This window comes from Ochrobactrum soli (assembly GCF_003664555.1).
Taxonomy (GTDB): domain Bacteria; phylum Pseudomonadota; class Alphaproteobacteria; order Rhizobiales; family Rhizobiaceae; genus Brucella; species Brucella teleogrylli.
The window spans coordinates 1-56,702 of record NZ_RCHH01000008.1 but is presented as its reverse complement, the minus strand read 5'-3'; the positions used below and the strand labels follow the sequence as shown (position 1 = coordinate 56,702).

Below are 56,702 nucleotides of genomic sequence, written 5' to 3'. Positions count from 1 at the left end.
CGGGTGAAAAGGGCTATTTCGATACGCGCATCGTTTTCGTCGATGAATCCGGCCCGGCCCAGAAGCGCATCAAGCGCCTCGCCATCATGGATCAGGACGGCGCGAATATCCGTTATCTATCCGATGGTCGCGACATGGCGCTGACCCCGCGCTTCTCGCCGAACCGTCAGGAAGTCACCTATATGTCGTTCGCTGGCGGTCAGCCAAAGGTTTACCTGCTGCAGCTCGAAACGGGCCAGCGTGAACTGGTCGGCAATTTCCCAGGCATGACCATCGCGCCGCGCTTCTCGCCGGATGGCCAGAAGGTCGTCATGAGCCTGCTTCAGGACGACGGCAGCGCCAATGTCTACGCAATGGATCTGCGCTCGCGCACCACGACCCGTCTGACCAACAGCCAGGCGATCGATACCAGCGCTTCCTATTCGCCGGATGGTTCTCAGGTTGTGTTCGCATCCGACCGCGGCGGTCGCCCGCAGCTCTATATCGCCGGTGCCGATGGCTCCAATCCGCGCCGCCTGTCGATGGGCGACGGCAGTTATTCCACACCGGTCTGGTCGCCGCGTGGCGATCTCATCGCCTTCACCAAGCAGTCGCAGGGTCAGTTCTCGATTGGCGTGATGAAGACCGACGGTTCGGGCGAACGCCTTCTGACATCGGGCTTCCACAATGAAGGTCCGACCTGGGCACCGAACGGTCGCGTGCTGATGTTCTTCCGCAAGGCGGCAGGCGCGGGCGGTCCAAAACTGTTCACCATCGATCTGACAGGTCGTAACGAACGTCAGATCCAGACGCCGAATTTCGCGTCCGATCCGGCCTGGTCGCCGCTGCTCGAATAGGCTGACGGTCGGAGAATCATAAAAAGATTAAGGCGCGGGATTTTGGTTCCGCGCCTTTTTCATTGGTCCTTATCGAGCGATATGCGATGTTTTTGGCCTACATTTAAGGCGATTGCCATAATCCGCCCCAAAAGCCCTGTTTCTGCCGCATTTTGCCATCAAGGCCTAAAAGCAGAATTGCAGTCGGAAACGCCGGTTGCATTTGGTCTCAAGACAATATTAACCATACTTCTTGAGCCTGCATTAACCTCGATATGATTATTGGTTGGTTACGCAGGAACATCAAATCTTAAGGAGCCTCGGCCCATGCGCCGCATCCAGTCGATTGCACGTAGCCCGATCGCTATTGCCCTATTCATGTCGCTCGCCGTCGCCGGTTGCGCATCCAAGAAGAATCTCCCGAACAATGCCGGTGATCTCGGCCTCGGCGGTGCAGGCGCGGCAACGCCCGGCTCGGCGCAGGACTTCACGGTCAATGTCGGCGACCGCATCTTCTTCGATCTCGACTCGTCGCTGATCCGCGGAGACGCACAGCAGACGCTTTCGAAGCAGGCCCAGTGGCTGCAGCGTTACCCGCAATATTCGATCACCGTCGAAGGTCATGCTGACGAACGCGGCACGCGCGAATACAACCTCGCTCTCGGCCAGCGTCGCGCAGCCGCCACCCGCGACTTCCTCGCTTCGCGTGGCGTGCCGACCAACCGTATGCGCACCATCTCTTATGGTAACGAACGTCCGGTCGCAGTTTGCGATGCCGACTCGTGCTGGTCGCAGAACCGCCGCGCAGTCACCGTTCTCAACGGTGCCGGCAGCTAAAATTTGCAAACGCACAACAGCGTTGCAGGAAAAGCGGCCTTCGGGCCGCTTTTTTTGTTTTCATGCCAATGGATCAGGCGTTTCGACAAACTTTGGCCGAAGTCACGCCTGTCATAGTGAACCGAGATCAGGGAAAGCATCTTTGCTTTTCGCGGATTTGCTCTAAAAGCGGAACTGGCCGTGCGGTATGGCGTGTTCAGCAAGCATTCAGGCGCGGCACTCGATCATCCTGTTCATTGTAAACTCGCAGGGGCAATAGGGAATGAGGACAACAATGAGGAAAGTGACACTGGCAATCGCCATGCTGCCGCTTTTGGCGAGTGCTCCGGTTTTGGCGCAGACTGGCGATCCGGGTGCAAACCAGTATTCGCAGCAGGTGTGCAATCTCGCGCATCAGAACGCGCAATCCTACAGCAAAATCCTGCAGCTCCGCGACAGAATCGTGAAAATCCATCGCGATAACGAAGCCCGTTTTCAGGCGCTCGAAAAGGGCAAGGGCGGCGGACAGAATCGCGTCAGCGTTGGCTCGACCGCTATTCTCGATGACGCCATGCGTGGCGGCGGTGCATCCGCACAGAATGGCGGCTACCAGAGCCCCGGCATGTTACAGGAACTGGTGCGTAACCTGACCGGCAAGATTGAGGATGTGGACGCGCAGATCGCCTTCACCGACAATCAGCTGCAAAAAACGCAGGAAGACAACGAATTCCGGTTCGAGGAACTCGAAAAGAAGAACGGCATCACCTCACCGGCTTCGAGTGTGGCGGGTCAGTCGGCTGCAGCCGCACCGGCCCCGGGCGCCGATCTTTGTGCGCAGGGCGGAGGCGATGCGGTCAGCATGGCCGATACGCTGGGCATGCGCGCTGAGGCCATGAACTTCCAGATCCTCGAAATGCAGGATCAGATGCAGAAAATGCAGGAAGAATATGAGCAGCGCTTCCAGTTTCTTGAAACGGGCAAGCGCGCCGAAACCGGTGAGCGGTTGGGCAATGGCGGCGGTTCCAGCGATGGTAGCGCTCTCGCCAGCAGCGGTGCCGCCGGAAACCCTGATGCCGGGGTTTCCGCAAGTGCCGGTCAGGACGGTTCGATTTCGGACCGGACACCAGCTCTGGATGCACCGCAGACCGCACAATCGGGCGCAGTCGGCGCCGATTCTCTTGCTACTGGTACAACCGGTTCGGGCGCGATGGCGCAGGGCGGCCCCCAGCGCGGCGAGCCGCCGCAGACATTGGGGTCTATCCGGTTCGATTCCAGTGGCAATGTAATCGGCGATTCGTTGAGTGCTACACCACGCCCCGTCGAACAGGGCGGTCTGCCTGCTGGCCAGGGTTCCGCTGGGAATGGCGGCGCGCAGGACGGCACGGCGGTTGCTTCGCTGCCAATGGGCGATAATCCGAACACGCTCTATCAGGCGTCGTATCAGTATCTGATGTCGGGTGACTACAAAGCTGCCGAATCGGGTTTCCGCCAGCATGTGAAGCGCTATCCGGCTGATCCACAGACGGCGGAAGCGCGCTTCTGGCTGGGAGAGTCGTTGTACGGTCAGGGACGTTATCCAGAGGCTGCGACCGTGTTCATCGACACGCAGCGCGACTATCCCGATTCCCGCCGTGCGCCGGAAAACATGTTCAAGCTCGGCATGACGCTTGAGAAAATGGACAATCACGACGTTGCCTGCGCGACTTTCGAGCAGATTCCGCAACGTTATCCCAAAGCGGCTCCCGCCATTTTGAAGCGCGTTGCCGAAGAACGCACACGCGTAAAGTGCTGATTGCGGAGTTGTTTCGTGGGGCTTTCCCCGACTGATATTTTTAAATCTTTTCATCTGGATCAGGCAAAGACTGTTATTGCGGCCGTTTCCGGTGGCAGCGATTCGCTGGCAATGCTGTTCCTGCTTAAGGATTATTTGGCGACACTGGTTCACTGCCCGGCATTGCTGGCGGTGACTGTTGATCATCGCTTGCGTCCCGAATCAGCCGAAGAGGCTGAAAATGTCGGGGTGCTGTGCCGCGAGCATGGTATCGCGCACCGCATTCTGGCATGGGACGATCCCAAGCCGACGCAGGGGCTGGCCGCAGCCGCGCGCAGTGCGCGCTACCGGCTTCTGGTGCAGGCGGCGCATGAAGCGGGCGCGAGTGTGATCGTGACCGGCCATACGCAGGATGACCAGATCGAGACTTTCCTGATGCGCAAGGAGCGCAGCCACCATGCGGAGGCGAGGGGGCTTGCCGCCATGGCCGCTCAATCGTGGCTGGAAGGGTCTGTCGAACTGATCCGACCGTTGCTTTCCGTTTCGCGGCAGGCATTGCGGGACGAACTGACAGCGAAAGGTCTCCGCTGGGTTGATGATCCGAGCAATGCCAATCCGGATTACGAGCGCCCGCGTGTTCGCCAGGGCGCTGCTGCTGATGCCGATCCGCAGATTGTTCTGGCGCAAGTGGCTTTGGCCAGCGCGGCGCGCAAGCGCGACAACGCCGCTCTCGTTGCGGCCTTGGCTGATCCCGCGAGTTTGCATGTGGACGCTTGCGACCGGATGGAAATCAACCCGGTTATTTATACCTCCTTGCCCGAAACCGTGCGGCGGCTCTTTTCCGGCCTCGTGGCTTCACTGGCTGGCGGGCGGCGTTTCCTGCCGGGCGACGCCGAGCGGGTGCGTATTGAACGCATCCTGTTGGGCGAACACGAAAGCCAAAAACACGAAAGATTGACCATTTTTGGCGCGTTGATCGAGCGGGGAGCCAAAGGGCAGCCGCATCGCTTTCGCCGCGAGCGGCGCAATTTGCCGTCCGTGCCGTTGCCCGCCGGGGGTAGTTGCATCTGGGATGGGCGCTTCCGCTTTTTCAATACAGGTGACCGCGATTTTGAAATCGCCGCGCCGGGACGACAGGCGCTGATCGATTTTCTGACCGATTCTCCAGTGTCCCTCCCGGAAAATCCTTCAGAAACAAATACGCGATGGCGCGAAGCGCTTCTGGTGCTGCCCGCGGTCTATGTGGATGGAAAGATTGTCTCTCTGCCGTTCCTTCCGGGGCAGAATCTCCCGGCGGAAGTTCGTATGGAGCGGCATTTCGCTTTGTTCGATCATGTGTTGCCGGGATATGATTTTGCACTTGCCCAGGCGATCGAGAAGCGGATTGGCCGTCAAACTTCGCTAAACTCCTAATTTTTATAAACCAGAGTGGGAAGAATCTCCCATGCGGCGTGATACGCGCCTTGGCAACGCCTTCCTTCGATCCTATGTTAGATCGAAACATCGTTCCGCGGTTGCGGAATGGCCGTGGTATCGATTGGACCCGATATGAATCCGAACTATCGCAACTTCGCCCTCTGGGCGATCATTGCTCTTCTTTTGATCGCGCTGTTCAACCTGTTCCAGAGCCCTGGTCAGCGCACGAATTCCCGTGAAGTTTCCTATTCGCAATTTATTGACGACGTATCCAATGGTCGGGTGAAATCGGTCACGATTACCGGCGAGCGCATTACCGGCACCTTTGCCGACAATGGCTCGACGTTCCAGACCTATTCGCCTGGCGATACGGGCCTCGTCGCGCGGCTTGAAAGCAAGGATGTTGCGATCACTGCCCGTCCCGAAAGCGACGGCTCCAGTTCGCTGATTGGCATTCTCCTGTCGTGGCTGCCGATGATCCTGATCCTTGGCGTGTGGATTTTCTTCATGCGCCAGATGCAGGGTGGCTCGCGCGGTGCGATGGGCTTCGGCAAGTCGAAGGCGAAGCTTTTGACCGAAGCGCATGGTCGCGTCACCTTCCAGGATGTGGCTGGCGTCGACGAAGCCAAGCAGGACCTTGAAGAAATCGTCGAATTCCTGCGCGATCCGCAGAAGTTCCAGCGTCTCGGCGGCAAGATTCCGCGCGGCGTGCTGCTCGTTGGCCCTCCCGGAACCGGTAAGACCCTTCTGGCGCGCTCGGTTGCGGGCGAAGCCAATGTGCCGTTCTTCACCATTTCCGGTTCGGATTTCGTTGAAATGTTCGTCGGTGTTGGCGCAAGCCGCGTCCGCGACATGTTCGAACAGGCCAAGAAGAATGCGCCTTGCATCATCTTCATCGACGAAATCGACGCTGTCGGTCGTCATCGTGGCGCCGGTCTCGGCGGCGGTAATGACGAACGCGAACAGACCCTCAACCAGTTGCTGGTCGAGATGGACGGTTTCGAAGCCAACGAATCGATCATTCTGATTGCCGCGACCAACCGTCCGGACGTTCTTGACCCGGCATTGCTGCGTCCGGGCCGTTTCGACCGTCAGGTCGTGGTGCCGAACCCGGATATCGTCGGCCGCGAACAGATCCTCAAGGTGCACGTGCGCAACGTGCCGCTTGCACCCAATGTCGATCTCAAGGTCGTCGCACGCGGTACGCCGGGCTTCTCCGGCGCGGATCTGATGAACCTCGTCAACGAAGCCGCCCTGATGGCAGCGCGCCGCAACAAGCGTCTCGTCACCATGCAGGAATTCGAAGACGCCAAGGACAAGATCATGATGGGTGCGGAACGCCGCTCCGCCATGACGCCGGAAGAAAAGGCCAACACGGCCTATCACGAGGCAGGTCACGCCATCGTGGCGCTCAACGTGCCTGCCGCTGATCCGGTCCATAAGGCGACCATCATTCCGCGCGGTCGTGCGCTGGGCATGGTCATGCAGCTTCCGGAAGGCGACCGTTATTCGGCCACTTATACCTGGATGGTGTCGCGTCTTGCCATCATGATGGGCGGTCGCGTGGCAGAAGAGCTGAAATTCGGCAAGGAAAATATCACGTCTGGTGCTTCCTCCGATATTCAGCAGGCAACCAAGCTCGCCCGGTCCATGGTCACCCAGTGGGGTTACTCCGACAAGCTCGGTCGTGTGGCTTACGGTGACAATCAGGAAGAAGTCTTCCTCGGTCACTCGGTCTCGCGCACGCAGAATATTTCGGAAGAAACCGCGCAGATCATCGATGCCGAAGTGCGTCGCCTCATCGACGAAGCCTATGCCGAAGCGACCCGCATCCTGACCAAGAAAAAGAAGGACTGGATCGCGCTCGCCGAGGGTCTTCTGGAATATGAAACGCTGTCGGGCGATGAAATCAAGGAACTGATCGCGGGCAACAAGCCGTCGCGCGATCAGGGCAATGATACGCCGTCGCGCGGTTCCGGTGTTCCGAAGGCGGGTAGCCCGCGCAAGCGCAAGAGCAGCGGCGAACCGGGTAATGAACCCGGCATGGAGCCGCAGCCGCAATAAGTTGCTTATGGCAAACAGACAAAGAAAGCCGGGTTTCGCCCGGCTTTTTTTTTGATTATATATCCAGGACAGCTGCCAAGCCCTGCAAAGGCTCGGTTAACGATTTCGGTGCATCATCTTTTGAGGGATACGCCTTTAGCGACCGGCATCGCTTTGGACGCTGCCAAAGACGAAATTGCATAGAACAGGCATTTTAGGATATTAACCCAGAAATTCGCTGTCAGAGTTGCGGGCCTGCGCGACTATTGCGCTCCGTTTGAAAGGAGCGGCATATATCGACGGCGCCGGGATGGCGAAGTGGCTCAACGCAAGGCTAAACATATGACACGGAAATACTTCGGAACTGATGGCATTCGCGGACAGGCGAACAGTTTCCCCATGACGCCAGATGTGGCCATGAAGGTCGGCATGGCGGTGGGCCATATTTTCCGCCGTTCAGGTCAGGTTTCGCGGGTGGTGATCGGCAAGGATACGCGCCGTTCGGGCTATATGCTGGAAAACGCGCTGGTTGCCGGTTTCACTGCGGCGGGCATGGATGTGTTCCTGCTGGGGCCGATCCCGACACCGGCTGTCGCCATGCTCTGCCGTTCGCTGCGCGCAGATATCGGCGTGATGATTTCGGCTTCGCACAATCCCTATTACGACAACGGCATCAAGCTGTTCGGTCCCGATGGCTTCAAGCTGTCAGACGAGATTGAGCTTCAGATCGAAAAGCTGATCGAGGGCGATCTGTCGTCGCTGCTGGCAAGCCATGGGGCCATCGGCAAGGCCAAGCGCGTCGACGGCGACATCTATCGCTATATCGAATTTGCCAAGCGCACCATGCCGCGCAACATCGCGCTCAACGGCCTGCGTGTGGTGATCGATTGCGCCAACGGTGCTGGCTATAAGGTGGCTCCGGCAGCGCTCTGGGAGCTTGGCGCGGAAGTCATCACTATCAATGACGAGCCGAACGGCATCAATATTAACGAGGATTGCGGTTCGACCCATCCGATCGGCCTGATGAAGAAGGTGCAGGAACTGCGCGCCGATGTCGGCATTGCGCTGGATGGCGACGCGGATCGCGTGCTGCTCGTCGATGAAACCGGATCGGTAATCGACGGTGACCAGCTGATGGCGGTGATTGCCGAATCATGGGCCAATAGCGACCGGCTGACCGGCGGCGGCATTGTCGCGACCATCATGTCCAATCTCGGACTGGAGCGTTTCCTGACCGATCACAATCTGACGCTCGCCCGCACCAAGGTGGGCGACCGCTATGTGGTCGAGCATATGCGCGAACATGGCTTCAATGTGGGTGGCGAACAGTCCGGCCACATCGTCCTGTCGGATTTCGCGACGACCGGGGACGGACTGATCTCCGCCTTGCAGATATTGGCTGTCATGCAGGAAGCGGAAAAGCCGCTCAGCGACATCTGCCGCAAGTTTGAACCCGTGCCGCAATTGCTCAAGAATGTGCGCACTGCCGGTGGCAAGCCGCTGGAAAATAAGAATGTAAAACACGCCATCGATGAAGCGCGCGAGCGTCTTGGCGTGCAGGGCCGCCTCGTGATCCGCCCATCGGGAACCGAACCACTGATCCGCGTGATGGCCGAAGGCGATGATCGCGTTCTGGTTGAGAAAGTGGTCAACGATATTGTCGATGTCATCTCGTCGGTGGGCAACGCGGCTTAACTTAATAATAAAAATTTGAATGATTGAAACGGCGCGTCTCTACGCGCCGTTTTTATTTTAGCTGCGTCTAAGATTTATTAAAAAGGATCGTTAAAAAACAAGGTTAAGTTGTAATTAACCTTTCAAAATTATGTTCCCTACAGAAAGCGAGGATGACGCTCTGGCGTCATGATATTTCAATGGGGCAGATGATGAACGGTCTTGTGAAAACTCTTTTCGGCGGCTTGGCTGCATCTGTCGCCATGATGGCTACGGGCGCTTTGGCGGCCGATATGATCGAACCGCCGGTGGTTCCGGAAGTTGTTGTAGCGCCGCCTGCCGTTGGCGGCTGGTATCTGCGCGGCGATCTCGGCTATTCCAAGCCGAAATTCAAGGATGCGGATTACTCAACGATCGACAATTGCGATTGCGGTCCGTCGACATTCGGCAGCAACACGCTTTATGGCGACTTGAAAGGCTCTTTCCTGATCGGCGGCGGCGTCGGCTACCAGCTGACGGATTACTTCCGTACCGATCTGACGATCGATTACATGACCCGCGCAAAGTTCGAGGGCAATACATTCGGTGAAGCCTGCAACGGCGATCTGAATTGCGCTTCCGATGAACGCGCCCATTTCTCGGCGCTGTCGATCCTGGCTAATGCCTATGTCGATCTCGGCAACTTCAGCGGCTTCACGCCTTATGTCGGCGCCGGTATCGGTGGAACGCGCGTCAGATGGAGCGATCTGGACGATGTGCGCTATGGCGGCTCCATGGAAGGCACGGCCAACTGGCGCTTCACCTACGCCCTCATGGCCGGTGCTTCGGTTGATCTGACGCAGAACCTCAAGCTCGATGCCGGTTATCGCTATCGCCATATCAATGGCGGTAAGATGTTTGAAGGCAACCAGTATATTGGCGACGGTTACGACAAGGGCATGGACATTCATGACTTCCGTGTCGGCCTGCGCTACATGTTCGGCGGAACGAATGCGCCTTATGCTCCACAGCAGGTTTCGACCATTGTGGACGGCCCGGTCTACAAGTAAGCGAACACAGAGATATCTGATTGTTGAGGGCCCGGGAAACCGGGCCTTTTTCTTTGCGGCTTCGCTTGAATGACCCCCCAATTTTTATCGGGCGTTAACCATAGGTGTTCATAATTGAGATAATTCTTATGAGCGGGGTTCTCATCATGTTTGCGAAGTGGCGTGCTCTCGATCTGTCGGCCATTGTTCTGGCGGGTTTCAGCGTTGTATCCGTTGCCTCGGCGGCCGATCTCGATGCCGTCGGCTATGAGCCAATTGTCGAAGCGCAGCCGGTTGAAGTCGGCTCCGGCTGGTATTTGCGCGGCGATCTCGGTTACAATATCTCTTCCAAAACCGGCCTTTCGGCCCGCGATCAGTTCGGGAACAGCATTTCCGAAAGCTTCGATCTGGATAAGAATTTCGTGCCTTCGGTCGGTATAGGTTATCAGTTCACTGATTATCTGCGCGCCGATGTGACGGGCAGCTATTCCAAGCAGGATATGGAAGACTTCCCCGCCGAAGCGCGTATCTGGGACATGATGGCCAACGCCTATGTGGACCTCGGCAATTTCGCTGGCTTCACGCCTTATCTCGGCGGGGGACTTGGCTTCGCCAATGTGCGCTATACATTCGATACTGGCGTTGGCGATCTGAAGTCCGACGATGACTATCGGTTCGCCTGGGCGCTGATGGCTGGTGTCGGCATCGATGTTGCCTCGAACATCAAGCTCGATCTCGGCTATCGTTACGGCGTCATCAGCAGCGGTGATGTCGTCAGTGGCAACGGCATCACAATCAGCGATCAGGATATCAAGTCGCATCAGTTGCGCGCCGGTATCCGTTTCACGACCTGGTAGTCAGTGCGATTGAAAGCAGACTGGAAACAGGGCCCTTGCGGGCCCTTTTTTGTTGCGACCACACTGTTCTACGAATTTTGATATCGTGCGGCAGTTAAGAGCAAAATATTCCTGAAAAGCCCCGTTGTGGAAAAATGCGCTTTCCGCTATTCCCATCAGTGGGCCACGTCTCCCCACCGAGACGCGTGCTATCTGAGAGGATAGAAACAACATGACGACGATTGCGAAGCCGGTAGTTCGCCCGGCTAACCCTAATTTTTCATCCGGTCCCTGTGCAAAACGTCCCGGCTGGTCGCTCGACGCGCTGGTCGATGCCGCTCTTGGCCGTTCGCATCGCGCGAAAATCGGCAAGACCAAGCTGAAGGACGCCATCGACCTTACCCGCGAAATCCTGCAGGTGCCTGCCGATTACCGTATCGGCATCGTTCCGGCATCCGATACCGGCGCTGTGGAAATGGCGCTGTGGTCCATGCTCGGCGCGCGTGGCGTCGATATGGTCGCGTGGGAAAGCTTCGGCGCGGGCTGGGTTACGGATGTGACCAAGCAGCTCAAGCTCGAAGATGTGCGCACTTTTGTGGCGCCTTACGGCGAGATTGTCGATTTTTCGCAGGTCGATTTCGACCGCGATGTCGTCTTCACCTGGAACGGCACAACGTCGGGCGCGCGCGTACCGAACGCCGATTTCATCCCGGCCGATCGCAAGGGTCTGACCTTCTGTGATGCCACCTCTGCGGCTTTCGCGCAGCGTCTGGATTTCGCGAAGCTCGACGTCGTGACCTTCTCCTGGCAGAAGGTTCTGGGCGGCGAGGGCGCACATGGCATGCTGATCCTCAGCCCCCGCGCCGTGGAACGTCTGGAAAGCTACAAGCCTGCATGGCCGCTGCCCAAGATTTTCCGCATGACTTCCGGCGGCAAGCTGATCGAAGGCATCTTCGTCGGCGAAACCATCAACACGCCGTCCATGCTCTGCGTGGAAGACTATCTCGACGCGCTTAACTGGGCGAAGTCGATTGGCGGCCTTGATGGTCTGGTCGGACGAGCCGACAGCAATTTTGCCGTTCTGGATGCTTTCGTGGCCAAAACGCCATGGATCGCCAATCTGGCCGCGAAGCCGGAAAACCGTTCCAACACCTCCGTTTGCCTGACCATCGTCGATCCGGAAGTGACCGCACTTTCTGCCGAAGCTCAGGCTGCTTTCGCCAAGGGCATGGTTACGGCGCTGGAAAAGGAAGGCGTCGCCTATGACATCGGCGCTTATCGCGATGCGCCTTCGGGCCTGCGTATCTGGGCCGGTGCGACGGTTGAGACGTCAGATCTGGAAGCACTGACCCATTGGCTCGACTGGGCTTTTGAAGCGCAGAAAGCTGCACTCAAGGCTGCTGCCTGAGGCGCGTTCCTGTTAAGCCGTGGCCATTCGTTGGGCCACGGCTCGCATTCCCAAAATATTTGCAGCATTTCGCATGAGCCCAATGCGGTGCCTATCTGCAAGCTCACGGTTTGAAATGCTTGGTCAGGAATTGTTTGAAGGAGGCCCCAATGGCACCTCGCGTTCTCGTATCCGATAAGCTTTCGCCCACTGCCGTCCAGATTTTCAAGGATCGCGGTGTTGAAGTCGATTACTTGCCCGATCTCGGCAAGGATAAGGAAAAGCTCCTCGAAGTTATCGGCCAGTATGATGGTCTGGCAATTCGTTCGGCCACTAAGGTCACGGAAAAGCTGATCGCCGCTGCTAAAAATCTCAAGGTTGTCGGTCGCGCCGGTATCGGCGTGGACAATGTTGATATCCCGGCTGCTTCGCGTCGCGGTATCATCGTGATGAATACGCCTTTCGGCAATTCGATCACCACAGCGGAACATGCCATTGCGCTGATGTTCGCCGTGGCGCGTCAGTTGCCGGAAGCCGACACTTCCACCCGCGCCGGCAAGTGGGAAAAGAACCGCTTCATGGGCGTGGAAATCACCGGCAAGACGCTCGGTGTCGTCGGTTGCGGCAATATCGGTTCGATTGTCGCCACGCGCGGCATTGGCCTCAAGATGCATGTGGTGGCTTTCGATCCGTTCCTGTCCGAAGCCCGTGCGCAGGAACTGGGCGTTGAGAAAGTGGAACTGGACGAGCTGCTTGCCCGCGCCGATTTCATCACGCTGCACACGCCACTCACCGACAAGACCCGCAATCTCATCAATGCGGAAAGCCTTGCCAAAACCAAGCCGGGCGTCCGTATCATCAATTGCGCGCGCGGTGGTCTGATCGTTGAAAAGGACCTCATTGCCGCATTGAAGTCCGGTCACGTGGCCGGTGCCGGTATCGATGTTTACGAAACCGAGCCCGCGACGGAGAATGAGCTTTTCACCCTGCCGAATGTCGTCTGCACGCCGCATCTGGGGGCTTCGACCTCGGAAGCGCAGGAAAATGTCGCGCTTCAGGTGGCCGAACAAATGTCGGACTATCTCACCAAGGGTGCGGTTTCCAACGCCATCAACATGCCGTCGATCACGGCGGAAGAAGCGCCGCGCCTACGGCCTTTCGTCAAGCTGGCGGAAGTTCTCGGTGCTTTTGTCGGTCAGGTGACGGATGAACCGATCGAGGAAGTGGAAGTGCTGTTCGACGGTTCCACCTCCGCCATGAACACCCGCGCTTTGCTGAGTGCGGCTCTGGCCGGTCTCATTCGCCCGCAGGTCGCCGATGTCAACATGGTTTCGGCGCCGATCATGGTGAAGGAGCGCGGCATCATCGTTTCGGAAGTGAAGCGCGACAAGTCCGGCATTTTCGACGGCTATATCAAGCTGACCGTCCGCACGACGCTGCGCGAGCGCTCCATCGCCGGAACCTGCTTCTCGGATGGCAAGCCGCGCTTTATCCAGATCAAGGGAATCAACCTCGATGCCGAGGTCGGTCCGCACATGCTCTACGTCACCAACAAGGACGTTCCGGGCATGATCGGCCTGCTCGGCACGATCTGCGGCAAGCACAATATCAATATCGCAAATTTCTCGCTTGGACGCGATCATCCCGGTGGCGACGCCATTGCCATGCTCTATGTGGATGAACAGATTCCGCAGGCAGCACTTGACGAACTGATAGCTCAGGAGGCAATCAGAGCGGCAACACCGCTTGAGTTCAACGTCGGAGAAGTTTGAAAACATGACTGAAGAGATGGCACAGCCGGAATGGCGGCGCATGCACGAGCAGGATATCGAGCGCGTGACTGTGGTAGCCAATGTGGTCCATCTCGACTTTTTCGAGGATGAAGCGGTCTTCCGGGACCGCTTCAAGCTCTATCCGGCGGGTTGTTTCGTCTATGCCCGTGACAATGACATTCTGGGTTATGGCATCAGCCATCCCTGGAAACTCGATACGGTGCCCGCGCTGAATTCGGTTCTCGGCGAACTGCCGGAAGACACCAGCACCTACTATATCCACGATATTGCGCTTTTGCCCGCCGCCCGCTCCGCCGGTGCCGCCACGCGCGTGCTGGAACTGATGGCCGCCCAGGCCGAAACAGACGGCTTTTTCACCATGTCATTGGTGGCCGTGAATAACTCCGAAGGTTTCTGGGAAAAGAAGGGCTTCGTCTCCCGCGACCTGCCAGCACTGGAAGAAAAGCTGAAAAGCTACTCTGATGATGCCGTCTATATGGTTCGCGCAGGCTAGCTCGCAGATATTCCGCTTCTGACGGTCTGCAAATGGCGTGATTTTTCGCTTCCGGTGCTCATGTACCCAAAAGTACATTCCGCTCCGGTTCTCCAATCCCACCATTTTCGCCTCGTCATAAACGGAATCTCAAGCGACCTAAGCGCCTCTTCTGTCCACCGTGCTCGCAAAAATCGTGATTTTTTTGCACGAAAGAGTCGCGCAAGCGGGATTCAGTCTGTATAGAGACGAGGGATCAGCACCCCGTGAACCTTTCGGGGAAGCTTGCGATCCTTGGGTTGTTAAAGGCCAATAGTTAGTTTTACGCATTTCCGAACGCAAAACCGCTTCACACTTTTGCTGGAAATGCTTCATGCCGACCGAGGAGTTTTCTTAAATGGCAAATGTGGTTGTCGTCGGGTCGCAATGGGGCGACGAGGGCAAGGGTAAGATCGTGGACTGGCTGTCCGAACGCGCCGATGTCATCGTGCGCTATCAGGGCGGTCACAATGCCGGTCATACGCTTGTTATCGATGGCGTCAGCTACAAGCTTTCGCTGCTGCCATCGGGGCTGGTGCGCGGCAAGCTCAGCGTCATCGGCAACGGCGTCGTCGTCGATCCGCACCATTTCGTCTCTGAAGTCGCGAAGCTGCGCGCACAGGGCATCGAGATTTCTCCCGACGTTCTGCGCATTGCCGAAAACGCGCCGCTCATTCTGTCGATCCACCGCGACCTCGACGCCATGCGCGAAGGCTCCAATTCGGGTCTCAAGATCGGCACCACCAAGCGCGGTATCGGCCCTGCCTACGAAGACAAGGTCGGCCGTCGCGCCATCCGTGTCATCGATCTGGCCGAACCGGAAACGCTGGAGCCCAAGGTCGAGCGCCTGCTGTCGCACCACAATCTGCTGCGTCGCGGTATGGGCCTTGAGGAAATCGCCGTTGAGACGATCCTCAAGGAACTGACCTCGGTTGCCGATGAAATCCTGCCTTATATCGATCAGGTGTGGCGTGTGCTCGACGAGCGTCGCAAGGCTGGTGACCGTATCCTGTTCGAAGGTGCGCAGGGCGCTCTGCTCGACAACGACCACGGCACCTATCCGTTCGTGACCTCGTCGAACACCGTTGCCGGTCAGGCTGCTGCCGGTTCGGGCCTTGGCCCGACGGCTATCGGCTATGTGCTGGGCATCACCAAGGCTTACACGACCCGCGTTGGCGAAGGTCCGTTCCCGACGGAACTCCACGACGAAATCGGCGAATTCCTTGGCACCAAGGGCCATGAATTCGGCGTGGTGACGGGCCGCAAGCGCCGCTGCGGTTGGTTCGATGCCGTGATCGTGCGTCAGACGGTTCGCACTTCCGGCATTACCGGCATCGCGCTGACCAAGCTCGACGTTCTTGACGGTCTGGACGAAATCAAGATCTGCGTTGCCTACGAACTCGACGGCAAGCGCATCGACTATCTGCCGTCCTCGATGGGCGCGCAGGCTCGCGTCAAGCCGATCTATGAAACGCTGCCGGGCTGGTCGGAAACGACCGCAGGCGCCCGTTCCTGGAACGATCTTCCGGCGCAGGCCGTCAAATATGTTCGCCATATCGAAGAACTGATCGGCGCTCCGGTGGCCATGCTGTCCACCAGCCCGGAACGCGAGGACACCATCCTCGTCACCGATCCTTTCCAGGATTGATCATTTCAAGGTGGCGTATTGATCAACCCGAAGCAGTTTTGCATAAACTGCTTCGGGTTTTCAGTTTTTGAGCATTGCAGTGGTGTCCGGTGGTTCAGATTGGCCAGAAAATGCCCGAAGCTTCGTCAAATCTGCCGCTATTTCGCCTCATCGTTTTGAAAAGCTTCGCTTAATTACTGCCAGACACTTTGCTTTCCCTTGATTATTGTGATTATTGGGACATTTAATTGCATCCAGTGCTTGTGGTATCTGAACGGGCGATAAACCGGGTAAGACGGAATGGCGGATTTTGTAGCTGTACTGAAAAAGACGATCGATGCGCAGGCGGACAAATCGCCTGAATTACGCCAGCGCGTTTACGCGAAGGCGCGCGCGACGATCGAGCAGAAGCTTGTGACGGCAAATGCCTCGCAGGCTGTGGCGGTACGCCAGCGCAATATTCTTGAAGATGCGATTGCCGAAGTCGAAGCCTTTTATGCGCCGCCGGCGGCTGCGGCGGCACCCGATCCGGTCAATGATGCGCTCGAAGATTTTCTGCAGGAAGCGAATCAGGGCGTAAGCGCCACACGCGCTCACCATGACGACGATGACGACGCCGCTTTTTCTGCCGCACCAGCTGCGGAGCGTCACGACCATGTGTCGGAACCGGACGAAGATGCGTCGTTCAGCGCGGATCGCAGCGGCGACTGGAAGATCGACCGCGCCAAGGAAAAGGCGCAGGCGCGCCGCAGCGAATATATCGAGCGCAGCGCCGTCAAGGAAAAGCGCTCCTATAAGGGGCTGATTGCCGGTCTCGTCGCTCTGCTCGTTCTGGGCGGCGCGGGTTACGGCGTCTGGACCAACAAAGACAAGATTCAGGAACTCGCATCGAGCCTCGGTCGCAACGATGCGCCGTCCACGCCTGCCAGCGGCGACGCGGGCACGACGACGCCGCCTCCCGCCGAGAACCACACGGCAGATCAACAAACCACGCTACCGCCGGAACATCAGGCTCAACCACCGGCTGGCGAGCAGAAGCTCACCCAGCGTTTGATGCCGGATGGCAGCGAAACCGATGAAGGTCCCGCTGGCGGCGCGCCGGGTCTCGGCGAAGGCAAATCCACGGCAGCATCAACGCCGTCTGGCTCGCAGGCGACACCGGGCGAGCAGCCACCGGCCTCGCAGCAGGCTGTGGCCGTCGGTCAGCAGGCGCTGCTTTATGAAGAGCGTGGCGGCACCGAATCCGGTTCTGTGGAAAAGGGCAATGTCGTCTGGTCGGTCATTCAGGAAAGTCCGGGTGACGGTCAGCCGGAAGAACCGGCGGTCCGTGGCACGGTGACGATGCCGACGAGCAATCTTCAGCTGAAAATGACGATCCGCAAGAATACGGATCAGTCCATCCCCGCCAGCCATTTGATCGAGATGGTGTTCACCGTTCCCGATGGCTTCACCGGCGGCGTGATCGACAATGTTCAGCGCATCACCTTCAAGGATACAGAGCAGGCAGCGGGTAACCCGCTGATCGCGGTTCCGTCCAAGATTGCGGATAATTTCTTCATCATCTGGCTCAACGATGCCCGCACGGCACAGGATACCAACCTGTCGCTGATGCGCCGTCTGCAATGGATCGATATTCCGGTTTCCTATCGTAACGGTCGCCGTGCGCTGATCAGCCTTGAAAAGGGCGTTCCGGGCGAGAAAGCCTTCACCGACGTTCTGGGCGCTAACTAAAGCACCGTTATTGCAATGAAAAAAGGCCGCGCGAGCGGCCTTTTTGTTTGCAGAAATCTCTGCGTTATTTCTTGTTCTTTTCCGTGAAAGCCCTGATGGCTGCGGCAACTTCATTCTGTGCTGTTTCAGCGGTATCAAAGCCACCCAGTTCCACGACCTTGCGGCCTTCCGGCAGCTGCTTGTAGACGCGGAAGAAGGCTTCCAGACGCTGCTGCTCAATCTTCGGCAGGTCGGCGACTTCCTTGATGTTGTCGTAGGTCGGATCGATATCGGAAGCCGGAACGGCGACGATCTTGTCGTCCTTTTCGCCGCCATCGATCATCTTCAACACGCCGATCGGGCGAACCTTGATGATGGCGCCCGGTACGATCGGCTCGCGCGTGTAGACAAGCGCATCGAGCGGATCGCCGTCGCCGGCCAGCGTGCTGGTGATCGAGCCATAATTGGCCGGATAGATGACCGGCATCGACTGGTAGCGGTCAACGACGATATGACCGGTCTTGTCGTCTATTTCGTATTTGGTGAAGCTGCCCTGTGGAATTTCGATGGCCGTGAAGAATTCCTTCCCATCCTGTTCCTTCTGCGGATAGTCGAGATAGGAAACATAGTCGGAAGCAGATGCGGCAGTAGCAGCGGTCAGCGCAAGAGCTGCGGCGAGCAGGCGCTTTTTCATGGGATGTCCTTTAGGCATCGGTGAAACACGCTTTGTGCCTAAAGGCCTACCATTGCAGTTATTTGAAGCTTTTATTGCGGTTGGATGACGGTTCCGCGAGAAAGCGTCTGCGATATTCCGCCGGGCTGATGCCGATCTTCTGTCGGAAATGGTGGCGCAGCGTGTAGGCGCTGCCAAAGCCCACGGAAGCGGCGATATCGTCCACACTGGCCGGGGTCTGGCAGAGCAGTTGCTTGGCGGTCGTCACCCGTTCGGCAACCAGCCATTCGCCGGGCGTGGTCGCGGTCGCTTCCGCAAAACGCCGCAGAAAAGTGCGGGCGCTCATGCGGCTCTCGCTGGCCATTCGTTCGATGGTCCATTCAGAGCCGAGATTGCTTCTGATCCGATCGAGGAGGGGGCTGATTTCGGCGCCTTCGCGTTTGGCGACCGGCCTTTCGAGAAACTGCGCCTGTCCGCCGGTGCGGTGCGCTGGCATGACCAGACGGCGGGCGACGGAATTGGCCGCCACCGGACCAAAGTCCTGCCGCACGATTTCGATCAGCAAGTCTATTCCCGCAGCACTACCCGCAGAGGTCAAAATACGATCATGCTCCCGATAGAGCGATGCGTCATCGACCGCAATGTCAGGGTGTCTGGCGCGCAGGGCCTCCGCATAGCGCCAATGGGTCGTGGCCTCACCTCCATCAAGCAGACCTGTCGCTGCCAGAACAAATGCGCCGGAACAGATCGAAGCCAGCCGTGCGCCGCGCCGGTGCGCGCGCCGCAGTCTTTGGCAGATCGCTTCGGGCACGGGAATATCGGCGCCTTTCCAGCCCGGCACGATGATGATGTCAGCCTCATCGATCAGTTCCGGCCCATGGTCCGGGGTGATGACGAAACCGCCATGCGCGCGCAATGGGCCATCCTCAATCGGGCAGCTGGCAAAGCGATACCAGTCCGGCCCCATTTCCGGGCGGGGCAGACCGAAGATTTCTGCCACGATGCCGAATTCGAACGTGCAGAGTCCATCGTAAAGAAGGGCGACGACCAGCGGGCCGGCGGTTTGGGGCGTCTGTTTTGTCATGATCTTTACGTATATTGTCAATCTCGCCAATTGCAAGCGCGATGATGTTCAGGCGAAAAGAATGGCGAACATCACAACAGGAGATCGCCATGACCATTGCGTTGAAGACCCCGGCCAAATCCGCCGTGACAGCCATTGAAGCCGCGCCAAGTGCTTTGGCGCGCGACCATTTTGCAGCGCAATTCGCTTTCGAGACGGATTGCTGGGATGTGCATGATGCGCTTTCGAAGGGGGCCGATTTTGTGCTTCTCGATGTGCGCAGCCCAAGCCAGTTTGCAAAAGGGCATGTGCCGGGCGCGATCAATCTGCCGCACGGCAAGATCATTGGCTCGAAAATGGCAAAATGGCCGGAAGAGACAGTGTTTGTCACATATTGCGCGGGGCCGCATTGCAATGGTGCGGCGCGTGGCGCCTTGCGGCTCGCCGATCTCGGCAGGCCGGTCAAGCTCATGGCTGGCGGGATAACCGGCTGGATCGATGAGGGTTTTGAGCTGGAAACCGGGGAGGCGGCAGAATAGCCGTGCCCATAAACAAATCTGCCGCAGGGCGCTTCACGCATCCTGCGGCAGAAAAAAGTGCTTAAGGTTTAAGCCCTTACGCGTGCGCTTCCTCGACGTGGTTCAGCGCCTTTTGCTGCTTGAATGCGGCAGCCTTGACGGCAGCCTGCACCTTTTCAAAGGCGCGCACTTCGATCTGGCGCACGCGCTCGCGGCTGATACCGAACTCGCTGGACAGGTCTTCCAGCGTCATCGGATCGTCGGAAAGACGGCGGGCTTCGAAGATACGACGCTCGCGATCATTCAGCGTGTCCATGGCCTGTTCAAGCATCGAGCGGCGGTTTTCCAGCTCGTCCTGTTCGATCAGAACCTGTTCCTGGCTGTTGCTGTCATCGACCAGCCAGTCCTGCCATTCGCCGGATTCACCTTCGCTTGCACGCAGCGGCGCATTGAGCGAGGCGTCACCCGACAGACGGCGGTTCATGGAAACCACTTCGTCCTCACTGACATTCAACTTGGTCGCGATCTGCTTGACCTGATCCGGACGGAGATCGCCATCGTCGAGCGCCTGAATCTTGCTCTTCATCTTGCGCAGATTGAAGAACAGACGCTTCTGGTTGGCGGTCGTGCCCATCTTCACAAGGCTCCACGAACGCAGGATATATTCCTGGATCGAAGCCTTGATCCACCACATGGCATAGGTCGCAAGACGGAACCCGCGTTCCGGCTCGAAACGCTTGACGGCCTGCATCAGGCCGACATTGCCTTCGGAAATGACTTCGCCGATCGGCAGGCCATAACCGCGATAGCCCATGGCAATCTTCGCCACGAGACGCAGATGGCTCGTCACCAGCTTGTGAGCGGCTTTCGGATCCGTATGTTCATGATAACGCTTGGCCAGCATATATTCTTCCTGCGGCTCAAGCATCGGAAAACGGCGGATTTCTTCCAGATAACGGGTAAGGCCACCGTCACCGGACGTAATGCTCGGGAGATTCATTTGGGCCATAGAGCACCCTCCTTTATAATTTCAGGTTCCCATTTGGCGAACCTGTCGCGGGGGGCTGCCTCCTGCACTTCCCTCACGCGAGCCTCCATATATAGGCATGATTTTGGCGAAAACACGATCCTTTAACTCATGAAACAATCTGTCACTGCAATGTGAACGCTGATCTGCGTGAAAAGTTGCAGAAAGCGTTTGTAAAGCACAGCGGATCGGACTGTTCCCGATGATCCAGGCGCAGTTTTCGAAGTAACTGCACCCGGAACGACAATGGTTCGGTCCTACCCATGCGCTTCAAAAGCTATGTTTACATGCGACGCGAGGCAGGGGAGAACCGGAAGACCTGACAGTATTATATGGAGTGCGCGCGGAAATTTTCCAGTAGGTGCTCCATATCTTCGGGCACGGGCGCTTCAAAACGCATCAAGTCATCGGTTGCGGGATGCGTGAAGGCCAGAAGCCAGGCGTGGAGCGCCTGTCTGTGAAAGCCGTTTACAGCTTCCTTCAGCGGTTCCGGCAGCTTGTTCGCTTTGGTTTTATAGGCGCTGCCATAATCCATGTCGCCGACCAGCGGATGACCGATATGGGCCATATGCACGCGAATCTGGTGTGTGCGACCGGTTTCAAGACGGCATTCCACCAGAGACGCCAAAGCTGTGGCATCCTCGCGGGGGCCGAATTTTTCCACCGTCGCATAATGGGTGACAGCGTGGCGCGCATCTTCGCGCTCCTCATTCACCACGGCCTGCTTCGTGCGGTCGCGATGCGAGCGCCCGAGATGCGCATCGATGACGCCTTGCGGGCGCTCGGTCATGCCCCAGACGAGGGCGAGATAAGCGCGCTCCAGATCGCCAGTGCGGCCATGATCTGCAAATTGTTCGCTCAAATGCCGGTGCGAACGGTCGTTCTTGGCCACCACCATGACGCCGCTCGTATCCTTGTCGAGACGATGAACAATGCCCGGACGGCGGATTCCGCCTATGCCGGACAAGCTATCGCCACAATGATATATAAGGGCATTGACAAGCGTTCCCGTCCAGTTGCCGTTGCCAGGGTGAACGACAAGGCCAGCAGGCTTGTTGATCACGATGAGATCATCGTCCTCGTAAAGAATATCGAGGGGAATGTTCTCGCCTTGCGGTTCGGCAGGTTCAGGCTCGGGCAGCACGATGGCAATCTTCATGCCTTCGCGTAGCTTCTGCTTGGTTTCACGAGCAGGTTCGCCGTCGATGGTCACATGACCGTCGGCAATCAGGGACTGAACGCGACTGCGGGAGAGTTCCGGCCCTAATGCTGCGGCCAGCCACTGGTCCAATCTTTTGCCCGCAGCATCAGTGTCGGCAATTAGTTCTTTCAATTGTCTCTTCCCTTCGTTATCACGCGCCACGGGTGCATGAACCGGAGTCATTTAATGCAGGATCCACACTATCCGCGATACCAGAATCAGCAGGATTCAGGATATCAGGACTATCAGCAGGGCTATTATCAGGACGAACAACCGTCCGAGCCTGTGCTTGATCCGGCAATGGAACGTGTGCGCCGCAAGATGATCCGGCTTCTGGCCGTTTCCATCGGCGTTATGCTGATCGGTCTTATGGCCGTGCTCGCCGCTGTTGTCTACAAGATCAATCGCGCGCCCGAAACCCCTGCCACGCAGGAAGCCCGTTCGGATATTCCGGGCCAGACCGCAGCGCAGCCTGTAAAACCGGAACCGCCGAAGCTGATCGAGTCGCAGATCAACCTCGTGCCCGGCACCCGCCTTCTGTCGCAAAGCCTGTCCGGCAATCAGCTTTCTCTCGAAACGCTGCTGCCCGATGGCGGTACCGAACTCATCATCTATGATTATCGCGAATCCCGCGTGGTCGGGCGCATCAAACTCGGCAGCGTCGAGTAAGATCGGGCTGTCTATCAATGCAAAAAGGGCGGCTGGAGCCGCCTTTTTATATTCCCGGATTGCGCTTTTCTGTAAGGGCGATTATATCAGCCAGCAATAGACCCTATGCGCCCATCGTCTAGCGGTCAGGACGGCGCCCTCTCACGGCGCAAACAGGGGTTCGATTCCCCTTGGGCGTACCATTGATTTCCAGCACATTTTTTCGATGGCTCATAAACCGTGGTTATCCCTTGCCGCGCAGTTCTTCGACAACCAGCAATAGGACGGCTGGTAACCATCACGAAAAACGCCGTCAGCCCAACATTGAACCAGTCCATGGAAGCCCCCCCCAACACCCATTCGGCCCCCCGAACCGTCCGCCCTATTTAAATTGAACGTCGAGATGTTGATTCAGTTAGTGGTTTTTACAGAGAGAACCAGTGGAGATATTGGCTAAAGCGCTTTTGAATAGACGAAAAACCCCGCCTGTGGCGGGGTAAAAGAGCAGAGGGGAATAGAACAGATGCTTTTAATTATTCCGGGCACCCCTTGTTGGGTTGAAGCTCAACACCCCTTTCACCAACGACCAAACACATTTTGGTATGCGATATACAATGTCCTGGTAATGAACTGCCTGGGCAAACGACGCCTAGTTCCTGAGCAGTAGCGTTGGAAATCAAGGTGCCTATAAGCACAGCTACGCTTAATGAGAATTGAAGAGTTGCTTTCATCTTTAAATCAACCTACAAGTTTTTATTTTAATATTATAATTTTGAAATTATATTCTTAACAATGCAAATTGCAATCGCAATAGGTTTTCCGCCAAAAACCTTTGGCAATAAATATGGCGCTTGAGAGCCTCATTTAAATCGCTGGGGAGATTGCCTCATTCCAGTTGCGAAAATTTGCAACTGGCGGCGGGAGGGTGCATAATCAGCTTATGAGCGAACGTTACAAAAAGCCCGATTACGAACAGGAATTGCGACAGGCCGGGGTGCGCATCACGCGCCCGCGCCGCATCATCCTGAATATTCTGACTGAAACGGAAGATCATCCGGATGCTTTGGAGATTTTTCGCAGGGCGGTCGAGATCGACAGCAGCATTTCGCTTTCGACCGTTTACCGCACCATGAAGCTTTTGGAAGAGCGCGGTGCCATCCATCGTCATGCCTTTGCGGGCGGCCCGTCGCGGTTCGAACAGGCAAGCGGCGCCCATCACGACCATATCATCGATATGGATTCCGGCGAGGTCGTTGAATTCCGCTCCGACAAGATCGAAAAATTGCAGGAAGAAATCGCCCGCTCGCTCGGCTATGAGATCGTTCATCACCGTCTCGAACTTTATTGCAAAAAAATAAAATCCTGACGGAACCAAATTCCAGGGCCTGCGTTTTTGGTCCATGAAGCCCGTGACCCCGCCCCCCAACACGGTCTTCACAGTTCGCCCCAACTCCCCCAACAAGGGTGGACGGCGTGAACGCCGCGCAGACGGTTAACCGTTGTGCCAGCAGGCGTTTCGCTCTTTTTTAATAAGCCGTCATGGTTCGTCCATGACGGCTTTTATTTGGGCCGGAGTGTTGTCTGGAAATCAGGAATCGAACTGTTCGTCCGGTATGGTCAGCGAATAGACAGCGCCGGTGCCATCGATGCGGTATTGCGCCTGGCCGTTGACCGAGGCGGGGACTATGCGCTGAAGCACAGCGCTGCCGAAACGGGGATCGTGCTGATAGACCTCCGGCATGGCCGGATTGGTTTCTTCCCAGCGGAAGACCAGCTTTTCGCCTTCGTTTTCGGTGCGGACGACTTCTGCCGAAATCGCCACACGGCCATAAGGGATCGAAAGGCCACCGAATGAGGTCGCATTGACCACCAGCTCATGCAGCGCCAAACCGACATGCAAGGCGGCGCCCGGGAATAGATAGGGGTTGTCTCCTTCGAGACTGAGTCGCTCATCGGTGACGTCGATATATTTTTCCACCTGAGAATGGACAAGGTCGCGGAAAAGCGCGCCGCGCCAGTTGGAATCAGTCACCAGATCCTGTGAATAGGACAGCGACTGGATACGTCCGCGGAATTTCAGGAGAAAATCATCGATCGTGTCGGTGAAGCGCGCTGTCTGGCTGGCGATGCTCTGCACGATGGCCAGCATGTTCTTCGACCGGTGACTGACTTCGCGCAAAAGCGTTTTTAATACCTGCTCGCGGCGTTTCAGCTCGCTGATTTCCAGTGCTGTCGTCACCAGTCCGAGGAGATTGCCGCTGGTATCGCGGTCGCAATCGATATGCAGTTCGACCCAATGGAGCTTGTTGCCGTCCATGATGGAAAGTTCGACATTCTGCGCCGTCATGGTTTGAAGCGCCGTCTCTTTGGCCGATTTCAGCTTGGCGAGCGATGTGGAAACGATGAAATCCTCGTCGGTGCCGCCGGCTTTCCAGTTATTTTGCCAGTAGACGGGTAGATTTTCCCCCCAGGCATAGGTCAGATCGGGACGCTGATAGAGCACGCAGACATTGCTGTTACGGACTGCCCGAAGGAGCGCGCGCAGACGGGCTGCATCCGGTTCGGCTTCGCGTAATGGCAGGTCTGATGCGCTCATTATAGTCTCGATAACGGTCGATTGGGCCGGATGGCGTGCGCTGACTGAAGGTCGGGACGGTGGACCCTATTTTTCTCCAGAAAGCAAACCGCCGCGCAATCTCGCGCGACGGTATGTTGTTGTTCATATCGGTAGGGCCGGTTTACGGCCAAAAACAGACCAGTTCTGAACTGGGTTTTTCTCCGCTCTATCAGGCCTTGCGGATCGCCGAGGCTATCAGCGAAATGACCAGCAAGGCTAGGAACACGAAGAACAGAATTTGGGCGATACCCGCCGATGCTCCGGCAATGCCGCCAAAGCCCAGCGCACCGGCGACAAGAGCCACGACGAGAAATACGAGCGCGTAGTAAAGCATATCCGATCTCCTCTTTTGTATATGAGGAATAAACTACTTTGCTATGCATTCGGTTCCTGCCAGCGCTTAAAAATGAGTTATTCAGGGTTGAGAGCGGGGCTTTCTCAGGTTGCAAAGCGGGAATGCACGCCGCTCCGGGAAGAGGGTTTCCCTTTCCCGGAGGCGATTACAACCGCCAAACTTGGCTGTAGCGGGCCGAACTCAGGCCGCGACTTGAGAAGCCTCTTCGAAAAACAGCGCCTGACTGATCAGGGCTTTCACCATGTCGGGATTGAACGGCTTGGTCACGAGGAAGGTCGGCTCGGGGCGTTCGCCGGTCAGCAGGCGTTCTGGAAAGGCCGTGATGAAGATGACAGGGATTGTGTCGTCTTTCAGGATTTCATTCACGGCGTCGATGCCCGAGCTGCCATCGGCAAGCTGGATATCAGCCAGAACCATCCGCGGCTTCTCTTTTTCATAGAGTGCGAGGGCCTCATCCTTGGTGCGGGCGATGCCGACGACCTCATGTCCGAGGCTTTCGACCATCTGCTCGATATCCATGGCGATCAGCGGTTCGTCTTCGATGATCATCAGGCGGGTTGCGACCTGACGCGAGATTTCCGTCGATGCGGCGGAAAGGAGACGCCCCAGTTCGCCATCGTCGACATTGAGAACCTCGGCGGCTTCCTTGTCGCTGAAGCCTTCGACGGCCACCAGCAAGAAGGCCTGACGGGGCAGCGGCGCAATATGCGCCAGATTGCGGTTTGCCCGCTGTTCCCAGCCGATCTCCGAAGATTGTTCCGGCACCCGGATCGATGCGGTCTTGTAGAGGTCGCAGAACAGGCGATAGACGCCGATGCGGTCCGACGATGTATCCGGGAAAATGCTCAGATCGGCGATCAGAGCTTCTAGCACGGCCGCCACGTAAGCATCGCCGGATGTCTGAGAACCGGTGAGGGCACGCGAAAAACGGCGAAGATAGGGAAGATGCGGCGCGATACGCGTCGATAACGTCATGGTAATGGAACTCCTCATCTGCCGCTTTGTTTTACATTCGCATGAATCCGGTTTGAACAATCGGCTCGAACCAGCTTTTGGCCAAGCGCGATCATCCGCAATCGGGCGCGGCATTACGGATGGAAACGATGCGACTTGAAAAAAGTTCCGAACTGACGGCATAATTTCTGGAACTTTTTTGGGGCTGGTGCATTCCCCGTCCAACAGAAGCTTTGTAACAAACAGGACAGGGCTCATCGCCTAGAACGATACAATATGACAGATAAAGATAACCTTCATACGAATGGCGTCGCGGCGTCGCGGCGCGTCCCGAAGGACATATTAGGACCCAATTGTGAAGTCGGATTGAAACTCAAGGCGTTATACGCCTCGATTCAAGATGAGACGATCCCGGACCGTTTTCTCGATCTTCTCGAAAAACTCGATCAGGCTGAACAGGAGAGTATGCGTGGACAGAGCACCCGTTCCGTCGGTTGATGGAAATGCCCCTCAGGAGGGCCCGCAAGGCGCGCAGTTCAAGCGAGAGCTGCTGGCGTCGCTGCCAAGCTTACGCGCATTTGCCGTGTCACTTATCGGCCAGCATGACAAGGCAGACGATTTGGTACAGGACACCATCATGAAGGCCTGGGCCAAGCAGGAAACCTTCGAGATGGGCACCAATATGAAGGCCTGGCTTTTCACCATCCTGCGCAATGAATTCTACACTCAGATGCGCAAGCGTGGGCGTGAGGTGCAGGATACGGATGGCCTGTTCAGCGAACAGCTCGCCGTGCATCCTTCGCAATATGGTATGCTGGATCTGCAGGATTTTCGCTCGGCGCTCGAGCAATTGCCCGACGATCAGCGCGAAGCGATCATTTTGATCGGCGCTTCCGGCTTTGCTTATGAAGAAGCGGCAGAGATTTGCGGCTGTGCGGTCGGTACGATCAAGAGCCGTGTCAGCCGTGCGCGGACCCGGCTTCAGGAAATCCTGAAGATCGAAGGCGAGGGCGATTACGGCCCCGATGCCGATTCGTCCCGCGTCACCTTGAGAAGTTTTGCATGAGGCTTCATGCCGCCGGATTCTTTGATCCGGCGGCATTCACCACAAGCTTAAGCAGTTTGTGTGCCATTTTGGCTTAAATGATCCGGTGCCGTCGCCCGGCGGCATTTATTTTCGCTGGTCATGACAGTTTTTTGCCCCAGAGACTTGAAGGTTAGCCGCCACTGATATTTGCTATCAGAAGTGGGTGTTCAATTTGTATTGGGGCGCGTTTTGCCATCAGTCTTGTTGCAGAAACTGCTTCAGTCTTCACCGAAACCGATTGCGGTTATCGTCTCGCTCGGACTTGTGCTTCTTTCTGCCGTGATGACGCTGTTTCTGTCCTCGAGCGTTACGCATCAGATTGTCGATATTTCCCGCAATTATGCCTTGCGCCAGCAGGTGGACAAGGTTGCCCGGCTTGCCAACAATATCGAGATGAGCCGTCGCGGCTATCTTCTGACGCTCGACGAGGCGCATCTCGATCTCTATCGCAATTCGATCCTCTCTGTTGAGCAGACATTGACCGATCTGGAGGCCCTGTCGGTCCCCAATCCGTTGCAGGATACGCGGGTAAAGCAGATTCGCGCTCTGATCGAGCGAGAAGAAGCGGATGTGCGCCAAACGGTGGAGCTTGCATCGTCGGGCAATGTCGCAGCAGCGATGCAGCGGGTGCGCAGCGACGAAGGCAAGGCGTTGATGGACCAGCTGTCCACCACCGTGTCGGACTTTATCGATGTGGAAGAAAAGCAGCTTGCCGAACGGAACGAGCGCATCAACCGGATGCGCTACTGGATGACGGCCACCTCCATCGTGGCGCTGGCTTCGGCGGCGATGCTGGGCTTACTGCTTTTCAGCCGCGTGCAGCGTTATGCGCGCACCATGTTCGAAGGGCAGTCGGCGCTGCGCTCTGAAAACGAGATTCTTGAACAGCGGGTGCGCGAACGCACAGCCGAGCTGGAGGAGGAGCGCCGCATTGCGGAGCGTGAGCGTTATCGCGTCGAGCTTCTGCTACAGGACACCAATCACCGTATCGGTAATTCTCTGGCGACCGTCTCCTCCCTGCTGGGTTTGCAGATGCGACAGGCGCGTAGCGAGGATGCGCGTGCTGCCCTTTCGGCGGCGCGCGACCGGGTGCAGACGGTTTCGACAGCCCATCGGCGTTTGCGGCTGGGCGAAGACATGGAAACCGCCCGCGTCGACGAGTTTCTGACCACGGTTATCAACGATATCCGCAATGCCATCGGTCAGGACCGCCAGATCGAGATCGTGACGAATTTCGAGCAACTCGACCTGAAAGCCCGGGATGTGACGACCATTGGCATCATTGTCGGCGAACTTGTGACCAACGCCATCAAACATGCTTTCAAGGGGCGACCAGGCGGACAGATTTCCGTCAGTTTTCAGGCGGATGCCGATGGTGTGCCCGTTCTGGCGGTGGAAGATGATGGCGTCGGTTGGGGGACGGAAGGCGCGAAGCCGGGCGACAAGAACGGACTTGGCACGCTGGTGGTGGAACAGCTTTGCATGCAGTTCGGCGAAAAGCCGGTCTATGGTGAAGCCGTGGATCGCGCTGGCACACGCGTTTCTGTGCGCCTTGCATCGCTGGTCGATAGCACCGACGCGGCTGCGCAGTAAAGCGAAGCGCCTCCCGATGACCCATGAAAAAACACCGGAACAGGTTCCGGTGTTTTTATTTTTATAGGGCTTTTGTCAGGCTTTGGGCGGTCGCTTCTTCTTGTCTGAGAGGAGCGAAACCAGAGCAATGCCTGCAAGCGGCAGGGCGGCTGCCAGTATCGGCCGCTTGAGGATTGATGGGATCGTCGCAAGAGCGGCTGTCGCCATCATTGCCGATTTGTCGGCTGCGATCCGCTCTTTGCGCTTTTTCGCCTCTGCTGCGGCCTGTATCTTCAGCACAGCGAGAACGAGCAGCGCAAGTATCAGCGAAATGGCGGCAAGAATCAGTGCTGCAAGCGGACCGCCATAGGTCTGCGCCAAAGCCAGAAAGGCCGCGACACAGAGAAACGTGACCGTGATGATGCCGAAAATGCCAATCGCCACGCCGTAAATCGCTGCGCGTCGCGTTTGGCTGACGGTGAATCTCACTTCTTCGCCAGCCAGAGCGGACAGGATAGGGACCAGAGCTTTAAGCATGGGACGCCTCAGCGGCGGGAAAGAAGGGCGAGCAGATAGCCGATGCCAAGCGCGGTAGCGAGCGATGTAATCGGACGTTCACGAACGGTTGCCGTCAACTGCGCTTCGAGGTCCTGCGCCTTTCCGCACAATTCATCAACAACATCGCCGCCTTGCAGATAGGCGCTCTGATAGGTTTCCTTCGCGGTGCGCTTGGCGTCGCGGACGGTCTGGTTGCCGAGATTGGCGAGCGTCGCGGCGATGGCTGCGATGTCCTCCTTCAACTGCTCGACCTGCGCCTGCAAGTCTTCCGTGGTCGAATCGGTCAACGCTTCCTCGATCTTTTCTTCGATCTTGTTCGTCTTCGCGGATGCACGCGCCATATCTGGCCTCCTGTCATAACGGATTATCGTTGTAACAACGCTTTTCGTCACCAATGGTTGCACGCATTAGCCAATTGCAGCAACGCTGCGCGTCACTTCTCGTGCGTCATGGTAAACGGGCAGAGCCGTCGCAGGTGCTGGTCAGAACAAGGCGTGGTCAGACCATGTCAGACGAGGAACAGATAGGCTGCGCCTGCAATCATCAGGAAGGCAAGGCCGACATGGGCCGGTTTCAGCGCGCGCTGCGGAGCTGGCAGCGGATCATCATTGCCCGCCATGGCGGTTCTTGCCGCATGTTCGAGTGCCTGAATGTCTTTGTGCATCATGTGCATGCTCCTCCTGCCGGACCGCACGCTCCAATATTGTTGATCAGGGAGACGAACACATCCGACATGGTTATCAGGTCTGATTTGTCCGCATTATGCAACAGCTATTTATAAGGGGTTTGACAGGCCCCACCTCCCACAAAAGCTGGCAGAAAAAGGCAGTTACAACAAAACATGACTTGCATCATCATATTATTGGGGGTTAAAAAGGGTTCAACAAGCAGCGCTGCGGCGTGCGTGATGGGTCGTCCTTGGCGCCCGAGTTGAACAATCAAAAGGCGATCAAGATGACTGGTTTCTGTCGGAAAGGCTTCATGGCTGCGGCGATGGGCATTGTCTTGCTGGGCGTTGGTCCGGCATTGGCTCAAGAGGCGACACAGCCCAATCCTTCAACTGCGCCCGCAGCCACTCAACCAGCCACCCAGCCTGCGCCGGCAGCGCCTGCCCCTTCGGCCCCGCAAGCCGAGCCACAGCCCGTAATCGCTGGCCAGCCTGCCGCTGAAGAGCGCGATGCCAGCCTTCCGCATGATCTGTCGCCCTGGGGCATGTTCATGGCTGCCGACTGGATCGTGAAGGCGGTGATGATCGGTCTCGGTCTTGCCTCGCTCGCAACATGGACCATCTGGGTCGCCAAGTCGCTCGAATTGGCTGGCGCTCGCCGCCGGGCTAACAAGGCGCTGAAGACCATCGGTCATTCCGCCACGCTTTCCGAAGCCGTCCGCGCGCTTGACGGCGTCAAGGGTCCGGGCGCCATCATGGTGCGCGCCGCAGAAGACGAGGTTCGTCTCTCCAGCCCCGCACTGGCGCGGGCTGGCGGCGAGGGCCTGAAGGAACGCGTTTCGTCGCGCCTGTCCCGCATTGAAGCCAAGGCTGGCCGTCGCCTGTCCAAGGGCACCGGCATTCTCGCCACCATCGGCTCGATTGGACCATTTGTCGGTCTGTTCGGCACCGTCTGGGGCATCATGAATTCCTTCATCAACATCAGCGAAGCGCAGACGACCAATCTGGCCGTGGTAGCTCCGGGTATCGCCGAAGCGCTGCTCGCCACGGCCATCGGGCTTGTCGCCGCTATTCCGGCGGTTGTGATCTATAACGTCTTTGCCCGTGCGATCACCGGCTACCGTTCGCTTCTGGCCGATGCATCGGCAGGCGTTGAACGTCTGGTCAGCCGCGATCTGGATTTCAGGGCAGCTGGCGTGCGTGAAGGCACGCTGCACGCAGCGGAGTAGGCATCATGGCGAGTAAAGTTCGCGAAGGCGGTGGTGACGATCTCGAACTCAATCACGAGATCAACGTAACGCCCTTCATCGACGTGATGCTGGTTCTGCTCATTATCTTCATGGTGGCAGCGCCGCTTGCGACCGTGGACGTGAAGGTTGATCTGCCAGCATCGACCGCTGCCGCCGCGCCGCGTCCCGACAAGCCGCTTTATGTGACGCTGAAGGAAGATCTGAGCGTCAGCGTTGGCAATGATGTCGTGGCGCGCGAGCGTCTGGGGGCGGCACTGGATGGTCTTTCGGAGAAGAACAAGGAAACGCGCGTTTTCCTGCGCGCCGACAAAACCGTCCCTTATGAAGAGCTGATGCGCATCATGAATTCGCTGCGTGAAGCGGGCTATCTCAAGATCGCGCTGGTCGGCCTCGAAACCGTTGGCGCGGCTGCTCCCGCTGCTTCTGCGTCCCCAGCACCGGCGCCTGCTGCGCCCGGAGCGGCACAATGAACGCACTTCCGCCCGATCATCCTCCCGTGAAGGTGGCTTCTGCCGACGCCCATCATCATTCCTTCTGGCATGATGCGGGACGCTGGATCGGCGCGGGAATTCTTGTGCTGACTGTGCATGCGGCTGGTGCTTATGCAATCCACCAGATGCGGGAAGAAGAGCAGCCGTATGGCGCTGAGGTTGCGGCTATGGTAGTCGAGCTTGCGCCGGAGCCGATGGCTCCGATGGAAGAGCAGGTTGCTGATGAGGCACAGCCGGAAACGGCGGAAGCGCCGCAGGAAGTCGAGCCTGAGCCGGTCGTTCAGCCGGAACCGCAACCTGAAGAGCCAACGCCGCCAGAGCCCGAGCAGGTAACACCACCGGAACCCGAGCCGCAACCTGAGCCGGAAGTTCAGGAGAAGCCGGAAGAGATTATTCCGGATGTGGTCGAGGCTGAAAAGCCGGAAGTGGCCGTACCCATGCCGGTTGAAAAGCCGGAACCAAAGCCCGAGCCGAAGCCAGAACCCAAGAAGGTTGAAAAGCCGAAGCCTGAAAAGCCCAAGCCGCAAAAGGTTGAGAAGCCGAAGCCCAAGAAGGCGGAAAAGGCACCTGAGACCCGTCAGGCCAGTGCGCCGCGCATGGATGCCGATAACGGCCCGAAGGCGGCTGCAAACCGCCGTGGTCAGAATAACGCGTCGGCCGGTGTCAATTCGGACAAATGGAAAGCGAAGCTTTTTTCTCACCTGAATCGCAATACCCGGTACTTGCAGCGCAAAATGCGCAACGCCCGGGGTCTTGTGACGGTGACATTCGTTGTCGATCCTACCGGTACTGTCTTGTCGGCCCGTGTGGCCGGGTCGTCGGGTGACCCTGCGGTTGATCAGCTTGCACTTGAAGCGGTGCGTCGTGCGTCACCCGTACCCGCTCCGCCGCCAGCGCTCGCCGAGCCGCGCAAATCGATCAGCGTGCCGTTGATGTTCAAGTAAGTTCTCGAGCGTGTATTCGAAAAAAAGCCGGTCTGGAGGAACCAGACCGGCTTTTTGCTGTGTCCTATTCGGACGACAGCGCGACGGCTGGAAGTAGGCGCGACGCCTTGCGGGCAGGCAGAAAGCCGAAGACTAGCCCTGTTGCGAAGGCGCAGGCGAAAGCCAGCAGAACCGGTCCGATGCTGTAACCGACCGAAAGTCCGGCCCAACCGGCGATGGCGGCGGCCCCAAGGCCGATGACCACGCCGAAAGCGCCGCCAATGGCCGAGACAGTGAGCGCTTCCGTGATGAATTGCAGGAGGATATCCCGCCGCCTTGCGCCGGTGGCCATGCGCACGCCGATTTCGCGTGTGCGCTCCGTCACGCTGACCAGCATGATATTCATGACTCCGATACCGCCGACCAGAAGCGAGATGGCGGCAACTGAACCGAGAAACAGCGTCATGGTGCTGCCCATGGCCGCCGCATCGTCGCGAATCGACGACATATTGGTGATCATCGTGTCACGCTGCTTGTGGCGCTCGTCGAGCAGGCCCTGAATCTGCTCCTGTGTCGTGTTGATGAGGTCCGCATCCATCACCTGCACGGTGATGGTGCGCACATATTTCTGGCCGAACAGGCGCAGATTGCCGGTCGAAAGCGGAACGATGACCACATCATCCTGATCCGTACCGCCGAAGCCAGCCCCTTTCGGCGCAAGCGTTCCGATGACCTGAAACGGGATTTTCTGGATCAGAATATATTGGCCGATCGGATTGCTGCCATCCGGAAACAGCGTCTTGACCACGGTGGCTCCGAGCACGGCAACCGGCGCATAGGAGGTTATATCGTTCTGCGTGATGAAATCGCCCGTCGCGAGCTTCCAGGATTTGGCCTCCGAAAAAGCCGGAACCGTGCCGTTGGCCTGTGACTGGTAATCGACATTGCCGCGCCTGAGCGTGACTGTGCCTGTCACTTCCGGCACGGCGGATTTGATGTTCGGCAGTTCGAGGATCGCGTCCGCATCGGCTGGCACAAGCGTTGCGATACTGCCCGAGCCGCGAAAACCCGTCATGGACGGGCGCACCAGCACCAGGTCGGTGCCCATGGCGTTGATGCGGTCGAGGATCGAATTTTGCGCGCCGGTGCCGATGGCGAGCATCGTCACCACCGAACTGACGCCGATGATTATGCCGAGAAGCGTCAGTACCGTGCGGAAAATATTGGCCCGCAAGGCGCGCATGGCCATTTTTACGGCTTCCGAAATATCGGCAATGCGCGCGGCATGTCCATCGCCCGCCCGCTGCAAGCGCTGCGGCGCCTGCCGGTCTGGAATGCCCCGCTTGGTCGTATCGGACAGGATTTCGCCATCCTTGATCTCGATCAGCCGGTCTGCGCGCTCCGCCACTTCGCGGGCGTGGGTGATGACGATGATGGTGTGGCCCTGCTGATGCATGTTGCGCAGCAGTTCCATCACATCCTCGCCGCTCTGGCTGTCGAGCGCGCCCGTTGGCTCGTCCGCGAGAATGATGCGTCCGCCATTCATCAAAGCGCGCGCGATGGAAACGCGCTGCTGCTGACCGCCCGACAGCTGGTTGGGACGATGGTCGATACGGTCTCCGAGCTTCAGCGAGTTCAACAGTTCGGCTGCCCGCTCGTGACGCTCGGCAGCGGGCATGCCTGCATAGATCGCCGGAACCTCGACATTTTCCTGCGCGGTCGATGTCGAGATCAGATTGTAGTTCTGAAAGACGAAGCCGAATGTGCGGCGGCGCAGGGCGGCCAGCGCATCGGCATCGAGGGTGGAAACATCCTCACCATCGAGCCGATATTGCCCGCCAGTCGGGCTGTCGAGGCAGCCCAGAATATTCATGAGGGTGGATTTGCCTGAACCCGAAGCACCCATGATGGCGACGAACTCGCCCGCACGGATGTCGAGGCTGATGCCATGCAGAACCTCAACGGCGAGGTCGCCATTGTGATACGTCTTGCTGATCTCTTCAAGCCGGATGAGGGGCGCGTCTTGCATGGGGGACGTCCTCAGAAGAAGGGCATGCCGCCGGGGCGACGACCGCCACGTGCATTGGCATTTCCAGCGGACGAAGTTCCCGAAGCGCTGGTGACGACGACCTTGTCGCCTTCCTCCAGTCCGCTTTTGATTTCGGCCTGCACGCGGTTGCGCACGCCGACTTCGACCGTGCGCTCGGCGATAGCGCCATTTGCGTCAACGACCCTGACGATGATCTGTGGTTTTCCGCGATGCTGGCCCTCACGCGGGCTGCCGCCATTGCGGGTGCCGTTGCGCTGTCCTTGCGGGCGTTCGGCTTGCTGACCTCCCGCCTCACCGGAAGGATCGCGGCGTTTGAAGCTCAGCGCAGAGGTTGGAACGAGCAGCACATCCTTGGCCGAATCGATCACGAAATAGACCTGCGCGCTCATATTGATCATGAGCTCGCCGGTCGGGTTCGGCACATCGAACAGCGCATAATAAAGCACGACGTTATTTTCGGTGGCAGGTGTCGGCTTGATCTGGCGCAGCGTGCCCGTGAAACGTTTTTCCGGCTGGCCGAGCAGGGTGAAATAAACCTCCATGCCGGGCTTCAGTTTGGCGATATCCGCTTCGGAAACCTGCGCTTCGACCGTCATGACCTTGAGGTCGGCGACCGTCACGACGGTCGGCGCGGTTTGCGATGCGTTCAGCGTCTCGCCTTCCTTGGCGGATTGATCGACGACGGTGCCCGCCATGGGGCTGTTGATCTTGGTATAGCCGAGATCGACCGTGTCGCTCGCCAATTGCGACTGCTGCTGGCGGATTTGCGCGCCAAGCGCCTTCACATCTGCATCGGCCATGGCGAGATCGGCTTCGGCCTGATCGACTGTCGATTGAGAAACGCCGCGCGTGGCAAGCAGGGACTTCTGCCGCGTTGCGTTGAGCTTCTTGAGCGTCAGTTGCGCTTCCTTGCTGAGAAGCTGGGCTTTCAAATTGTCGAGCTGCGCGCTGGCGATCTCAACCCTCTTCTCGAAGGGAGAGGGATCGATCTCGGCGATAAACTGGCCTTCCGTGACCTGGTCGCCAACTTCCACCTGCACGCTTTTGAGCTGTCCCGAGACCTGCGCACCGACATTGATGCTGCGCAGGGCGCTGACTGTACCCACCGCGGTGATCGCGTTTTCAATATCGCCACGCACAACCGTTTCAGCGAGATAGCTGCTTTTTTCATTTCCGGCTGCGCGCGCATCGAAGAAATACCAGCCAGCGCCGACAGCAATGACCGCAGCGGGCAGCCACAGCCACCAGCGACGGCGTTTGCCGAAGGCGCGCTTTTGCGACAATGTCGCCTTCTGGCCCGAACCGGATGAAGCGGAAGATGTGCCCAACGTTAAATCCCCTGAATTCTTGAATCCCCGCTCTCGCGGGAAAACCATGCCTTGTCCGTGAAAAGCACCCGTTCTGGCCGCAAGCCTGCACGCCCGATAACCGAAGCGTGCCCGTACTTCTCCCAATAAAGTGGTGCTTCGGGTTATCTAAACTTTCGCACTCAAGATTTCATCTTAATTATTTGTCATGCAACCAGCCATTGTCGACGCTTCGGGGACTGGTTGGCGGGTGGTCGCTTTCGCCGTAGACTTGCGCGGGTAAACAAGGGAAGCTGCGTAACTGCCGTTATTTTGTGCAACTTGTGGTTATAATTTACTGCGAGTTCAATAAGGTTTTGCTGTTTCTATCTATTTAGCTTTTATTAAATTATTTTATGTTGATATGGCATCGACGGCGTTAATATGAAAAGTAATAAAAATAAAAATCGAACGCATTTCTTCTGTCAAACAGTTGAATGCGCGTGCATGAAGCATGTTCATTCGTGATGTATATACATAAAAGTTTATCTGCTCTTGGACGGGAGGGCATATGGACTGCGGGAACACAGTTAAAACGATTAATTCCCCATCGTTGAAGAGAAAAGCATGGTTTCAGGAGAGTTTAAGATCTGCTGTTCTTTTTCCACGTAATAAAGTGGGAACTGCGGCAGTAGAGTTTGCGATACTGGCGCCGGTTTTTCTGCTGCTGCTGATGGGCGTGATCGCCTTTGGCATTTATCTTGGGGCGGCCAATGCCGTGCAGCAGCTGGCTGCGGATGCGACGCGCACGGCCCTTGCGGGCATCGATGCGGCGGAGCGGCAGACGCTTGCCACGACCTATATCCAGAAAAACGCGGCCAAATACACGCTGATCAACCCGGCGCAGATCGAGACCGCAATCGACAATGCCGCGTCTGATCCAAGCCAGTTCACAGTCACGATCAGCTATAACGCGGCCAATCTGCCGATCTGGAATCTGTTCACGGGATTGCCTTTGCCGGGCAAGACGATCACGCGTGCCTCGACAATCCGGCTCGGAGGGACATGACATGCGGGCGGGGGGCTTACGGTTTCTCAAGGCGCGCGAAGGCAATCTGGCCACGATGGCGGCCCTTGTCGCGCCGCTCTTTCTGGCAATCGCTGCACTCACCATCGATTCAAGCTCGCTCTATCTGGAGCGACGGCAATTGCAGAACATGGCCGATCTGGCGGCTATCAGTGGCGCAAGCGCAATAGGCACTGCTAGCGACGCGGTGAAAAAGCAATTGCAGGCCAACGGGCTTGATCCGGTCATGATGACGGGCGCTTACGATCCGTCCGTTGTGAAAGGCAAGACGGATAATCTCACGCGTGTCTGGGTGGAGACCGGCAAATATACCGCCGATAAATCGATTGCTGTCGGCTCGCGCTTCGTGGCAGGTGGAACAAGTCCCGATGCCGTGCGGGTGACGCTCGCAAAACCTGGCAATCTCTATTTCGGTCAGGCGCTGATGGATCGCCCTGCGGTCAGCGCGAGCGGCATGGCCGCCTCCCATGCGGAAGCGGCCTTTTCCATCGGCTCCCGATTGGCCAGTCTGAACACGAATGAAAGCGCGTTGAACGGACTTCTCGGCGGTTTGTTGGGTACAACCCTCAATCTCAAGCTGTTGGATTATAACGCGCTTGCCGCCACCGATATCAATCTGCTTGGCTTTCTCGACAAACTGGCGCCGCAGGTTGGGCTGACCGCCGGGACTTACGACCAGCTGTTGAACACGGATGTGTCAGTCGGCGTTCTGGCAAAGGTGATGGCGGATGTCGTGACCAACAACGCAACAGCCAAGGCGGCGCTCAATGTTCTTGGAAAAAATGCTGCAGCACTTTCCACCAAACTGCCAGTCGGAAAACTGCTTGGGCTTGGTTCTCTGGCGAATGCCAGTATAGGGTCTGCTGGCAATTACAACATCACCGCCAATGTCTTGCAGCTTGTGACCGCATCCGCAATCTTGGGTGGCAAGCACCAGATCGACGTTGGAACAGGGCTCGACCTTGGCGGGCTTGCAACCGTTACGGTCAGTGTCGCTATCGGCGAACCAGCCCAATCGACTCCATATTTCAGGGTTGGCGCTCTCGGTTCGCTCGTTCGCACCGCTCAAATCAGAATATCGCTCTATGTGGGGCTGTTAAACAGCTCGGTTCTCGGGCTCATTACGCTCGGAGATTTGAAATTACCCATCTATGTCGATGTTGCTTCGGCGGAAGGGGAACTGAAAAGCGTAAGCTGCCCGGCGGGGCCGCAAAGTGCGAAAGTCGGCATTGGTGTGACGACCGGAATTGCTGGGGTTTACCTTGGAAATCTAAGCGATCCCGACTTTAAAAATCTCAACAAGAAGCCGGTGGTCACCAGCAAGAAGATTGCGCAAATAAAGGTTTTGGGTATTGGACCCGATGTATATGCGAAGGCAGAAATTCCGTTGGGAGATGATGTCCAAAGAATTCTCAACTTCAGTTATAGCGACATACAGAATAAAAAAATCCAAACTGCCTCGTCGACCAAGCTCCTGGGGGGACTCACATCCGCCCTGCTTTCGAAGATGGAAGTGAACGTAGATTTGGGTTTGATTTCTCTGGATTTAAGCGGCGTTTTCAGTCTTCTCGGTGCTCTTCTCACGCCTATCTCAGCACTGCTTGACAATCTGCTCTTTGCTCTTCTGGATTTGCTCGGTGTCAAACTAGGCCAAGCCGATGTGCAAGTGACCGGCGTGATCTGCCAACAGGCGGCGCTGACACAGTAACGCCCAAACCAAAAAACCGGGCATTTCGCCCGGCTTCTCATTCAAGCTATTTCGCTTGTTCAGGCCGTGCCGGTCGAGCCGAAGCCGCCCGCGCCGCGCGTGGTTTCGGTCACCTCAGTGCGTTCCTCGATCTTCGGCTGTACCACGGGTGCAAAGACTGCCTGTGCGATGCGCATGCCGCGTTCAATGCGGAAATCATCGTCACCCAGATTGACCAGCAGCACCTTCACCTCGCCGCGATAATCGGAATCGATGGTTCCCGGTGTGTTGAGGCAGGTAATGCCGTTTTTGAAGGCGAGGCCGGAGCGCGGACGAATCTGCACTTCAAACCCTTCCGGGATTTCGAAGATCAGACCCGTCGGCACCAGCGTCCGGCGTCCGGGCAACAGCACGATCTGGCGGTCTTCGGCAACGGCTGCGCGCAGGTCCATACCTGCAGAACCGGAGGTCTCATAGGCGGGAAGTTCAAGGCCTTTCGCATGTTCGAGGCGAATAATGCCGAGCGTTGGTGCTTGAGCGGATGCTGCGGTCATGAGGGAGCCTTTCCTGCGGGAATTCAAATTGGCGACGCTCATACGTGAAAACAGATCAAAGGTGTACCGCCTATTTGGCGTTTTGCAATGATAGTACGGCACAGGATCATGCTTTTTTCGTGTATAGCCGATCTGACGCTGCCGTCAGCGCAGGTCGAGCGGGACGACGGTGGTTTCCTTGATTTCTTCCATCACAAAGGAAGCCGAAACATCCGACAGCGGAACGCTGGCGATCAGTTGCTGATAGAGCCGGTCATAAGCCTTCACATCGGTGACCCGCGCTTTCAGCACGTAATCGAGATCGCCGGTCATGCGGTAGACACCGACGATTTCCGGGAAACGCGCCGTGGCGTTGCGGAATTTGGCCAGCCATTCCGGATCATGGCTGGATGTGCGCACCAGAATGAACACGGACAGGCCGCAACCCGCCAGCTCGGCGTCCACCAGCGCGACGCGCGCCTTGATGATGCCTTCCTCTTCCATGCGCTTGACCCGCCGCCAGCACGCATTGCGCGACAGGTTCACGCGCTCCGACAGAGAATCAACGGACAATGTGCCGTCAATTTGCAGTTCTCCCAATATTTTGCGGTCTATCTCGTCCATAGATGCTATCATGGTGGGATGATTGTCCCAATTTTTTACAGATTTCAAGGATATTTTGAGATTTCATCTTCCTCTTTCTTGCTAAAATGATTTTCCAGAAAGGCGCTTAAGCGCAGGGCATAAGAGAATGAATTTCTCAATCAAACGGGAGCACTTGCAATGACGACGCGTATTACCCGCATTTTCACCGACCATCCCGCATCGGTCGACGAGACCTATTTCGAGCATATGGCATTTGCATCGCGGTTTTCATTCAAACTGTTCGGGGCAGCCTTTGCTGCTTTGATCCATGCATTTTTGCCATTTTTGTTCGAAAAGACTGCAAGCACCATCGTCCGTCAGCTTTATGAGCGGACGCATAACAGAGGTCGCTGAGTTACGCGGTTTCCGCTTTCGGGCGACACGTTTATATCGGATCGCACATGTGCCGTTGGGCCGCCTATCTCGGACCTGAGACCTATCTGGAAGACATTATTTCGTCTCCCTGCCATTCGCTCGTGGCGCAAAGCCACGATGCGCATGAAGCCAAAACACGCACCAATGGCGATGGTTTCGGCGTCGCCTGGTATGGGCATCGCACCGAACCGGGCCTTTATCGGGATATTCTGCCAGCCTGGTCCGATCAGAATCTTGGTAGTCTGGCGCGACAAATCAGGTCGCGCCTTTTTCTTGCGCATGTGCGCGCCTCGACGGGCGGGCTAACCAGCCGTTCCAACTGCCATCCCTTTGTTTCCGGGCGCTGGAGCTTCATGCATAACGGGCAGATCGGCAGTTTCGACCGGCTGCGCCGCAGGCTGGAAGCGCATCTGAGCGATCATGTCTATGCGCAGAAGCACGGCGCAACCGATTCCGAACTGATCTTTCTGCTGATGCTGGAATTCGGCCTCGACAGCGATCCGGTTCAGGCCATGAAGCGCATGGTGGCGACGATCGTGGATGAAGCCGGAAAGGCCAATGTGCCTCCGTTTCTGCGGCTGACAGCCGCCTTTTCCGATGGCAACCAGCTTTATGCAATCCGCTATGCCACCGACGCCTTTGCGCCGACGCTTTATACCGCGACGCTTGGCGCATCGTCCGGCATCTGTGTGGTGTCGGAGCCGCTGGATGGCGAAGCCGCCAACTGGATGGCCGTGCCGGCAAACAGCTTTGTCACCGTCTCCCGGCAGGGGCGCATCGCCATCGACGGTTTTGAGGGGACGATGGCGTCTCCTCAGGGTGTGGCAACAGTTTAGGCGTTGCCGATCAGAATACCCGCCGCCAGAACCAATGCGCCGCCCAGCACCACTTGCAGGACCGAGCGGAAGAAAGGCGTTTCCATGAAGCGGTTCTGGATGAAGGCAATCGCCCAGAGTTCAAAGAACACGATGACCACCGCCAGAGACGTAGCCGTCCAGAAATCGGTGATCAGATAGGGCAAAGCGTGGCCGAGGCCGCCCAGCGCCGTCATGATACCGCAGGACAGGCCGCGTTTGATCGGCGAACCACGGCCAGACAGTTTACCGTCATCATGAATGGCTTCCGTGAAACCCATCGAGATACCCGCGCCGACCGAGGCGGACAGGCCAACGAGAAAAGTCTGCCAGGTGTCCTGCGTAGCAAAAGCGGCAGCAAAGATCGGCGCAAGGGTGGAGACCGAGCCGTCCATCAGACCCGCAAGGCCGGGCTGCACATAGGTGAGGATGAACTGCTTGCGCTCCAGCGCACGCTCCTCGTCCTGTACGGTTTTGGGCGTCAGCTCATGTTCCAGCGATTCGGCTTTAACCTCGTGCTGCTTTTCCTGAAGCGCCAGATCGCCCAAAAGCTTGCGCGTGGCCGCATCTGTGACGCGCTTTGCGGCCTCGACATAGAAGCGATAGGCCTGATCTTCCATCTCGGAGGCCGCGTCGCGCACCTTGTCGATGCCCAGCGGACGCACCAGCCAGTCGGGCTTGCGGTCATAATAGCCGCTGACATGTTCGCGACGAATGAGCGGAATATGGTCGCCGAAACGCGCGCGGTGCCGCTCGATCAGCGCATCGCGGTGCCCGTGTTCCTCCGCCGCCATCTGCTCGAAAATCTTCGCCGACTGCGGGAATTCTTCGCGCAAGCCATCGGCATAGGCGAGATAGATGCGCGCATCGTCCTCTTCAGACGAGATGGCAAGCGCAAGGATTTCCTGTTCGGAAAGCGAATCGAACGGGCGACGACCGTTGCGGAAAAATCGACTCAGCATAATCAAATCCATCAGTTTAGAATTATTCTAAAGTTATAATGAGTCAGCTGAAAGTCAAGTCTTGCGGTGCGGGCTTGTTTGGCGCATTACATTTCGGCCCCGGTAAAGCGGGGTTTTGCAAAGCAATGACCTGACGAAAAAGCCAGTAAAGAACAGGATCGATGGCATCGATGAACACGCACGCGCAAGGCATTAGCCCCCGTCCGCTGAATGGACAGGATTTCCGCACCCTTGGCCTTTCGGCCCTTGGCGGCGCGCTGGAGTTTTATGATTTCATCATCTTCGTGTTCTTTGCCAGCGTCATCGGGCATCTGTTCTTTCCGCCGGATATGCCGGACTGGCTGGTCATGATCCAGACTTTCGGCATTTTCGCAGCCGGTTATCTGGTGCGCCCGGTCGGCGGCATCGTGCTGGCGCATTTCGGCGACAAGTTTGGGCGCAAGCGGGTTTTCGCTTTCTCGGTGTTCCTGATGTCGATCTCGACATTGGCCATGGCCTGCCTGCCCACTTATGCGACGCTGGGTGTCGGCGCGCCGATCCTGCTCATCGTGTTTCGCATGTTGCAGGGCGCGGCCATTGGCGGCGAGGTTCCCGGCGCGTGGACCTTTGTGGCGGAACATGTGCCTGCCAATCGGGTCGGCATGGCCTGCGGCTTTCTCTGTTCCGGCTTGACGCTCGGCATCATGATTGGTTCGTTGATCGCCACGGCCATCAACTGGATTTTCACCCCGGAAGAACTCTCCGCCTATGCATGGCGCATTCCGTTCTTCATCGGCGGTATTTTTGGTCTGCTCGCGGTTTATCTGCGGCGCTGGCTGGCAGAAACCCCGATCTTCACCGCGATGAAGAACAGCCATTTGCTGAAAGACAAGCTGCCGCTGAAGACCGTTCTGCGCGAGCATATGCACGGTGTCATCATCTCCGTGCTTCTGACCTGGATCTTGTCAGCCGGTATCGTTGTGACCACGTTGATGACGGCGACTTTCCTGCAAAAGCTCTATGGTTATACGCCTTTGCAGTCGCTTGCCGCGACCAGCTTCGGCACGCTTTTCCTGATGTTCGGAACTGTGACTGCCGGTTCTATCGTTGACCGTATCGGCAGCGGACGTTTCTTCGCGGTGGCCGGTGTTTTCTTCGGCATTGCCACCTTCGTTTTCTACAGCTTTGCCGGTACGTCGCTGCCGGTGCTGTTTGCGCTTTATGCGGTGATGGGACTTTCCGTCGGTATGGTTGGCGCGGTGCCCTATGTCATGGTGCGCGCATTCCCGGCCCCGGTGCGGTTCTCCGGCCTGTCTTTCTCCTATAACATTTCCTATGCGGTGTTCGGTGGCTTGACGCCGGTGATCGTGACGACGATGCTGGCGGTCAACCCGATGGCCCACGCCTGGTATCTGGTGTTTATCGCGGTGCTGACCTCCGGGCTCGGTTTCTACCTCATGGCGCGCAGCGACCGGGTGGAAGGTGCTATCGGCCTTGATGATCTGTCGGTTGCAAACGCTGTTCCACACAGGAGCTAACAAAAAGGGCCGCATCAGCGGCCCTTTTCTTTTCGTGTTTAATGCGCCGCCAGTTTGGCAGTGCTCAAGTTCTTGTCGTGAACGGCGAAGCGGTCGATCATGTCGGCGCTGGCTTCGTTGAAACCGATCACCGACACCTCGGTGCCGCCGGTACGATATTTCATCACCACCTTGTCGAGTGCGCCGACTGCGGTGATGTCCCACAGATGCGCGTGGCTGACATTGATGGTGATCTTTTTCGCCGGCTTGGCGAAATCAAACGCGGCGATAAAATTCTGCGCCGAAGCGAAGAAAATCTGGCCCTGAACAGTATAGATGCGTTCGCTACCGTCGCTGTTTTCGGCCTCGGAGACGCGGAACATCTTGGCGACCTTGCCCGCAAAGAACACGCCGGAAAGCAGAACGCCGACCAGAACGCCTTTGGCCAGATCATGCGTTGAGACGACGGTGACCACCGTTGCCAGCATGACGAAGGACGAGGATGGCGGGTTACGACGCAGATCGAGGATAGACCGCCACGAGAATGTGCCGATGGATACCATGATCATCACCGCCACTAGTGCCGCCATCGGAATGATGCGCACAAGATCGTCGAGCACCAGAATCAGGAACAGCAGGAAGGCGCCCGCCACGAAGGTCGAAAGCCTGCCGCGTCCGCCGGACGACACATTGATCACCGATTGTCCGATCATGGCGCAGCCGCCCATGCCGCCGATCAGCGCCGAGGCGATATTGCTCGTGCCCTGACCGATACATTCCTGGCTTTTGTTGCTGGGCGTGTCGGTCATGTCGTCAACAATCTGGGCGGTCATCAGCGATTCGAGCAGCCCGACCGCCGCGAGCGTGATTGAATAAGGCAGGATGATCTGCAAGGTTTCGAGCGTTACCGGCACTTGCGGCAATGCGAAGACCGGCAATGCGGATGGCAATTCGCCGAGATCGCCCACGGTGCGAAGATCCATCCCGCTCCACCAGGCCAGTGCGGTGAGAACCGCAATGGCGACCAGCGGCGAGGGGATCGCCTTGGTCAGTCGCGGGAACAGATAGATGATGGCGAGGCCGCCCGCGATCATCCAATAGGTCTGGACTGGCACATGGATCAGCTCTGGTAGTTGTGCCATGAAAATGAGGATCGCCAGCGCATTGACGAAGCCGGTGATGACCGAGCGCGATACAAAGCGCATCAGGCGTCCGAGCTTCAGGAAACCGGCAAGGATTTGTATTATGCCCATCAGGATTGTGGCGGCAAACAGATATTGCAGCCCGTGTTCCTTGACGAGCGAGACCATCACCACGGCGGTTGCAGCCGTGGCGGCGGAAATCATGCCGGGGCGACCGCCGGTAAAGGCGGAGACGCAGGCAATGGCGAAGGAAGCAAAAAGGCCCACTTTGGGATCGACCCCGGCGATGACCGAAAAGCCGATGGCTTCGGGAATAAGGGCAAGTGCTACGACGATGCCGGAGAGAATATCGCCGCGAATATTGGAGAACCACTCGCGGCGGTAGGCAGCAAGACGTGTCATTGAATTTTCCGCAAATAGAAGACGGGCGTTGAGAGCCGTCCGATTCAACATGGCCGATTGTAAAAATGGGAGATGTTGTTGCGTTGTCTGGCGGATAGGCGGCCAGAAGAGCCACCCGGGCTTTCACCGGGTCCTTGCGAATACACGTGTATAAACAAAAAGAACGCAGCAGGGCAATAACCCGCTGCGTTTTCTATTGGGCACTATTGAATAGATCAGAGAATCTTCTGCATGAAGGTCAGATCGAGCCAGCGTCCGAATTTCTGGCCGACTTGTTTCAAGGTGCCACAATCTTCAAAGCCCTGCGATTTATGCAGCGCGATGGACGCGGCATTGCCCGCCTCGATACCAGCCACCAGCACATGCACCTTGCGGCGGCGCGCTTCTTCCACCAGTTCGGCCAGCAAGGCGCGACCGATGCCGCCGCCGCGCGCATCGCTTGCCACATAGACCGACAGTTCGGAGGAATGGCGGAAGCCTTCGAAGGGCCGGAAAGGACCATAGCTCGCATAGCCGACAACCTGGCCTTCGCGCTCGGCCACCAGCACCGGGAAGCCGTCGCGATTGCGGCCTTCCAGCCATTGGCGCCGGTTTCCCAGATCGACGAGCGTTTCATTCCAGATGGCAAGCGTGTTGTCGACCGCATCATTATAGATGGCGAGCAGCGCGGGAAGATCTGCTTCCGTCGCATGGCGGATGGAGAGGGTCATTTCAGATGCCTTTGTAAAAGAGCGTGGTGGCGCAGGGGCTGCCATCGGGAAAGAGCGCGTAATTCGGGATCACGCCGACAGGCTGCCAATTCAGATGCGTATAGATCGCTTCGGCGGGGCTACCGGTGGCGGTGTCGAGACAGATCAGCGTTTTGCCATGCATGCGGGCTTGGGCTTCCGCCGCGGCCATCAGCTTGCGGGCAAGGCCGAGGCCGCGCGCCTTGCGGTGGATCAGCAGCTTTTTCAGATCGGCGCGATGCGGCTGATTGGGCATTTGGGAGAGACCAAGCTGCACCGTGCCGACGATCGCGCCGTCATGCTCAGCGACGATAAGCAGCGTCTCGTCGTTCTCCGTCTCGCGGGCGATGCGGGTCCAGTAAGGCGTAAAATCCTGCGGCTCACAGGGTGCCATGAACCCGACCGATGCGCCACCCATGACGCAGTCGGCAAGAATTTCGGCGAGCGCCGGAATGGCTCGTTTCGCTTCTTCTGCATTGAGAACGTGGATCATCGGACGGTCTTTCAGAGGTTGCTGCGGCGTTCGAGCACAATGGCATAGCGTGCAGGGGTCGAACCGGGATTGTGAAAAGTGATGCCCGCCATGATCGGCATATAAAGGCAGTCGCCGGGCTTGAGGCTATAATGCGTGTCGCCGACGGTCATTTCCATGGCACCGGCAAAGAGCCACATATGCTGGGTGATACCGGCATTGGCGGTCTGGGGTGCGAAAGTGACCTTGCCGCCCGCCGGAAACTCGACCTCGATCAGATCGACATTCGAACCGGTGCCGGGCGGGGAGACCGACCGGCGCACATAGCCGGTGTCCGGATCTCGCCAGACCGGCTGGCGATCATGGGGGAGGTAGGGCGAGGGCGGAGCTTCCGCATCGCCAAAAAATGCTGATAGCGACGTGCCAAGGGCGGCGCAAATGCGCGCCAGAAGCTGGGCCGTCGGACTTGTCTCGCCGCGCTCGATCCGCGAGATCATGGCGCGGCTGACACCGGAAACATCGCCCAACGCATCCAGCGTCATGCCTTGCGCCAGACGCAGGCGGCGCAGGTTCTCACCAATGGCGTTGTCGAGCTGTTCGATAGCGTTTTCCACTATGTTAGAAATAATATCTATTATAATGGAGTCAAGCGATTTTGGCGTTAACGAGCGATATTTAAGGTAGCCATAGTGCGGAAAGAGAGCTGCTGTTTTCGCTTTCGAATGCACTACGCTGCGACTGATATCAATGTCAGTTTAATTTAAAATATTTTTGATATAATTTTAAAATTGTTAATGATATTTTTATCGATGATAATATAAGGAAATTAATATGAGTTTACGTGAAAGTATAGATGTCTATAAAGGCCATGACTTTATTCCAAGATCTAATTATAAAATACAAATTTCTTCACTTGAGTATTACGGTGTCGCGTCTGAAATAGATGATAAGGTTAGGTACGTTGCGTTCGGAAAATATGGAGGCGTATTTAATTTATTAATTTCCAATGATGATTTAGTAATGCAGATCAAGCTAAATACTGTAATTTCAATTTTCACAAGCTCAAAAGAAGATGATCCATATGTCTTATTTTTCTTGAATTATAAATCTGATTCAGAATCAGTGCTTGTCGATTTGTGGTATTAGGCGTCCTCTCGCGGAACATACCTTTCACAGTTTCAGAATGTGAAAGGTATGTTTTCAAGAATATTGGAATCAGCCTTGCGCCTTCAGTTCCAAGCGGCGGCGATGCAGGACCGGCTCGGTATAGCCGTTCGGCTGTTCGCGGCCTTTGAAGACGAGATCGCAGGCGGCCTGGAAGGCGATGGACTTGTCGAAATTGGCAGCCATCGGGCGATACAGCGCATCGCCTTCATTCTGTTTGTCGACGACAGCGGCCATGCGCTTCATGGTTTCCATGACCTGCGCTTCCGTGACAACGCCATGGTAGAGCCAGTTCGCAATGTGCTGGGCGGAAATGCGCAGTGTCGCACGGTCTTCCATCAGGCCGACATTGTTGATGTCCGGCACCTTCGAGCAGCCGACGCCCTGATCGACCCAGCGCACGACATAGCCGAGAATCCCTTGCGCGTTGTTGTCGATTTCCTTTTGGATATCTTCCGGCGTCCAATTCGGACGGCTGGCGACCGGCACCGACAGAATGTCGTCGAGCTTGGCGCGCGGGCGGTTCTTGAGCTTTGCCTGAACGGCCGCAACGTCCACTTGGTGATAGTGGGTGGCATGCAGCGTGGCAGCGGTCGGTGACGGCACCCATGCGGTGTTCGCGCCAGCCTTCGGATGAGCGATCTTCTGCTCCAGCATTGCCGCCATCAGGTCGGGCATGGCCCACATGCCCTTGCCGATCTGCGCGTGGCCGGAAAGGCCGCATTCGAGACCGATATCGACATTCCACTGCTCATAGGCACCGATCCAGGCGGCCTGCTTCATGTCGCCCTTGCGGATCATCGGGCCAGCTTCCATCGAGGTATGAATCTCGTCGCCGGTGCGGTCGAGGAAGCCGGTATTGATGAACACGACGCGATCCTTGGCGGCGCGAATGGATTCCTTGAGGTTGATCGTCGTGCGGCGTTCCTCGTCCATTACGCCCATTTTGAGCGTGTTGGGCTGCATGCCGAGCAGTTCTTCCGTCCGGGTGAAGATTTCATTGGCGAAAGCCACTTCTTCCGGGCCATGCATCTTCGGCTTGACGATATAGACCGAGCCTTCGCGTGAGTTCATGTGACGGCCATTCGGGCCGATATCGTGCAAGGCGATCAGGCTGGTAAAGGCGGCATCCATGATGCCTTCCGGCACTTCATTGCCGTCAGTGTCGAGAATGGCCGGATTGGTCATCAGGTGCCCGACATTGCGAACCAGCATCAGCGAGCGGCCCTTGAGCGTCAGGTCGGAGCCATCGGCGGCGCGATAGCTGCGGTCGCCATTGAGACGGCGCGTCATCTGCTTGCCGTTCTTTTCGAACGTGTCTTCCAGCTTGCCGTTCATCAGGCCGAGCCAGTTGCGATAGACCGCAACCTTGTCCTCGGCATCGACGGCGGCAATCGAATCTTCGCAATCCTGAATCGTGCTGATGGCCGATTCCAGAACCATGTCTGCAATATGCGCCGGATCGGTCTTGCCGATCGGATGGTCGGCATTGACGACGATATCGACATGCATGTTGTTCTTGGCCAGCAGCACATTGGTCGGGTTGGCGGCGTCGCCATTATAGCCCTTGAACTGGCTGGCATCTTTCAGAACCGTTGCGGAACCGTTCGTCAGCTTGATGTCGAGCTTGCCATCCTTGACGGCAAGGCCAGCGACGTCGGCCCATTTGCCGGAGGCGAGCGGCGCGCTTTCATCGAGGAAATTCTTCGCCCAGGCGATGACTTTCTCGCCGCGCTTCGGATTGTAGCCCTTGCCCTTTTCCGCGCCATCGGCATCGGAAATCGCGTCGGTGCCGTAAAGCGCATCATAAAGCGAACCCCAACGCGCATTGGCAGCGTTGAGGGCGTAGCGGGCGTTCATGACCGGGACGACAAGCTGCGGACCGGCAATATGGGTGATTTCCGGATCGACATTGGCGGTCGAAACGGTGAACTCCCCGCCTTCCGGCAGGAGATAGCCGATGTCCTTCAGGAACTGCTGGTATTCCGCCTGGCTATAGCCTTTGTCGCGGTTTTCCTTGTACCAGCTGTCGATCTTCGCCTGCATGTCGTCACGCTTTTTCAAAAGCGCGCGGTTCTTCGGGGCAAGATCGCGAACGATTGCGGCAAAACCTTTCCAGAACTTGTCCGGGTCTACGCCGGTGCCGGGCGCGGCCTCCTTGGCCAGAAACTCCACGAGTTCAGGGGCAACACGCAAACCTTCAATTTCGACGTAATTGCTCATGGCTTGGCCTCCTTCAGAATAAATACAACTACCGCCAGCGCTTTTCAGGCGTCAGCTACCATGCTGCCTTTGAACCGCTTTGGCGCGCTTTCGTCAATCGACGCGGCGGCACATCATCTGTGACGCTGGGGAGAAAATAAATCACAATTTTAAGGTGTGTCTTATTTGGTCCGGCGTCCATCCCTGTTCACGCAGCGATGCAAGAGCGGTATCCTTGCGGCTTTTCGACAGTTTCAGCCCATCGTCGCCCAGCACGAGGTCATGATGGTGATAATGCGGCTCCGGCAGACCGAGAAGCTTTTGCAGGAGGCGGTGTACAGCGGTCGCGTGGAAGAGATCGCGGCCACGCACGACATGGGTGACGCCTTGCAGGGCGTCGTCCACCACCACAGAAAGATGATAGCTGGTCGGCGTGTCCTTGCGTGCGATGATCACATCACCCCATCGGGCGGGATCGGCGGCAATGCGCCCGGTCTCGCCATCCGGTCCGGCGCCGTTTTCTTCCCAGAACAACGTTTCACCCACGGTGGCCAGCGCCTTTTCCATGTCGAGACGCCAGGCATAGGGGACGCCGGATACGATCCGTTCCAGCCGGTGCGCTTCATTGAGGTTGCGTTCGCCCTTTGGATAAAGCGGCGTGCCGTCCGGGTCCGACGGCCAGACCTTGCCCCTGGCGTGGGCTTCGCCAATCCGCTCGCGCACTTCGCCACGGCTGAGAAAGGCCGGATAGACAAGTCCCTTGTCGGCAAGCTTTGTCAGCGCATTGCGATACTCGCCAAAATGCTCCGACTGGCGGCGTACAGGCTTTTCCCATGACAGGCCGAGCCAGTGCAGGTCGTCGTAAATGCCCTGTTCCAGCGCAGGCGTGCAGCGCGCCGTGTCGATGTCTTCCATGCGTAATAGAAAACGACCGTCGCTTTCGTTCGCCATGCGTGCGTTGAGAAGAGCTGAATAGGCATGGCCGAGGTGCAATTGGCCATTGGGGCTGGGGGCAAAGCGAAAGACGGGTCTGGTCATGATCATGTCAGTTGATTGTCATCTGAGCACATTGGTACTTTGTCGGCGATTGAAATGAAAGGCCACAGCATGCAGCGCATCGATACATTGGAGGATATAGAGGCTGGCCTTGAAGCGCTGGTTTTGGCCGATATGCGCCTGGCCGATATTCGCAGCCGCGCCCATGCGGTTCCGCTGCGTCGCTCACCGCCAGGGTTCGAAAGTCTGGCTTCCATCATCGTGGCACAGCAGGTTTCAACTGCAAGCGCTGCGGCCATCTGGGGGCGGTTGAAACAGGTGATCGATCCGCTGACGCCGCAGGCCTATATTGCTGGCGGCGAAGAGGCGTGGCGCTTTGCCGGGCTGTCTCGGCCCAAGCAGAGGACGCTTCTGGCTGTATCGCAGGCGCTGGTGGATGACGGGATCGATCTGCACGGGCTTTGCGATCTGCCTGCGGAGGAGGCGATAGCTGCGCTCACCGCTATCAAGGGCATCGGGCCGTGGACGGCGGAAGTCTATCTGCTGTTTGCCGCCGGTCACCCGGACGTGTTTCCGGCGGGTGACGTGGCGCTGCAAGCTGCCGTCGGTCATGCCTTTGCCCATGAAACGCGCCCGGATGCTGTGGCGCTGCGCAAGCTTGCGGAAGACTGGGCGCCGTGGCGCGGCGTGGCGGCGCGATTATTCTGGGCCTATTACGCGGCAATCAAGGGCCGCGAGGCGGCCCCACTTTTGTAGATGCATCTGTAAATGTTGCGTGTTTCCGGTGGCACAAATGCGTTTCCGCTTCACAATCCTGTCACGTCAGGCTTACATTATCGCCATCAGCTGATGACGGTATTTCGATTCGCAGAAGCTTGATTTTCTGCTGATTGCAGTCCCGTCCTCACGAGGTTGGAGCGTCGTTGTTGCGCCCACAATGGACGCGCGGCGCTCCGATGAAGAGCGCAATTCCGCTGGGAAAGTCGTCGTTTCGCCCTTTCTCGGAGTTGCTCTGAAGGAGGTGCGTCCTTGACCATTGCAGTCTCACCCCGGACCGTCTCGACGAGTGGCTTGCCCGCTCTGGTCCTCAACGCGGATTATCGTCCGCTCAGCTATTACCCCTTGTCGCTCTGGTCATGGCAGGATGCGATCAAGGCGGTCTTTCTCGAACGCGTGAATATCGTCGCGGAATACGACCAGATCGTTTCCTCGCCGTCTTTCTCCATGCGTGTTCCGAGCGTGATCTGCCTGAAGGATTATGTGAAGCCGCCGCGCTATCCGGCGTTTACGCGCTTCAATCTTTTCCTGCGTGATCGTTTCGAGTGCCAGTATTGCGGCTCGCCGCATGATCTGACCTTCGATCACGTCACCCCGCGTTGCCATGGCGGCGAGACGACGTGGGAAAATGTGGTCGCCGCCTGTTCACCATGCAATCTGCGCAAGGGCGGTCTCATGCCTGCGGCTGCGCATATGTGGCCGCGCCAGAAGCCGGTCATGCCGACCGTGCAGGATCTGCACAATAACGGTCGTCTTTTCCCGCCCAACCATCTGCATGATAGCTGGCTGGATTTTCTGTATTGGGATGTCGAACTGGAGCCTTGACGCATGTTGCGCAAAACTGCGTAGCAATCCTGCGACAACATCATGCGAAAAAAGAAGACCTAAGCCCCTCAGAATCTTCCCTTACTTGCCACTCTTCGCAAAAGCGCCGTAGTAGCCGATGGCTGCAAAGAACAGGCTTGCGACGATATTCCATCCGGCAAAGGACAGACCAAGGAAAAAGCCGGGTGCGCTGTCGCATGCGGGCGGGCGCGTATTGAGATCGCCCAGAAGGTTGCCCGCGTCCAGCGTGACTTTCATCGTCGCCGCGCTGCAATCGGCCGGGCCCGGCCAATACTTCAGCTCAACACCCGTATGATAGACCGCCAGCGCCAGACCATAGGTCATCAAAAGCGCGCCGATCAGGATGAGGCCGCGTGTCAGAATCGGCGGCCATTTCAAGCCGTAGGAAAGCCAGGCCGCAGCCAGAACCGGAACGCCGATATAATAAGGCGTGCGCTGTTCAAGGCAGAGTTTGCACGGCATGAAACCGGCAATATGCTCGAAACCGAGCGCGGTGCCGACAGTTGCGGCCAGTCCGAAGGTCATGATGCCTGCGGTCCATGCCTGTGTTTTGCCAACCGGGTTATTGAGTGCAAATGCCATATGAAAATTCCTGACGCGGCTCTTTATGTGCAGCTAAACTAAGATAGAGACTTGTTTCCAAGCAATTTATTTTGACCGGCGTGAGGCAGCCGGCTCAGGCGTGAAGATATTTCACAGCAAAAAACAGGGCGATCAGCAAGACCGCCACGGCGCTGGCGATCAGGCCAAGGCGCTTTTCGATAAAATGGCGGATCGGCTCGCCATAACGGCGCAGCAGCCAGGCCAGGAAATAGAAGCGCGCGCCGCGCGCAACAATGGCCGATGCGATGAACAGCCAGATATTGACGCCAGCCGCTCCCGACAGGATTGTCACAACCTTGATCGGCGGGAGATGGGCGAGGCCCGATGTGATCAGCATCAGCAAAATGGTGTCGGCGCTGGTTGTGCCGCGCAATTGCTCGAACGTGTCCAGCTTGCCATACATTTCCAGCACCGGCTTGGCGATCTGTTCATAGGCATGATAGCCGAGATACCAGCCCGCGATGCCGCCCAGCACCGATGCAACGGTTGCGATGAAGGCGTAGCGCCAGGCGCGTTCCGGACGGGCCAGCGCCATCGGCAGAAACAGAACGTCTGCCGGGACAAGGAAAACCGAACTCTCCACGAAAGCAATGATCGCCAGCCACCATTCGGCTGATTTTCTTGCGGCAAGCGAAATAGTCCAGTCGTAAAGGCGGCGCAGCATGGATTGTCCGGATAATGTGCGGCGGATAGCCGTCGTTGCGGTTGCACCGTCTATAAATAAAAAAGACGGCGCGAACAATCCGCACCGTCTCTTCATTGGCTTATATCAATCAGCGCTTATAGGCGCTGCAGATATATTTGGTTTCGAGATATTCCTCGATGCCGTATTTGGAGCCTTCGCGACCGAGGCCGGACTGCTTGACGCCGCCGAACGGCGCGACTTCATTGGAGATCAGACCGGTATTGTGGCCGACCATGCCGTATTCGAGCCCTTCGCTGACGCGGATCGCACGGCTGAAGTTCTCCGTATAGAAGTAAGCGGCGAGACCGAAGATCGTGTCGTTGGCCATGGCCAGCACTTCCTCTTCCGTGTCGAAGGCAAAGAGCGGCGCGAGCGGGCCGAAAGTTTCCTCCTGCGCAACGGCCATGTCCGATGTCACGCCGGTGAGAACAGCCGGTTCGAAGAACAGGCCGCCCAGTTCCTTGCCGCCGGTGATGAGCTTTGCACCCTTCGAAACCGCGTCTTCAATATGCGCCTTGACCTTGGTGATCGCCTTTTCCTCGATCATCGGGCCGATGACCACACCCGGTTCGGTGCCGTTGCCGACCTTCAGCGCCTTGACCTTCTCCGCGAGCTTTTCAGCAAATTTGTCGTAAACGCCGCGCTGAACATAAATGCGGTTGGCGCAAACGCAGGTCTGACCGGCATTGCGATATTTGGAAATCATCGCGCCTTCGACAGCGGCGTCGAGATCGGCGTCGTCAAAGACGATGAACGGCGCATTGCCGCCGAGTTCCAGCGACACTCTTTTGATCGTTGGTGCGCACTGGGCCATCAACAGGCGGCCCACTTCCGTGGAGCCGGTGAAGGAGAGCTTGCGCACAGTATCATTGCTGGTGAGTTCAGCGCCGATTTCGCGTGCCTTGCCGGTCACGATCTGCAAGACACCGGCAGGGATGCCAGCCTTTTCAGCCAGCACGCCAAGCGCCAGAGCCGTCAGCGGGGTCAGATCGGCAGGACGCACGATCATCGTGCAGCCAGCCGCGAGTGCCGGTGCAGCCTTGCGGGTGATCATGGCGGCGGGGAAGTTCCACGGCGTGATTGCGGCGGTGACGCCAACCGGCTGGCGGATCACCGTCAGGCGCTGTCCGGCCTGCGGGGCAGGGATGGTGTCGCCATAGACGCGCTTTGCTTCTTCTGCAAACCATTCAATGAAAGACGCGGCATAAAGCACTTCACCGCGCGCTTCGGCCAAAGGCTTTCCCTGTTCCGATGTCATGATCAGCGCAATGTCATCGGCATTGGAGACAATGAGGTCGAACCATTTGCGCATGATGCCCGCGCGTTCCTTGGCAGTTTTCGCGGCCCAGGCGGGAAGCGCCTTGGCGGAGGCGTCGATGACTTCCTTGATCGTGTCTACCGACAGCGACGGAACCGTGCCGACCACAGAGCCATCAGCCGGGTTGGTTACATTGATGGTCTTGCCGTCAGCCGCGTCGATCCAGCGACCGTCGACCAGGCATTTCGATTGAAGCAGCGAAGGGTCTTTCAAGGTGATCATGTCTGATGTTCCGTCCCAGTCTTGCATGGATTGTCTGTTCAGTATATTGAACAGTCTTCGATATATTGAATTAAACAGATCATGGCAGCCAAAGTCAATCGGGCAGCCGATGATCTGTCGGGCAGATGGCGTGTCAGCATAGGAATGAAACGATGACCGAAGAGGCAGGTTCCCTCAAACTGGTTCCGGCGGTCATGCGCGCGGCACAGATACTGGATCTTATCGCCAAGGCCGGCGACGGCATGGGCGGGGCACTGAAACTATCCGATATTGCGCGTCAGGCCGGGCTGCCCAAAAGCAGCGTGCACGGGCTTTGCCAGACGCTGGTTTATCTGAAGCTTCTGAAGTTCAATAGTGACGGCAGCTTTTCCATGGGGCCACAATCGGTGCGCTGGGCCAATATCTTTCTGGCGGGCAGCGATATTGTCGAGGTGTTTCATGAGGCGGTGGCGCAGGCAGAGGGGCTTGGCGCCTACACGCTGACGCTTTCTCATCTGGAGGGACCGGATGTCATTTATCTGTCCTGCCGCAATTCGTCCGCGCCGCTTGGGATAACGTTCCGCATCGGCATGCGCGTCCCCGCAGTCTTTACGGCAACGGGCAAGGCCATGCTCGCGGCAATGCCGAATGACGAGCGCGCACGTCATCTTCCCGAACATTGGCCGGAACTCGCTACACCAGCGAGCGTCGCTTCGCTGAAGGCGCTCGAAGGCGAGATGTCCGGCATAAGAGAGAAGGGCTATTCCCTTGATGACGGCCAGTTGCGCGAAGGCATGTTCTGCATCGGCGCGGCAATCTACGAACAGCCAAACCGACCGAGCGCGGGAATTGCTCTTTCGATGATGGCCGCAGAGGCCCGTCCTGAAGTGATTGAGGAGATTGGCAAACGGATGCGGGCGCTCGCGGATGATGTCGCGGAGCGAATGGGGTGGGCTTCCGCATCAGAATCGCCTGTTCAAATTGTTGAATAAGGAGTAAATTTCGGTCTTTCTCCCTGTGGAAAAGAAAATCGCATTTTTATCGAAAGCCGTGTTGACAGTTTTGGTGTGCGGGGCCTATATAGCGCCACAACGAGGGCGGCGACGCTGCTAGCGGCAGGTTGCTTCGTCCTTGAGTTCTGGTGAAAGTGGTTGACTTTG

At 57.5% G+C, this 56,702-nt stretch carries 55 protein-coding genes, 1 tRNA gene and 1 other annotated feature (1 of these 57 running past the window's edge); of the genes, 32 read left to right on the top strand and 24 right to left on the bottom strand.

The genetic code is table 11. The features are described from left to right. The 13 genes from tolB to D8666_RS14860 all read left to right on the top strand — a co-directional run. Positions 1-836: the 3' portion of a Tol-Pal system beta propeller repeat protein TolB gene (tolB, locus tag D8666_RS14920; RefSeq protein ID WP_109369746.1), read on the top strand. 496 nt of this gene lie to the left of the window's left edge; only the last 836 of its 1,332 coding nucleotides appear in the window; its start codon lies beyond the left edge, outside the window; it ends in the stop codon at positions 834-836. 306 nt (positions 837-1,142) lie between these two features. Further along, the gene (gene pal / locus D8666_RS14915; RefSeq protein ID WP_078339475.1) at positions 1,143-1,652 is read left to right on the top strand and encodes a peptidoglycan-associated lipoprotein Pal; all 510 of its coding nucleotides are present in this window, start codon (positions 1,143-1,145) and stop codon (positions 1,650-1,652) included. A gap of 262 nt (positions 1,653-1,914) precedes the next feature. Beyond that, positions 1,915-3,423: a tol-pal system protein YbgF gene (gene ybgF / locus D8666_RS14910; protein ID WP_121538562.1), complete on the top strand. Its 1,509-nt coding sequence runs from the start codon at positions 1,915-1,917 to the stop codon at positions 3,421-3,423. A 15-nt stretch (positions 3,424-3,438) separates the two neighbouring features. Then, complete coding sequence (gene tilS, locus D8666_RS14905) at positions 3,439-4,815, top strand: tRNA lysidine(34) synthetase TilS (RefSeq protein ID WP_121538560.1); 1,377 nt, start codon at positions 3,439-3,441, stop codon at positions 4,813-4,815. Positions 4,816-4,950: 135 nt separating this feature from the next. Then, positions 4,951-6,882: an ATP-dependent zinc metalloprotease FtsH gene (gene ftsH / locus D8666_RS14900; RefSeq protein WP_109369742.1), complete on the top strand. Its 1,932-nt coding sequence runs from the start codon at positions 4,951-4,953 to the stop codon at positions 6,880-6,882. Positions 6,883-7,203: 321 nt separating this feature from the next. Continuing rightward, positions 7,204-8,556: a phosphoglucosamine mutase gene (gene glmM, locus D8666_RS14895; protein WP_121538558.1), complete on the top strand. Its 1,353-nt coding sequence runs from the start codon at positions 7,204-7,206 to the stop codon at positions 8,554-8,556. Between the two features lie 191 nt (positions 8,557-8,747). After that, the gene (locus D8666_RS14890) at positions 8,748-9,584 is read left to right on the top strand and encodes an outer membrane protein (protein WP_109370309.1); all 837 of its coding nucleotides are present in this window, start codon (positions 8,748-8,750) and stop codon (positions 9,582-9,584) included. Between the two features lie 146 nt (positions 9,585-9,730). Continuing rightward, positions 9,731-10,420, top strand: a complete 690-nt coding sequence (locus D8666_RS14885) for an outer membrane protein (protein ID WP_109370308.1) — start codon at positions 9,731-9,733, stop codon at positions 10,418-10,420. A gap of 211 nt (positions 10,421-10,631) precedes the next feature. Further along, positions 10,632-11,807 (top strand): phosphoserine transaminase, encoded by a 1,176-nt coding sequence (locus tag D8666_RS14880; protein WP_121538556.1) that lies wholly within the window; start codon positions 10,632-10,634, stop codon positions 11,805-11,807. Between the two features lie 149 nt (positions 11,808-11,956). After that, entirely contained in the window at positions 11,957-13,558 is a 1,602-nt protein-coding gene (gene serA / locus D8666_RS14875) for a phosphoglycerate dehydrogenase (protein ID WP_121538554.1), read from the top strand. A 4-nt stretch (positions 13,559-13,562) separates the two neighbouring features. Continuing rightward, the gene (locus D8666_RS14870) at positions 13,563-14,072 is read left to right on the top strand and encodes a GNAT family N-acetyltransferase (protein ID WP_121538552.1); all 510 of its coding nucleotides are present in this window, start codon (positions 13,563-13,565) and stop codon (positions 14,070-14,072) included. A gap of 376 nt (positions 14,073-14,448) precedes the next feature. After that, positions 14,449-15,738 carry an adenylosuccinate synthase gene (locus D8666_RS14865; RefSeq protein WP_109369738.1) on the top strand — a complete coding sequence of 430 codons (1,290 nt, stop codon included), beginning with the start codon at positions 14,449-14,451 and terminating at the stop codon, positions 15,736-15,738. A gap of 279 nt (positions 15,739-16,017) precedes the next feature. Beyond that, on the top strand, positions 16,018-17,448 hold the full coding sequence (locus D8666_RS14860) for a transcriptional regulator (protein WP_121538550.1): 1,431 nt from the start codon (positions 16,018-16,020) through the stop codon (positions 17,446-17,448). Positions 17,449-17,512: 64 nt separating this feature from the next. Here the strand turns inward: D8666_RS14860 and D8666_RS14855 are convergent, their stop codons facing one another. Both D8666_RS14855 and ftrA read right to left on the bottom strand, forming a co-directional pair. Then, complete coding sequence (locus tag D8666_RS14855; protein WP_121538548.1) at positions 17,513-18,121, bottom strand: inorganic diphosphatase; 609 nt, start codon at positions 18,119-18,121, stop codon at positions 17,513-17,515. Between the two features lie 58 nt (positions 18,122-18,179). After that, a complete protein-coding gene (ftrA, locus tag D8666_RS14850; RefSeq protein WP_121538546.1) occupies positions 18,180-19,184 on the bottom strand; it encodes a transcriptional regulator FtrA in 1,005 nt (334 codons plus the stop codon). A gap of 89 nt (positions 19,185-19,273) precedes the next feature. Between ftrA and D8666_RS14845 the strand changes: the two genes are divergently transcribed. After that, complete coding sequence (locus tag D8666_RS14845; RefSeq protein WP_121538544.1) at positions 19,274-19,702, top strand: rhodanese-like domain-containing protein; 429 nt, start codon at positions 19,274-19,276, stop codon at positions 19,700-19,702. A 76-nt stretch (positions 19,703-19,778) separates the two neighbouring features. Here D8666_RS14845 and rpoH read toward each other — a convergent pair whose 3' ends face one another. Beyond that, the gene (gene rpoH, locus D8666_RS14840; RefSeq protein WP_109369733.1) at positions 19,779-20,690 is read right to left on the bottom strand and encodes an RNA polymerase sigma factor RpoH; all 912 of its coding nucleotides are present in this window, start codon (positions 20,688-20,690) and stop codon (positions 19,779-19,781) included. A 346-nt stretch (positions 20,691-21,036) separates the two neighbouring features. Further along, on the bottom strand, positions 21,037-22,092 hold the full coding sequence (locus D8666_RS14835; RefSeq protein ID WP_209445986.1) for an RluA family pseudouridine synthase: 1,056 nt from the start codon (positions 22,090-22,092) through the stop codon (positions 21,037-21,039). Between the two features lie 3 nt (positions 22,093-22,095). Between D8666_RS14835 and D8666_RS14830 the strand changes: the two genes are divergently transcribed. The 3 genes from D8666_RS14830 to D8666_RS14820 all read left to right on the top strand — a co-directional run bounded on the left by D8666_RS14830 (position 22,096) and on the right by D8666_RS14820 (position 23,923). Then, a complete protein-coding gene (locus D8666_RS14830; protein ID WP_109369731.1) occupies positions 22,096-22,578 on the top strand; it encodes a hypothetical protein in 483 nt (160 codons plus the stop codon). A 107-nt stretch (positions 22,579-22,685) separates the two neighbouring features. After that, positions 22,686-22,760, top strand: a tRNA-Glu gene (locus tag D8666_RS14825). Positions 22,761-23,497: 737 nt separating this feature from the next. Next, positions 23,498-23,923 carry a Fur family transcriptional regulator gene (locus D8666_RS14820; protein ID WP_109369730.1) on the top strand — a complete coding sequence of 142 codons (426 nt, stop codon included), beginning with the start codon at positions 23,498-23,500 and terminating at the stop codon, positions 23,921-23,923. A 222-nt stretch (positions 23,924-24,145) separates the two neighbouring features. On the opposite strand, the gene D8666_RS14815 is transcribed toward D8666_RS14820, so the two are convergent. From D8666_RS14815 to D8666_RS14805, 3 genes are all read right to left on the bottom strand, one after another. After that, positions 24,146-25,153 carry a sensor histidine kinase gene (locus D8666_RS14815; protein WP_109369729.1) on the bottom strand — a complete coding sequence of 336 codons (1,008 nt, stop codon included), beginning with the start codon at positions 25,151-25,153 and terminating at the stop codon, positions 24,146-24,148. Positions 25,154-25,343: 190 nt separating this feature from the next. Beyond that, a complete protein-coding gene (locus D8666_RS14810) occupies positions 25,344-25,508 on the bottom strand; it encodes a DUF1328 domain-containing protein (protein ID WP_006473348.1) in 165 nt (54 codons plus the stop codon). Positions 25,509-25,709: 201 nt separating this feature from the next. Further along, the gene (locus D8666_RS14805) at positions 25,710-26,504 is read right to left on the bottom strand and encodes a response regulator (protein ID WP_109369728.1); all 795 of its coding nucleotides are present in this window, start codon (positions 26,502-26,504) and stop codon (positions 25,710-25,712) included. Between the two features lie 255 nt (positions 26,505-26,759). On the opposite strand from D8666_RS14805, the gene D8666_RS14800 reads away from it, so the two are divergent. The 3 genes from D8666_RS14800 (at position 26,760) to D8666_RS14790 (ending at position 29,163) form a co-directional block, all read left to right on the top strand. Beyond that, positions 26,760-26,981: a NepR family anti-sigma factor gene (locus tag D8666_RS14800; RefSeq protein ID WP_109369727.1), complete on the top strand. Its 222-nt coding sequence runs from the start codon at positions 26,760-26,762 to the stop codon at positions 26,979-26,981. Then, complete coding sequence (locus D8666_RS14795) at positions 26,953-27,549, top strand: RNA polymerase sigma factor (protein ID WP_109369726.1); 597 nt, start codon at positions 26,953-26,955, stop codon at positions 27,547-27,549. Before D8666_RS14800 ends, D8666_RS14795 begins: the two co-directional genes overlap by 29 nt. A gap of 210 nt (positions 27,550-27,759) precedes the next feature. Beyond that, positions 27,760-29,163 (top strand): sensor histidine kinase, encoded by a 1,404-nt coding sequence (locus tag D8666_RS14790; protein WP_109370307.1) that lies wholly within the window; start codon positions 27,760-27,762, stop codon positions 29,161-29,163. Between the two features lie 75 nt (positions 29,164-29,238). On the opposite strand, the gene D8666_RS14785 is transcribed toward D8666_RS14790, so the two are convergent. From D8666_RS14785 to D8666_RS24245, 3 genes are all read right to left on the bottom strand, one after another. Continuing rightward, a complete protein-coding gene (locus D8666_RS14785; RefSeq protein ID WP_121538540.1) occupies positions 29,239-29,679 on the bottom strand; it encodes a phage holin family protein in 441 nt (146 codons plus the stop codon). A gap of 8 nt (positions 29,680-29,687) precedes the next feature. Continuing rightward, a complete protein-coding gene (locus D8666_RS14780; RefSeq protein ID WP_109369724.1) occupies positions 29,688-30,041 on the bottom strand; it encodes an ElaB/YgaM/YqjD family protein in 354 nt (117 codons plus the stop codon). Between the two features lie 167 nt (positions 30,042-30,208). Beyond that, on the bottom strand, positions 30,209-30,367 hold the full coding sequence (locus tag D8666_RS24245) for a hypothetical protein (RefSeq protein ID WP_167836095.1): 159 nt from the start codon (positions 30,365-30,367) through the stop codon (positions 30,209-30,211). 251 nt (positions 30,368-30,618) lie between these two features. Between D8666_RS24245 and exbB the strand changes: the two genes are divergently transcribed. From exbB to D8666_RS14765, 3 genes are read left to right on the top strand one after another with little or no spacing between them, the layout of a single operon-like run. Next, entirely contained in the window at positions 30,619-31,596 is a 978-nt protein-coding gene (gene exbB / locus D8666_RS14775) for a tonB-system energizer ExbB (protein WP_121538538.1), read from the top strand. 5 nt (positions 31,597-31,601) lie between these two features. Then, a complete protein-coding gene (gene exbD / locus D8666_RS14770; protein WP_121538536.1) occupies positions 31,602-32,087 on the top strand; it encodes a TonB system transport protein ExbD in 486 nt (161 codons plus the stop codon). Then, positions 32,084-33,052: an energy transducer TonB family protein gene (locus tag D8666_RS14765; protein WP_121538534.1), complete on the top strand. Its 969-nt coding sequence runs from the start codon at positions 32,084-32,086 to the stop codon at positions 33,050-33,052. Before exbD ends, D8666_RS14765 begins: the two co-directional genes overlap by 4 nt. Before the next feature lie 64 nt (positions 33,053-33,116). Here D8666_RS14765 and D8666_RS14760 read toward each other — a convergent pair whose 3' ends face one another. Then, the gene (locus D8666_RS14760) at positions 33,117-35,060 is read right to left on the bottom strand and encodes a MacB family efflux pump subunit (RefSeq protein ID WP_121538532.1); all 1,944 of its coding nucleotides are present in this window, start codon (positions 35,058-35,060) and stop codon (positions 33,117-33,119) included. An 11-nt stretch (positions 35,061-35,071) separates the two neighbouring features. Continuing rightward, on the bottom strand, positions 35,072-36,409 hold the full coding sequence (locus D8666_RS14755; RefSeq protein WP_121538530.1) for an efflux RND transporter periplasmic adaptor subunit: 1,338 nt from the start codon (positions 36,407-36,409) through the stop codon (positions 35,072-35,074). 634 nt (positions 36,410-37,043) lie between these two features. Between D8666_RS14755 and D8666_RS14750 the strand changes: the two genes are divergently transcribed. Together D8666_RS14750 and D8666_RS14745 are read left to right on the top strand one after the other, a co-directional pair. Beyond that, positions 37,044-37,436 (top strand): TadE family protein, encoded by a 393-nt coding sequence (locus D8666_RS14750; protein ID WP_235858975.1) that lies wholly within the window; start codon positions 37,044-37,046, stop codon positions 37,434-37,436. Position 37,437: 1 nt separating this feature from the next. Further along, a complete protein-coding gene (locus tag D8666_RS14745; protein WP_121538528.1) occupies positions 37,438-39,162 on the top strand; it encodes a pilus assembly protein TadG-related protein in 1,725 nt (574 codons plus the stop codon). Between the two features lie 59 nt (positions 39,163-39,221). Here the strand turns inward: D8666_RS14745 and dut are convergent, their stop codons facing one another. Both dut and D8666_RS14735 read right to left on the bottom strand, forming a co-directional pair. Then, positions 39,222-39,695: a dUTP diphosphatase gene (gene dut / locus D8666_RS14740; RefSeq protein WP_109369716.1), complete on the bottom strand. Its 474-nt coding sequence runs from the start codon at positions 39,693-39,695 to the stop codon at positions 39,222-39,224. A gap of 144 nt (positions 39,696-39,839) precedes the next feature. Next, positions 39,840-40,310: an Lrp/AsnC family transcriptional regulator gene (locus D8666_RS14735; RefSeq protein WP_109369715.1), complete on the bottom strand. Its 471-nt coding sequence runs from the start codon at positions 40,308-40,310 to the stop codon at positions 39,840-39,842. A gap of 147 nt (positions 40,311-40,457) precedes the next feature. Between D8666_RS14735 and D8666_RS14730 the strand changes: the two genes are divergently transcribed. Both D8666_RS14730 and D8666_RS14725 read left to right on the top strand, forming a co-directional pair. Further along, positions 40,458-40,673, top strand: a complete 216-nt coding sequence (locus D8666_RS14730) for a DUF6356 family protein (RefSeq protein ID WP_121538526.1) — start codon at positions 40,458-40,460, stop codon at positions 40,671-40,673. A gap of 47 nt (positions 40,674-40,720) precedes the next feature. After that, entirely contained in the window at positions 40,721-41,530 is an 810-nt protein-coding gene (locus D8666_RS14725; RefSeq protein WP_121538524.1) for a class II glutamine amidotransferase, read from the top strand. Here the strand turns inward: D8666_RS14725 and mbfA are convergent. Continuing rightward, on the bottom strand, positions 41,527-42,510 hold the full coding sequence (gene mbfA, locus D8666_RS14720; RefSeq protein WP_121538709.1) for an iron exporter MbfA: 984 nt from the start codon (positions 42,508-42,510) through the stop codon (positions 41,527-41,529). The genes D8666_RS14725 and mbfA overlap by 4 nt on opposite strands. Before the next feature lie 161 nt (positions 42,511-42,671). Between mbfA and D8666_RS14715 the strand changes: the two genes are divergently transcribed. Then, positions 42,672-44,027: an MFS transporter gene (locus D8666_RS14715; protein ID WP_121538522.1), complete on the top strand. Its 1,356-nt coding sequence runs from the start codon at positions 42,672-42,674 to the stop codon at positions 44,025-44,027. Positions 44,028-44,065: 38 nt separating this feature from the next. Here the strand turns inward: D8666_RS14715 and D8666_RS14710 are convergent, their stop codons facing one another. From D8666_RS14710 to D8666_RS14695, 4 genes are all read right to left on the bottom strand, one after another. After that, positions 44,066-45,550, bottom strand: coding sequence for a SulP family inorganic anion transporter (locus D8666_RS14710; RefSeq protein ID WP_121538520.1), 1,485 nt, complete (start codon positions 45,548-45,550; stop codon positions 44,066-44,068). An 81-nt stretch (positions 45,551-45,631) separates the two neighbouring features. After that, positions 45,632-45,687 (bottom strand) — a sequence feature (sul1 is cis-regulatory element that is thought to sense ions involved in sulfur or methionine metabolism; They are found in Alphaproteobacteria). Between the two features lie 78 nt (positions 45,688-45,765). After that, a complete protein-coding gene (locus tag D8666_RS14705; RefSeq protein ID WP_121538518.1) occupies positions 45,766-46,260 on the bottom strand; it encodes a GNAT family N-acetyltransferase in 495 nt (164 codons plus the stop codon). A gap of 1 nt (position 46,261) precedes the next feature. Beyond that, positions 46,262-46,771: a GNAT family N-acetyltransferase gene (locus tag D8666_RS14700; RefSeq protein ID WP_121538516.1), complete on the bottom strand. Its 510-nt coding sequence runs from the start codon at positions 46,769-46,771 to the stop codon at positions 46,262-46,264. Between the two features lie 11 nt (positions 46,772-46,782). Further along, the gene (locus D8666_RS14695; protein ID WP_121538514.1) at positions 46,783-47,364 is read right to left on the bottom strand and encodes a helix-turn-helix domain-containing protein; all 582 of its coding nucleotides are present in this window, start codon (positions 47,362-47,364) and stop codon (positions 46,783-46,785) included. 217 nt (positions 47,365-47,581) lie between these two features. Between D8666_RS14695 and D8666_RS14690 the strand changes: the two genes are divergently transcribed. After that, positions 47,582-47,896 (top strand): hypothetical protein, encoded by a 315-nt coding sequence (locus D8666_RS14690; protein ID WP_121538512.1) that lies wholly within the window; start codon positions 47,582-47,584, stop codon positions 47,894-47,896. A 69-nt stretch (positions 47,897-47,965) separates the two neighbouring features. Here the strand turns inward: D8666_RS14690 and D8666_RS14685 are convergent, their stop codons facing one another. Together D8666_RS14685 and gluQRS are read right to left on the bottom strand one after the other, a co-directional pair. Next, entirely contained in the window at positions 47,966-50,137 is a 2,172-nt protein-coding gene (locus D8666_RS14685) for a malate synthase G (RefSeq protein ID WP_121538510.1), read from the bottom strand. A 141-nt stretch (positions 50,138-50,278) separates the two neighbouring features. After that, the gene (gene gluQRS / locus D8666_RS14680) at positions 50,279-51,154 is read right to left on the bottom strand and encodes a tRNA glutamyl-Q(34) synthetase GluQRS (protein ID WP_121538707.1); all 876 of its coding nucleotides are present in this window, start codon (positions 51,152-51,154) and stop codon (positions 50,279-50,281) included. 69 nt (positions 51,155-51,223) lie between these two features. Between gluQRS and D8666_RS14675 the strand changes: the two genes are divergently transcribed. Beyond that, positions 51,224-51,868 (top strand): DNA-3-methyladenine glycosylase family protein, encoded by a 645-nt coding sequence (locus tag D8666_RS14675; protein ID WP_109370304.1) that lies wholly within the window; start codon positions 51,224-51,226, stop codon positions 51,866-51,868. Between the two features lie 273 nt (positions 51,869-52,141). After that, positions 52,142-52,714 (top strand): HNH endonuclease, encoded by a 573-nt coding sequence (locus D8666_RS14670; protein ID WP_078339434.1) that lies wholly within the window; start codon positions 52,142-52,144, stop codon positions 52,712-52,714. Positions 52,715-52,795: 81 nt separating this feature from the next. Here the strand turns inward: D8666_RS14670 and D8666_RS14665 are convergent, their stop codons facing one another. From D8666_RS14665 to D8666_RS14655, 3 genes are all read right to left on the bottom strand, one after another. After that, positions 52,796-53,317, bottom strand: coding sequence for a disulfide bond formation protein B (locus D8666_RS14665; RefSeq protein ID WP_109369706.1), 522 nt, complete (start codon positions 53,315-53,317; stop codon positions 52,796-52,798). A gap of 94 nt (positions 53,318-53,411) precedes the next feature. Continuing rightward, the gene (locus D8666_RS14660; RefSeq protein ID WP_109369705.1) at positions 53,412-54,002 is read right to left on the bottom strand and encodes a YqaA family protein; all 591 of its coding nucleotides are present in this window, start codon (positions 54,000-54,002) and stop codon (positions 53,412-53,414) included. Between the two features lie 109 nt (positions 54,003-54,111). Then, a complete protein-coding gene (locus D8666_RS14655; protein ID WP_121538508.1) occupies positions 54,112-55,563 on the bottom strand; it encodes an NAD-dependent succinate-semialdehyde dehydrogenase in 1,452 nt (483 codons plus the stop codon). Positions 55,564-55,715: 152 nt separating this feature from the next. Between D8666_RS14655 and D8666_RS14650 the strand changes: the two genes are divergently transcribed. After that, on the top strand, positions 55,716-56,534 hold the full coding sequence (locus D8666_RS14650) for an IclR family transcriptional regulator (RefSeq protein ID WP_121538506.1): 819 nt from the start codon (positions 55,716-55,718) through the stop codon (positions 56,532-56,534). Positions 56,535-56,702 lie beyond the last annotated feature (168 nt).

What these genes read in the sequence shown, in the direction of transcription:
- pal (WP_078339475.1), top strand. Translation starts at nt 1,143, where the DNA reads ATGCGCCGCATCCAGTCGATTGCACGTAGCCCGATCGCTATTGCCCTA.
- ybgF (WP_121538562.1), top strand. Translation starts at nt 1,915, where the DNA reads ATGAGGACAACAATGAGGAAAGTGACACTGGCAATCGCCATGCTGCCG.
- ftsH (WP_109369742.1), top strand. Translation starts at nt 4,951, where the DNA reads ATGAATCCGAACTATCGCAACTTCGCCCTCTGGGCGATCATTGCTCTT.
- glmM (WP_121538558.1), top strand. Translation starts at nt 7,204, where the DNA reads ATGACACGGAAATACTTCGGAACTGATGGCATTCGCGGACAGGCGAAC.
- D8666_RS14890 (WP_109370309.1), top strand. Translation starts at nt 8,748, where the DNA reads ATGAACGGTCTTGTGAAAACTCTTTTCGGCGGCTTGGCTGCATCTGTC.
- D8666_RS14885 (WP_109370308.1), top strand. Translation starts at nt 9,731, where the DNA reads ATGTTTGCGAAGTGGCGTGCTCTCGATCTGTCGGCCATTGTTCTGGCG.
- D8666_RS14880 (WP_121538556.1), top strand. Translation starts at nt 10,632, where the DNA reads ATGACGACGATTGCGAAGCCGGTAGTTCGCCCGGCTAACCCTAATTTT.
- serA (WP_121538554.1), top strand. Translation starts at nt 11,957, where the DNA reads ATGGCACCTCGCGTTCTCGTATCCGATAAGCTTTCGCCCACTGCCGTC.
- D8666_RS14870 (WP_121538552.1), top strand. Translation starts at nt 13,563, where the DNA reads ATGACTGAAGAGATGGCACAGCCGGAATGGCGGCGCATGCACGAGCAG.
- D8666_RS14865 (WP_109369738.1), top strand. Translation starts at nt 14,449, where the DNA reads ATGGCAAATGTGGTTGTCGTCGGGTCGCAATGGGGCGACGAGGGCAAG.
- D8666_RS14860 (WP_121538550.1), top strand. Translation starts at nt 16,018, where the DNA reads ATGGCGGATTTTGTAGCTGTACTGAAAAAGACGATCGATGCGCAGGCG.
- D8666_RS14855 (WP_121538548.1), bottom strand. Translation starts at nt 18,121, where the DNA reads ATGAAAAAGCGCCTGCTCGCCGCAGCTCTTGCGCTGACCGCTGCTACT.
- ftrA (WP_121538546.1), bottom strand. Translation starts at nt 19,184, where the DNA reads ATGACAAAACAGACGCCCCAAACCGCCGGCCCGCTGGTCGTCGCCCTT.
- D8666_RS14845 (WP_121538544.1), top strand. Translation starts at nt 19,274, where the DNA reads ATGACCATTGCGTTGAAGACCCCGGCCAAATCCGCCGTGACAGCCATT.
- rpoH (WP_109369733.1), bottom strand. Translation starts at nt 20,690, where the DNA reads ATGGCCCAAATGAATCTCCCGAGCATTACGTCCGGTGACGGTGGCCTT.
- D8666_RS14835 (WP_209445986.1), bottom strand. Translation starts at nt 22,092, where the DNA reads ATGACTCCGGTTCATGCACCCGTGGCGCGTGATAACGAAGGGAAGAGA.
- D8666_RS14830 (WP_109369731.1), top strand. Translation starts at nt 22,096, where the DNA reads ATGCAGGATCCACACTATCCGCGATACCAGAATCAGCAGGATTCAGGA.
- D8666_RS14820 (WP_109369730.1), top strand. Translation starts at nt 23,498, where the DNA reads ATGAGCGAACGTTACAAAAAGCCCGATTACGAACAGGAATTGCGACAG.
- D8666_RS14815 (WP_109369729.1), bottom strand. Translation starts at nt 25,153, where the DNA reads ATGAGCGCATCAGACCTGCCATTACGCGAAGCCGAACCGGATGCAGCC.
- D8666_RS14810 (WP_006473348.1), bottom strand. Translation starts at nt 25,508, where the DNA reads ATGCTTTACTACGCGCTCGTATTTCTCGTCGTGGCTCTTGTCGCCGGT.
- D8666_RS14805 (WP_109369728.1), bottom strand. Translation starts at nt 26,504, where the DNA reads ATGACGTTATCGACGCGTATCGCGCCGCATCTTCCCTATCTTCGCCGT.
- D8666_RS14800 (WP_109369727.1), top strand. Translation starts at nt 26,760, where the DNA reads ATGACAGATAAAGATAACCTTCATACGAATGGCGTCGCGGCGTCGCGG.
- D8666_RS14785 (WP_121538540.1), bottom strand. Translation starts at nt 29,679, where the DNA reads ATGCTTAAAGCTCTGGTCCCTATCCTGTCCGCTCTGGCTGGCGAAGAA.
- D8666_RS14780 (WP_109369724.1), bottom strand. Translation starts at nt 30,041, where the DNA reads ATGGCGCGTGCATCCGCGAAGACGAACAAGATCGAAGAAAAGATCGAG.
- D8666_RS24245 (WP_167836095.1), bottom strand. Translation starts at nt 30,367, where the DNA reads ATGATGCACAAAGACATTCAGGCACTCGAACATGCGGCAAGAACCGCC.
- exbD (WP_121538536.1), top strand. Translation starts at nt 31,602, where the DNA reads ATGGCGAGTAAAGTTCGCGAAGGCGGTGGTGACGATCTCGAACTCAAT.
- D8666_RS14765 (WP_121538534.1), top strand. Translation starts at nt 32,084, where the DNA reads ATGAACGCACTTCCGCCCGATCATCCTCCCGTGAAGGTGGCTTCTGCC.
- D8666_RS14760 (WP_121538532.1), bottom strand. Translation starts at nt 35,060, where the DNA reads ATGCAAGACGCGCCCCTCATCCGGCTTGAAGAGATCAGCAAGACGTAT.
- D8666_RS14745 (WP_121538528.1), top strand. Translation starts at nt 37,438, where the DNA reads ATGCGGGCGGGGGGCTTACGGTTTCTCAAGGCGCGCGAAGGCAATCTG.
- dut (WP_109369716.1), bottom strand. Translation starts at nt 39,695, where the DNA reads ATGACCGCAGCATCCGCTCAAGCACCAACGCTCGGCATTATTCGCCTC.
- D8666_RS14735 (WP_109369715.1), bottom strand. Translation starts at nt 40,310, where the DNA reads ATGATAGCATCTATGGACGAGATAGACCGCAAAATATTGGGAGAACTG.
- D8666_RS14730 (WP_121538526.1), top strand. Translation starts at nt 40,458, where the DNA reads ATGACGACGCGTATTACCCGCATTTTCACCGACCATCCCGCATCGGTC.
- D8666_RS14725 (WP_121538524.1), top strand. Translation starts at nt 40,721, where the DNA reads ATGTGCCGTTGGGCCGCCTATCTCGGACCTGAGACCTATCTGGAAGAC.
- mbfA (WP_121538709.1), bottom strand. Translation starts at nt 42,510, where the DNA reads ATGCTGAGTCGATTTTTCCGCAACGGTCGTCGCCCGTTCGATTCGCTT.
- D8666_RS14715 (WP_121538522.1), top strand. Translation starts at nt 42,672, where the DNA reads ATGGCATCGATGAACACGCACGCGCAAGGCATTAGCCCCCGTCCGCTG.
- D8666_RS14710 (WP_121538520.1), bottom strand. Translation starts at nt 45,550, where the DNA reads ATGACACGTCTTGCTGCCTACCGCCGCGAGTGGTTCTCCAATATTCGC.
- D8666_RS14705 (WP_121538518.1), bottom strand. Translation starts at nt 46,260, where the DNA reads ATGACCCTCTCCATCCGCCATGCGACGGAAGCAGATCTTCCCGCGCTG.
- D8666_RS14700 (WP_121538516.1), bottom strand. Translation starts at nt 46,771, where the DNA reads ATGATCCACGTTCTCAATGCAGAAGAAGCGAAACGAGCCATTCCGGCG.
- D8666_RS14690 (WP_121538512.1), top strand. Translation starts at nt 47,582, where the DNA reads ATGAGTTTACGTGAAAGTATAGATGTCTATAAAGGCCATGACTTTATT.
- D8666_RS14685 (WP_121538510.1), bottom strand. Translation starts at nt 50,137, where the DNA reads ATGAGCAATTACGTCGAAATTGAAGGTTTGCGTGTTGCCCCTGAACTC.
- gluQRS (WP_121538707.1), bottom strand. Translation starts at nt 51,154, where the DNA reads ATGACCAGACCCGTCTTTCGCTTTGCCCCCAGCCCCAATGGCCAATTG.
- D8666_RS14675 (WP_109370304.1), top strand. Translation starts at nt 51,224, where the DNA reads ATGCAGCGCATCGATACATTGGAGGATATAGAGGCTGGCCTTGAAGCG.
- D8666_RS14665 (WP_109369706.1), bottom strand. Translation starts at nt 53,317, where the DNA reads ATGGCATTTGCACTCAATAACCCGGTTGGCAAAACACAGGCATGGACC.
- D8666_RS14660 (WP_109369705.1), bottom strand. Translation starts at nt 54,002, where the DNA reads ATGCTGCGCCGCCTTTACGACTGGACTATTTCGCTTGCCGCAAGAAAA.
- D8666_RS14655 (WP_121538508.1), bottom strand. Translation starts at nt 55,563, where the DNA reads ATGATCACCTTGAAAGACCCTTCGCTGCTTCAATCGAAATGCCTGGTC.
- D8666_RS14650 (WP_121538506.1), top strand. Translation starts at nt 55,716, where the DNA reads ATGACCGAAGAGGCAGGTTCCCTCAAACTGGTTCCGGCGGTCATGCGC.